A 41,674-nucleotide genomic window follows, 5' to 3' on the forward strand; every position below is an offset into this window, starting at 1 on the left:
ATCGCTGGCGGCGGCGCGCGACGGGCCGTTGACGCCGGCCGCGACATGTTCGAACGAGCCATCGGTCTCGACAGTCATGTGCGCCAGGCGGTATTCGTAGGAGCGCACCACGGCAAACGGACGGTACAGTCCCAGCGTGAGGATGGTCAGTACTGTGTTGACGGTCAGCAGCTTCATGTAGCCGCGCGCCTTCAGGAAGGACGAAATCCGGATGCCGGGGAAACAGGTGTTGGACCATACGAGATTGCCGACCCGGACCTGTACGTAGGGTCCGGCGATGAGGTAGATCAGGTAGGCCATCACCAAGCCCATCAGCAGCGGCAGGAACAGGAATAGTGGGGGAACATTCTTGTTGTTGGGCCCGGCCACGAAGGCGAGCGCAGCGAAAGCGATCACCATGCCGATAACGACGGCAACCCACAGTCCCATGGCAACCAGGTAAGGTTTGAAGAAGCGGCGCTTCTTGACGTCGAATGACGATTGCAGCGAACCGAATTCCAGGTGCCGGTGCTGGTAGCGTTTCATCGCCCCGTGCATTAGCGGCCAGCCAAGGTAGGCGGCAAAGAACGGAAACAGCAGCGCGCCGGTCGGGTCGAGCGCCAGCAAGGCCGCCGGGAACAGGAACAGCACCAGCGGCGGCAGATAGGCCAGGTAGGCGCCCTTGACTGTGCCGCTGAAGTTGAAGCGCAGCCCGCGGTAGCGCGTATTGCGCAGGCGGAATCGCAGCGCGCCGCGCATCATGAACGGGAGCGTCAGCAGCAGCATGCCCACGATACCCATGCCCACGGCTAGCGAAAACCCGAAGGCGTAGTTATATGCGGCCAGCAGCACGACCGCCACGATGCGCCCGCGCAGGATCGCCTTCGGATCGCCGTCGAAGTCGAATGACGCCCCCGCCAGCTGCGTGTTGCGGTCAAAATACTGCAGGCGACGCACCTTCGCCCATGCCGAGTAGATGCCCAGCGTGACGACAGTCAGCAGCAGGTTGACGATCCAGATGCGAAAGTATTCCTTGCCGCTGCCTGTGAAGGTGAAGGCATGGGTTTGCAGCGCGCTGTCGCTGTCGTTGGCGGCAGCGGCGCCGGCCGGCACGCCGCCGTCTTCGGCGGGAGGCAACATGGATGGATCGGAAGAGTGCATGGGGCCTCGAATTGTCAAATCATTAAGATAATGGCGGCAATGACCAAAAAGCGCCAGCGGCCGCCCGACACTTTGTATGCAGCCGCACCATATGTCTATTGAAGATGGGTAATTGGCAGTCGGTAATGACGATTTTTGCCTTGTTTTGCGGAAGTATTGGCTGGTTTAAGGTATAATTTCAATTTCCCGCGCGTGCCGTTCGGCACCATTCTGCAATGACCAAATTTGTCTTCGTCACCGGTGGCGTCGTGTCTTCCCTGGGTAAAGGGATTGCCGCCGCCTCTCTCGCCGCGATCCTTGAATCGCGCGGCCTCAAAGTCACCATGCTCAAGCTGGACCCGTACATCAACGTCGATCCGGGCACCATGAGCCCCATGCAGCACGGCGAAGTATTCGTCACCGACGACGGGGCCGAAACCGACCTCGACCTCGGCCACTACGAGCGTTTCATCAGCACCCGCATGCGCAAGGTGAACAACTTCACCACCGGCCAGATCTACGAATCGGTGATCCGCAAGGAACGCCGCGGCGAGTACCTCGGCAAGACCGTGCAGGTGATCCCGCACATCACCAACGAGATCCAGGACTTCATCTACCGCGGCGCCGAAGGCGTGGACGTGGCGCTGGTTGAAATCGGCGGCACCGTCGGCGACATCGAATCGCTGCCCTTCCTCGAAGCTGCGCGCCAGCTGTCGCTGCGCGCCGGCCGCAAGTCGTCGGCTTTCGTTCACCTGACCCTGGTGCCGTACATCGCATCGGCCGGCGAACTGAAAACCAAGCCTACCCAGCACAGCGTGCAGAAGCTGCGCGAGATCGGCATTTCGCCGAACGCGCTGCTGTGCCGCGCCGACCGCCGCATCCCGGACGACGAGCGCGCGAAGATCTCGCTGTTCTCGAACGTCGAAGAGCAGGCCGTCATCTCCGTGTGGGACGTCGACACCATCTACAAGGTGCCGCAAGTGCTGCACGACCAGGGCCTGGACGAGATCATCCTCGAAGCCCTCGGCATCGATGCGCCGCCGGCCGACCTGTCGATGTGGACCAAGCTGATTCACGCGCTGGAGCATCCGAAGGCGTCCGTCACGATCGGCATGGTCGGCAAGTACGTCGACCTGACCGAGTCGTACAAGTCGCTGACCGAAGCGCTGCGCCACGCCGGCATCCACACCGAAAGCCGCGTCAACATCGAATACCTCGACTCGGAAGACATCGAAACCCGCGGCTGCGACCACCTGGCCAAGTACGATGCGATCCTGGTTCCGGGCGGCTTCGGCAAGCGCGGCGTGGAGGGCAAGATCATGGCCGCCCGCTACGCACGTGAAAACAAGATCCCTTACCTCGGCATCTGCCTCGGCATGCAGGTCGCGCTGATCGAATACGCACGCCACAAGGCGGGCCTGGTCAACGCCAACTCCACCGAGTTCGATACCGAGACCGACCAGCCGGTCGTCGCCCTCATCAACGAGTGGCAGAACCACGACGGCAAGGTCGAAAAGCGCGACGAGAACTCCGACCTGGGCGGCACCATGCGCCTTGGCGCGCAGACCTGCGCGGTCAATCCGGGCACGCTGGCAGCCGAAATCTACGGCAGCGTCGTCACCGAGCGCCACCGCCACCGCTACGAAGCGAACAACCACTACCTGTCGCGCGTTGAAGCGGCCGGCCTGGTGGTAGCGGCGCGCACCCCGACCGAAGACCTGTGCGAAATCATGGAACTGCCGCGCACCGGCGAAAACTCGCACCCGTGGTACATGGGCGTCCAGTACCACCCGGAGTTCAAGTCGACCCCGCGTACCGGCCACCCGCTGTTCACATCATTCATCAAGGCTGCACTGGCCCACCAGGCAGCCAACAGCCAGGCCGCCAACACCGGCGCTCCGGCTTTGCAAGGAGACGCAGCATGAAGCTCTGTGGATTTGACGTCGGCCTCGATCATGGCATCTTCCTGATCGCCGGCACCTGCGTGATCGAATCGCGCCAGATGGCGATGGACACCGCCGGCACCCTGAAGGAAATCACTTCGGCGCTGGGCGTACCGTTCATCTACAAGTCGTCGTTCGACAAGGCCAACCGCTCGTCGGGCACCTCGTTCCGCGGCCCCGGCATCGACAAGGGCCTCGAGATCCTGGCCGACGTCAAGCGCGAGATCGGCGTGCCGGTGCTGACCGACGTGCACACGGTCGAAGAGATCGCCGTCGTGTCGAAGGTCGTCGACGTGCTGCAGACCCCGGCCTTCCTGTGCCGCCAGACCGACTTCATCGTCGCCTGCGCCCAGTCCGGCCTGCCGGTCAACATCAAGAAGGGCCAGTTCCTGGCCCCGGGCGACATGAAGAACGTGATCGACAAGGCGCGCCTGGCGGCGAAAGAAGCCGGCCTGCTGGAAGATAACTTCATGGCCTGCGAGCGCGGCGTATCGTTCGGCTACAACAACCTGGTATCCGACATGCGTTCGCTGGCGATCATGCGCGAATCGAACTGCCCGGTGGTGTTCGACGCGACCCACTCGGTGCAGCTGCCGGGCGGGCAGGGTACGTCCTCGGGCGGCCAGCGCGAGCACATCCCGGTGCTGTCGCGCGCCGCGGTGGCAGCCGGCATCGCCGGCCTGTTCATGGAAACCCATCCAAATCCCGCACAGGCGATGTCGGACGGTCCTAACGCGGTCCCGCTGGGCCGCATGAAGGAATTGCTCTCGACCCTCGTCGACATCGACCGTGTAGTCAAGAAAGCCGGCTTCCTCGAATCCAGCTTCACGCAATAAGCTTGGCCGCGGCCGGTCGCATGACAGATACAGGCGGATCCTTCCGGATCCGCGCGCCCTTTTCTTACCCCTTGGAGATTAAAGCATGAGTGCTATCGTTGATATTATCGGCCGCGAAATTATCGATTCGCGCGGCAATCCGACCGTGGAATGCGACGTCCTGCTCGAATCCGGCGTGATGGGCCGTGCGGCCGTGCCGTCGGGCGCATCGACCGGCTCGCGCGAAGCGATCGAGCTGCGCGACGGCGACATGAAGCGCTACTTCGGCAAGGGCGTGCTGCAAGCCTGCGAAAATATCAACACCGAGATCTCCGAAGCGATCATGGGCCTGGACGCCAACGAACAGGCTTTCCTCGACCGCACCCTGATCGACCTGGACGGCACCGAAAACAAGAGCCGCCTGGGCGCCAACGCCATGCTGGCGGTGTCGATGGCAGTGGCCAAGGCCGCAGCCGAAGAAGCCGGCCTGCCGCTGTACCGCTACTTCGGCGGTTCGGGCGCGATGCAGATGCCGGTGCCGATGATGAACGTCATCAACGGCGGCGCACACGCCGACAACAACCTGGACATCCAGGAATTCATGATCATCCCGGTCGGCGCGCCAAGCTTCAAGGAAGCGGTGCGCTACGGCGCTGAAGTGTTCCACAGCCTGAAGAAAATCCTCTCCAACCACGGCATGGCCACATCCGTCGGCGACGAAGGCGGCTTCGCGCCGAACGTCGGCAGCCATGAAGAAGCGATCAAGCTGATCATGGAAGCGATCGAACTGGCGGGCTACGAGCCTGGCACCCAGATCGCGCTGGGCCTGGACTGCGCGGCCAGCGAATTCTACAAGGACGGCAAGTACGTGCTGTCCGGCGAAGACATGTCGCTCACCGCGACCGAGTTCACCAACATGCTCGCGACCTGGTGCGACAAGTACCCGATCATCTCGATCGAAGACGCGATGGCGGAAAACGACTGGGAAGGCTGGGCCATCCTGACCGAAACCCTGGGCAAGAAGGTGCAGCTGGTCGGCGACGACCTGTACGTCACCAACACCAAGATCCTGAAGGAAGGCATCTCGAAGGGCATCGCCAACTCGATCCTCATCAAGATCAACCAGATCGGCACCCTGACCGAGACCTTCGCCGCGATCGAAATGGCCAAGCGCGCGGGCTATACCGCCGTCATTTCGCACCGTTCGGGCGAGACCGAAGACTCGACCATCGCGGACATCGCGGTTGGCACCAACGCCCTGCAGATCAAGACCGGCTCGCTGTCGCGTTCGGACCGCATGGCCAAGTACAACCAGCTGCTGCGCATCGAGGAAGACCTCGGCGACATCGCCAGCTATCCAGGCCGCGACGCGTTCTACAACCTGAAGTAAGAGCAGGGACGCCGGCCGCCGAACGCGGCCGGCTCCTGATGCCATGCGCCTGATTACGCTCGCACTTGCCGCACTCCTGCTCCTGATCCAGTACCCGCTGTGGCTGGGGAAGGGCGGCTGGCTGCGCGTATACGACCTCGAAAGCCAGGTCGCGGGGGCGCAGCAGAAGGCGACCGACCTGCGGGCGCGCAACGCCAAGCTCGAGTCGGAAGTGAATGACCTGAAGACCGGCACCGGCGCCGTGGAAGAACGCGCGCGCTACGAGCTGGGGATGATCAAGCAGAACGAGATCTTCATCCAGGTGCTGGGCAAGAACGGCAAGCCGGTCGAATCGGCCACGCCGCCACCGCCGCCGCCTGAACCCAGGGGCGATCGCAAGGCTGTCATCGAGTAGGCAGCCGCACCGCATCCTGTAAGAGCCGTCCAGCGAAAGCCCGACGGCTTTTTTATGCGCGCCCAGTAGGGCGCCCACCCTTGTGGGGGAAAGTCCCGCCGCAAGCATGTCTACATGCCGACGACACTACGGATCGCCTGGCTGTCGTGAATCGCATCCGCGCTTTTCCCTAAACGTTCTGTCCCATCGTTCCCGTTTTTCCATGCTTATGGAATTGCCTGGCAATAATATTTAAACTATATTAAATAATCAGCAAGCAAGCCCGGAAGTAGTCTCAAACTAAATTGGAGACCAAGAATGACTATGACACTTAAAGCGCGTTTAGGTGCCGCACTCGGCTTTCTTTCCCTGTTGTCCGTCGTGATCGGGCTATTGGGACTGTACGGTATGAAAAAGACCAACGAAGGATTGGAGACTGTCTACAAGGACCGTACCGTGGCCCTGGAACAGGTTTCGCGAGTAGATCGCCTGTTGGTGTTGAACCGGCTTGCATTGTCGGAGGCGTTGCGGAAACCGATTGATACCAGCATCAAGGTCAATTCAGATCTCATTGATAAAAATGCTGCGGAGATCACCAAGACCTGGGGTGAGTTTATGGCTACTTACCTGACGCCGGAAGAGAAACGGCTGGCGGACAGGTTTTCCACGGACCGTGCAAGAATGATCGACGAGGGCTTGCGTCCCGCGGTCGCAGCCTTGCGAGAAGGCAGGATCGAGCTTGCCGGGGAGTTGGAGGCAAAGTTCCAGTCATTGATTCCCGCGGCCAGCGAGAGTATCGACGCATTGCGCAAGCTGCAAGTCGATGAGGCCAGAAAGGAATACGAGCAATCGAGTGCCCGCTACGATTCCCTTCGGAACACTGTTGTCATTACAATTACATTGGGCGCAGTGATAGCGGCCCTGGTCGGCTTTTTCCTGGTCCGCAATATCTATCGCCAGCTTGGCGGCGAGCCCGAATATGCAGCACAGATCGTGCGCAGTATTGCGGCCGGCGACTTGACGGTGACGGTCGCAACCAGGCATGGCGACCATGACAGCCTGTTGTTTGCGATGCAAACAATGCAGCAAAATTTGGCAAAGACAGTCAGCGAAATCCGGCAATCCACCGATACCATCGCCACCGCATCGAGCCAGATCGCGGCCGGCAATCTTGATTTATCGTCGCGCACCGAGGAGCAAGCCAGCTCGCTGGAAGAAACCGCGTCGTCGATGGAAGAGCTGACCAGCACCGTCAAACAGAATGCCGACAATGCGCGGCAAGCCAATCAACTGGCGGTGTCCGCGTCCGACGTCGCAATCAAGGGCGGAGCAGTGGTGTCGCAAGTGGTCGACACCATGAGCTCGATCAACGACTCGTCGAAGAAGATTGTCGAGATCATTAGCGTCATCGACAGCATTGCATTCCAGACCAATATTCTGGCGCTAAATGCCGCAGTCGAAGCAGCGCGCGCTGGAGAGCAGGGCCGTGGCTTTGCGGTGGTCGCCACTGAAGTACGCAACCTGGCGCAGCGCTCGGCGGGAGCGGCCAAGGAAATCAAGACATTGATCGACGATTCTGTTGAGAAGGTCGACGTCGGCAGCAAGTTGGTCGGGCAGGCTGGCGCCACCATGGATGAGATCGTGGCAAGCGTCAGGCGCGTGACCGACGTCATGGGGGAGATCACGGCGGCCGGCCAGGAACAGACCTCAGGCATCGAGCAAGTCAATCAGGCGATCAGCCAGATGGACCAGGTCACGCAACAGAACGCGTCACTGGTGGAAGAGGCGGCGGCAGCGGCCCAATCCTTGCAGGACCAGGCCGGAAATCTGGCGAAACTGGTCAGCGTGTTCAAGCTTGACGGGATGCACGCGGCTGTCGGCGTGCCGTTGAAGGCGATATCCCTTCCGACTCGGGCGGCAATGCCCATCGCGGCCGCAATCGGTAACGCCCCGGCAATCAATGTGAAGCCGTTCAAACGCGTAGCGAATGGGTCCGACGCCACTCGTGGCGAATGGAATGAGTTTTGAAGGCAGTCCGAATAGTTGTGAAACGTGAAAAGTTGTCTGAAACGTCGGGTAACACTTCTTACCGGTAACCGGTAGAACTGTACATGGGTAGGGGGTTAAATGAACACATGGGCGAAGGAGACGTTTTAGCTCATGTCCCTGGAGAAGATGATTCTGCAGGTGTCCAGGTAGAAAACTGTTTTCTCTTCACCGCAGGAGTTTATATGACCACGAAAGCCCTCATTATTGCCGCGATTGCCGCTACCTTTGCTTCGGGTGCCGCTGTCGCGCAGACCTACGACCGCGACTACCGCAACGACAACCGCTACGAGCAGCACGACCGATCGTACCGCGGCGATGGCAATAACCACGACCGCCGCGATCGCTGGGACCGTCACGACCGCTGGGACAACAACTACCGTGGCTACGAGCGCCGCGGCTACGGCCACAACCACGGCTATAACCACGGCTACTACCGCTACAATCACGGTTACCACGGTTACCACGGTTACCACGGTTACAATCACGGCTACAACCACGGACCGCGCTACGGCGTCCGCCGCGGCGAGTACCTGGACCACCGTTATCGCGATCACCGCTACATCGTCAACGACTGGCGCGGCCGCCGCCTGTATGCGCCACCACATGGTCATTGTTGGGTCCAGGCCGGCGACGACTACCTGCTGGTGGCGCTGGCCACCGGGTTGATCGCGCATGTGCTGCTGAGCAACTGAGCACTTGGCTGTACGAAGGGCGAAGCATCCAGGCATGCTTCGCTCTTTTTTCCGTCCGTCGAATGCGGACCAAGGCCGGATTGCGCGCTGCAAGCCCGAAGGGCCCAATCCGCAAATATCGGACGTCTCAAGTCACCTCCTCGTTACGGGCTTTATGCTAAAGTCAGTGCGAAACTATGGAGGCGCCATGTCGACCAAGATCCTCCTGCCGGCTGAGCTCGAAGCGCGCATCCTGAATTGCAGGACGACTTCGATCGCATTTTCGACTACCTCGTCCAATCAAAATGCTCCAGATCCCACTGCGCGGATTGAGGAGATCATTGCGGCCCTGGACGTGTTAGCTCAGAATCCTTTGATCGGGCGAACTGCTCACGCCGCTACCACTCCATCGTCAACAAGCGCTCAGCCATCCGCGGCCAGCACAATTTCTTAAGGTCTTCGCGCGAGGCCCACCGAAATCCGTCGGCCTCAGGCGTTGGCTCGCCGGTCTTGTGGTGAGGGAAGAAGCTCGTGCATTCCAGGTGATCGAGGCAATCCAGGCCGTCCGGCGCCTGCACATGGAACAGGTGCAGTTTCTTGTTGGGGCGGTAATCGAAGCACCCGAGATCGGCAAACAGCCTGGAGTCGAGTTCCAACCCCGATTCTTCCCTCAACTCGCGCACCGCCGCCTCGAGCGGCGTCTCGCCTGGGTCCTGCATCCCCTTTGGAATATCCCATTTGGCCGTTCCGGTCACATGGCAGAGCAATAGCTCACCTCTGGCGTTCACGATCAGGGTGCCGCAGGAAACCGGGAGCGTCATGTCATGTGTTGAACTTTGTTGTTGGTTCACGGTCAAATTCCATAAGTGCCGCAGTGAGCGATTACGCGCTGGGGTATGATTCATCAGTACCGCTTTTGCCAATCCGCAGTCGCCATCGGCGAGGTCGAAAGGTATCCTGCGGATTGAATGAGAAGCTGGGCTCGTTCAGTCCGGCTTCCGTCTGGGGCATCAGACGCCAGCAGTGGGAATCCCCTTCTGTTCACGAAGGGGAGGATGTCAAGCCTGATTGTAGCGGCAAGTTGCTAAGGCTGACTGTTAGTTGTCGTTGTATAACTAATAATGGATAATGAATCTTCAACTTTTGGAGAGTAGGCAGGACGCGGACTTCGACGTGCGCAGGGGATAGAGCTGAAAAAATGTACCTGGTTGACACAAATTTTGTCAGCGAAGCACGCAAAGGGAGGAACGCCAATCCTGGTGTCGTGCATTTCTTTCGTTCGACGCCACCGACGGAGCGCTGAAACTAAAAATGCATAATGAGACATGACGAGGCGTCCTGTACAAGTGCGGGTTCACCTTGACGCGAAAGGAATCCGATCTTTACCTGCGGAGGACGTCCGTGCCATCCTGCGCGCGGCGGATCCCTTGATCGCCACTGGCGGACGATCCCTGCTGGCAAAGGTATTACGGGGATCGCGCGCCAGTGACGTTCTGAGCCACGACCTGGATAAAAACCCTTGTTACGGCTTCTACCGCGATGTGTCCGAAGAAGACGTCCTGGCCAGGATCGACTGGACGATCCTGCATGGCTATCTGGCGATCCATTACAGCGGCCGGCTGCCCTTCCTTGTGTACACACCCGCCGGCTGGAAGATCGAACGTGAAACGTATGCCGACGAGATCATCCGCGACTTCGACGCCATGCTGGCCGGCGGAGTGCGTCCATATCCCCTTGACTTTTTGAAGGACATGAACCGCGAGCTGGTGTTTCTCGTCCTCGATAAAATCCAGGCGGCGCTCGACCCCAAATATCTTCCGGTGCTGGAGGATTGGGCGCAGGTCGACGCCAGGAAGGTCAGGGAAAGGATTCACGCTGTCACGCAGCGCATTGCGGATCGCCCGGCCTGATCGTGGCTTGCAGATTCGGCGGATACTCCCATAGCGAAGCCCATCCGCCGTTTTGGCGGGATACGCCCGGAGGGTTTTCCCACCCTTCTATGAACACTACGTTGTCAAGGGCTTTTCTCTCAAGTCCACCCATCTCCCGGCTGTATCGCTGATGTCAAGGAGGGGGTAATCCTTGACATCAGCGATACAGCCGTACACTGTCCGGCTTGGTGCAAAGGCACGCTCTACGCCTTTGCACCATGTCGACCAATCGTGCGTCTTGCTCGCCACGGATTTTCATCACGATGACTCTGTGATTCGGTACCCAAGCAACTGGTATGGCATTTTGAAGCTCTCGGTCTGCGACGTGAGACTTAGCTCACCACCTTCTATCCGCTGACGGCTTGGCCGCCTAGCCTGATACTGCATGCGCTTACGCTTAAGTTGACCGTGATGCGTACAGGCCCCATCTACTATTGGCGGTTGTCATGCAACCAGGGTGGAACACGGGCCTGTCTACTTCAAACTGCTCACTACCTTGCCAGACACCTTCTCACAACATCATCACCAAATCAAACAACGTGTCAGTGGGCCGCCGTCTTCAGCCTTGCCCCGTCGGGCACGACGTCATGCTCCAGATATCGCCACAATGCGATGACCAGGCGCCGTGCCACCGCGACGATGGCGATCCGTCGGCCGCGCTTGCTTTTGCTGCCGCCGGTGCGCTCCGCAAACCATCGGCTGATCGCACTCTCGGGCTGGTAGCGTAGCCAGAACCAGCTCATTTCGATGAGCAGCGATCGGACGCGTCGGTTACCCTGCTTGCTGATGCCCTGGTCAGCATGGCTGTTCCCGCTGTCGTAAGGCTGCGGGACTAGACCCACCGCAGCGCCAACCTGCCTTCGGTTTTCGAAGTTTCGCCAGAACAGTTCCAGCACCAGACGCTCGCTTCCCACATCACCGATTGCCCTGAGCCGCTGCAGCTTGCTCACCCGGTCCTGAACCGTCGCCGGCAGCTGCTTGAACCAGGACTTCTCCAACTCGTTGTACTGCTGCTCCACGAGCGCCATACGCTCGCATTCACGCAGCAGCCTTTCCAGCAGGTGCTGCGGCAAAGGGGAGCCGTCGTAGCAGCGTACCTTGCCTTGCTCAAGCCGCTGCTTGAAGTCCCCTGCAACGGCGGTCCAGCAGCCCACAGTGCGCAGCAGCTTGCGCATCCTGTCGCAGTGTTGCAGCACCTCTTTCTGCAGTTCGCCACGGTCGCGGGCCAGGTGCCGTTGCCCTTCGGCCTCCACCGGCGGGATCCGAATGATGCGCATGGCGTCTCGCTTGCCGCCCAGCCAGGCCCGCAGTGCGCTCACCAAGGCGATGGCGTCCAGCCGGTCAGTCTTTGCCCGGCGCGCGTGGCGCGCCACCTGAAGGCTCGCCGGATCGCATATCACGGCCTTCACTCCGAACTGTTCCAATGCCCGCGCTATCCAGAACCCGTCCTGGCCCGCCTCGAACAAAACCACCACTCTGACGTTCTCGGGCAGCCCCCACTTCTCCTTGCACCGGGCGATCTCAGCAAGCACTTGCCGCAGCCGTTGCATCGGTTCTTCCCCGTCCACAGTCCTGATCGCGGCGTTCTCGCGCTGACCGTCGTGGAGGGCGATCTTCCACTTCTTAGATGCAAGTTCGAGGGACACTGCCAAAATCAATTCGGCAGGCGTAAAATAATTTTCACGGGCTGGCATCATCTCGTTCTCCCTTAAAGATATTGGTGGAACTTTAACTTTAGGATGAATTTGAGATTATTGCTGGCCCGCCCTCCTCATACATAGTATCTACGTATCAGTGCTTCGCCTCGCTGGCCGGAATCATGGTCTGCACCGGCGTGTCCACCGCGAACAGCTGCGCGCAGTCGACCTTGTCGAAGGCGTAATGCTTGCCGCAGAAGTCGCAGTTGATCTCCAGCGCGCCCAGGTCTTCCAGCGCCGCTTCCACTTCCTCGGTACCCAGCATCTTCAGCATGTTGCCGACCTTCTCGCGCGTGCAGCTGCAGTGGAAGTGCGGGTGCACCGGCTCGAACACGCGCACCGTCTCTTCCCAGAACAGGCGGTTCAACAGGGTCTGGATGTCGGTCGACAGCAGTTCTTCCTGCTTCAGCGTCGACGCCAGCATCACCGCGCGGTTCCAGGTCTCGAGATCTTCCGCCTCGGAGGCCTGCTTGGTCTGGTCGTCCTTGCCGCTGTGGCGCGGCAGCTTTTGCAGCAGCAGCCCGCGCGATACGTGCGCGTCCGCGCCCAGCCACAGGCGCGTGTCGAGCTGCTCGGAACGCATCATGTAGTTCTCGATGACGGTCGCCATGTCATCGCCGTCCAGCGACACGATGCCCTGGTAAGGCTGCTGGCCCGGCATCTTGTCGTGCGGGTCGAGCGTGATGACAAAGCGGCCATTGCCGCCCGCATTCAGCAGCGCGGTCAGGGTGGCGTTGTCGTCGACCTGAGCGTGCTCGGCCAGCTTGGCGGTGGCGCGCATGCGCTGGTTGGAATCGCATTCCACGACCATCAGCTTGACCGGGCCGTCGCCGTGGATCTGCATGATGATCGAGCCGTTGAACTTCAGGTTGGCCGACAGCAGGGACGCCGCCGCCAGCATCTCGCCCAGCACGGTCTTGACCGCAGGCGGATAGCTGTGGCGTGCCTGTACCTCGCGCCAGGTGTCGGACAGTTCGACGAACTCGCCGCGTACGGCCGCGTTCTCGAAGATGAATTTTTGCAGGGTGTCTTTGATTTCTGTGCTCATGTTTTATCCGATTCTTTTCAGTTCTGTCTTGAACAGCTGGCCGCGCCTGACATAGCTTTGCGCTCTGGCCTGCAGGCGCGCGATGTCGTCTTCGTTAAGTGTGCGCACGGCTTTGGCGGGTGCGCCGATAATCAGCGAGTAATCGGGGAATTCCTTGCCTTCGGTGACCAGGGCGCCGGCGCCGACCAGGCAACCCTTGCCGATCTTGGCTCCGTTGAGTATCACGGCCTGGATGCCGACCAGCGATCCGTCGCCTACCGTGCAGCCGTGCAGCATCGCCTGGTGGCCGACCGTCACGCCCTTGCCGATGTTGAGCGGGAAGCCCATGTCGGTGTGCATCACGGTGCCTTCCTGGACGTTGCTGCCTTCGCCGATGGTGATGCGCTCGTTGTCGCCGCGGATCGTCACGCCGAACCACACCGAGGCATTGGCTTCAAGCGTCACCTTGCCGATCAGGTTGGCCGACTCGGCCACGAAAGCGGATGCATCGATGTCGGGAGCGTGCTCCCCCAGCTGGAAGATAGGCATGTTAGTCGTATTGGAAACGTTGGAATGGCGCTATTTTACGCCTTGAGGCCGTGTTGACCGCCGAATGCCAGCAAATGGGGCTGTAGAGCACAAAATCAACAGCAGCGTATAATTCGAACGGTCGTTCTTTTTAAATCAGGTAGCAAACATCATGAAATCATCCCGATCCGAATTCCTTACCGTGCGCGGACTGCGCAGCCATATCCGCCACTGGGGCAGGGAGGGCGCGCCCAAGATCTTCATGGTGCACGGATGGATGGACGTGGCGGCCTCGTTCCAGTTCGTGGTCGACTGCCTGCAGCAGGACTGGCACGTGATCGCGCCCGACTGGCGCGGCTTCGGGCTGTCCGGGCGCACCCAGTCCGACACCTACTGGTTCCCCGACTACGTGGGCGACCTCGAGGTGATCCTCGACCACTACTCGCCGGGCGAGGCGGTCAACCTGGTGGGGCACAGCATGGGCGGCAATATCGTCGGCACTTACGCCGGCGTGCGTCCGCACCGGGTGCGCCGCCTGGTCAACCTGGAAGGCTTCGGCCTGCCCGCCACCAAACCGGAACAGTCGCCGAAGCGCTATGCGCAGTGGCTCGACGACCTGCGCACGCCGCCGGTGCTGCGCAACTATCCGGACCGGCAGGCGGTGGCGGCGCGGCTGCAGAAAACCAACCCGCGCCTGACCGGCGAGCGGGCGGACTTCCTGTCGCAGCACTGGTCGGCGCCCAACGAGGCGGGCGAATGGGAGATCCTGGGCGATCCGCTGCACAAGAAGCCCAGCCCCATGCTGTACCAGGTCGAGGAGGTACTGGCCTGCTGGCGTGCGATCACCGCGCCGGTGATGTGGGTCGAGGCCGAGGACACCAACATGTGGCAGTGGATGGGGCCGAAGGAGCAGGCGCGCGCCGAGATCGATCGGCGGCTGTCGAACCTGGCCAACGTCACCGCGCACATGATGCCGGATGCGGGGCATATGCTGCACCACGACCAGCCGGAGCTGCTGGCGCGGATGCTGGAGGACTTCCTCAAGTAAGCGCTGCACTCAGCGTACAATGAAGCCTTCGCGACCATATTCCCGATCCGAGGTTTGTTCCACGTATGCTGACTGTCGATCTCCACTGCCATTCCAACGTGTCCGACGGCGTGCTGTCGCCGACCGCCCTGGCGAACTACGCGCACAAGGACGGCGTCGAGGTGTGGGCGCTGACCGACCACGATGAAGTCGACGGCATCGCGGAGGCGCGCGCCGCCGCGCAGGCGCTTGGCATGCGGTTCGTGCCCGGCGTCGAGATCTCGATCACCTGGGCCAACAACACCGTGCACATCGTCGGCCTGCAGGTCGACGAGAACAATCCCGCGCTTGCCCAGGGGCTGGCCGACACCCGCAGCGGGCGCGATGCGCGCGGCCGCGAGATCGCGGCGCAACTGGAAAAGGCCGGCATCCCTGGAGCCTACGAAGGCGCGCTGAAATATGTCGCGAATCCCGACCTCATGTCGCGCACCCATTTCGCGCGCTTCCTGGTGGAGCAGGGCGTGTGCAACACCATCCCGGACGTGTTCCGTAAATATCTCACCGAGGGCAAGCCGGGCTACGTGCCGCACCGCTGGGCCACCCTGGCGCAGGCAGTCGGCTGGATCAGGGCGGCCGGCGGCATCGCCGTTATCGCCCATCCGGGACGCTACAAGTTCGGCCCCACGGCCGAGGGCGCGCTGTTCGACGAATTCAAGGACCTGGGCGGCACCGCGATCGAAGTCGTTACCGGCAGCCACACGCCGGACCAGTACCCACGCTACGCCGAACTGGCGCGCCGCTACGGCTTCCTGGCTTCGCGCGGCACCGATTTCCATGCGCCGGGCGAAAACCGGATCGAATTTGCGCAGCTGCCGCCGCTGCCCTCGAACGTCACACCGGTCTGGCACGACTGGTTCTGATGCCCGGCTTAAGCCAGGGTTAAGCTTGCAATACTTGAATTTTCCATAGGGCACCCTTATCTTAGCGGCTCGTCAATCACAACTTAAGCCGGGAGGCTTCATGAAACGCATTATTCTGTTCCTCGCCACCAACCTTGCGGTGATGCTGGTCCTGTCGCTGGTGCTGAACATCCTCGGCATCGGCCGCGGCGTCAGCGCGGCGGGCATCAACGTCGGGGAATTGCTGGTGTTCTCGGCAGTGGTGGGTTTCACGGGATCGTTCATCTCCCTGCTGATCAGTAAGCCGATGGCCAAGTGGTCGACCGGCGCGCGCGTCATCGACAATCCGTCCAACTCGACCGAGCTGTGGCTGGTCAATACGGTGCGCGCGCTGTCCGAGCGCGCCGGCATCCGCATGCCTGACGTGGCGGTCTACGACGGCGAGCCGAACGCGTTCGCGACCGGCGCCTTCAAGAACTCGGCGCTGGTGGCGGTGTCCACCGGCCTGCTGCAGAGCATGAACCGCGACGAAGTCGAGGCTGTGCTGGCGCACGAAGTGGCCCACGTCGCCAACGGCGACATGGTGACCCTGACCCTGATCCAGGGCGTGGTCAACACATTCGTGGTGTTCCTGGCGCGCGTGGTCGGCTTCTTCGTCGACAAGGTGCTGCTGAAGGGTAGCGAAGACCGCGGCCCGGGCATCGGCTACATGGTCACCGTGTTCGTCTGCGAAATCATCTTCGGCCTCCTTGCCTCGATCATCGTGGCCTGGTTCTCGCGCCAGCGCGAATTCCGCGCCGACGCCGGCGCCGCCAAGTACCTGGGCACGCCGGTGCCGATGCAGAACGCGCTGGCCCGCCTGGGCGGCCTGGCGCCTGGCGCGCTGCCGCAGTCGATGGCCGCATCCGGCATTTCCGGCGGCGGCGGTGGCTGGGGCGCGCTGTTCTCGACCCACCCGCCGATCGAACAGCGCATCGCCGCGCTGTCGAACGTACGCTGAGCGCCGCCCCGGCCCATGAGTCAGTTCTTCCAGATCCATCCGGATAATCCGCAGCTCCGCCTGGTCAAGCAGGCGGCGCAGATCATCCACGGCGGCGGCGTGGTCGCGCTGCCGACCGATTCCAGCTACGCGCTGGTATGCCATCTGGACGACAAGGGCGCCGTGGAAAAGCTGCGCCGCATCCGCGGCATCGACGACAAGCAGCACCTGGCACTGCTGTGCCGCGACCTGTCCGAAATCGCCGAGTATGCGCGCGTGGACAACAAGCAGTTCCGCCTTCTGAAGGCGAACACGCCGGGACCGTTCACCGTGATCCTGGAAGCCACGCGCGCGGTGCCGCGCCGCCTGTCGCACCCGTCGCGCAAGACCATCGGCCTGCGCGTGCCGGAAAACGCGATCGCGCTGGCCCTGCTGGAAGAACTCGGCCAGCCATTGATCAGCACCACCCTGATCCTGCCGGACGGCGACATGCTGAACGACGCCGAAACCATCCGCGAGCGCATCGAAAAACAGCTCGACCTGATCATCGACGGCGGCGCCTGTTCGCTGGAACCGACCACGGTGATCGACCTGACCGGCTCCGAGCCGGAACTGATCCGCCATGGGCGGGGCGATCCCGCCCTGTTCGGCCTGTAAAGCGCGCCTGCCCAGGTCCTTTCCCCACCCACCCCCGGCGGCCGCTGCGCCGTGCTCTGTTAGAATCCCCACATGAACGAAATTATCCAGGCAATTGCCGTGTACGCACTACCGGTGATCTTCGCTATTACCCTGCACGAAGCGGCGCACGCCTACGCCGCCAAATACTTCGGCGACAACACCGCCTATTCGCAGGGCCGCATGAGCATGAACCCGCTGCGCCACATCGACCCGCTGGGCACGATCGCGCTGCCGATCCTGATGTATATATTTACGCCGTTCGTGTTCGGCTATGCCAAGCCGGTGCCGATCGACTTCGGCAAGCTGCGCAACCCGAAAAAGCAGATGCTATGGGTGGCGTTTGCCGGCCCGATGGCCAACTTCGTCATGGCCTTCGGCTGGATGCTGTTCGCGCTGGTGCTGCAGGCCACCCAGGTGTCCGAATCCTTCCCGTACAAGGTGGCGCAGGCCGGCGTGTTCGTCAATATCCTGATGTTCGTGTTTAATCTGCTACCGATTCCCCCGCTTGACGGCGGCCGCATCATGACCAGCATCCTGCCGCACCGGATGGCGTACCAGTATTCGCGCATCGAGCCGTATGGCTTCTTCATCGTTATCGGCCTGCTCGTGTTCAAGCTGCTGGACTACTGGTTCGCGCCGATGGGCGCGCTGACCGGCGGCCTGCTGGGCCTCCTGATCACTCCATTCCGACTTCTGCTGAGCTAATCCATGTATCCCGACCGCGTTGTATCCGGCATGCGTCCCACGGGGACGATGCACCTTGGCCACTACCACGGCGCGCTGAAAAACTGGATCCGGATGCAGTCGGAGCAGCCCTGCCTGTTCTTCGTGGCGGACTGGCACGCGCTCACGACGCATTACGACGATCCCACCATTATCGAGCGCAGTACCTGGGAAATGCTGATCGACTGGCTGGCGGCGGGCGTGGACCCGTCGCAGGCCACGCTGTTCATCCAGTCGCAAGTGCCGGAGCACGCCGAGCTGCACCTGCTGCTGTCGATGGCCACGCCGCTCGGCTGGCTGGAGCGGGTGCCGACCTACAAGGACCAGATCGACAACCTGTCCAACAAGGACTTGTCCACCTACGGCTTCCTCGGCTACCCGCTGCTGCAGGCGGCCGACGTGCTGATCTACCGCGCCACCGAAGTGCCGGTCGGCGAGGACCAGGTGCCGCACATCGAGATGATGCGCGAAATCGCGCGCCGCTTTAACCACCTGTACGGCAAGGAGAAGGACTTCGAAGAAAAGGCGATGGAAGCCGTCAAGAAGCTCGGCACCAAGCGCGCCCGCCTGTACAACGAACTGCGCACCGACTACCAGCAGAACGGCATCGACGACGCGCTCGAACAGGCGCGCGCCATGCTCGACGACGCCCAGAGCCTGTCGATGATCGACCGCGAGCGCCTGTTCGGCTACCTCGAGGGCAGCCGCAAGCTGATTCTGGTGGAGCCGCAGGCAAAGCTGACCGAGGCCTCGCGCCTGCCCGGACTCGACGGCCGCAAGATGTCCAAGAGCTACGGCAACGCGATCGCGATGCGCGAGGACAAGGACTCGGTGACAAAAAGGTCCGCACCATGCCGACCGACCCCGCGCGCGTGCGCCGCAGCGATCCGGGCGACCCGCGCAAATGCCCGGTATGGCAGTTGCACGAAGTGTATTCCGACTCCGCCACGCGCGACTGGGTGGTCAAGGGCTGCACCACCGCCGGCATCGGTTGCCTTGAGTGCAAACAGCCGGTCATCGACGCGATCATCAAGGAACAGGAGCCGATGCACGAGCGCGCGCAGCAATACCTGGACGACCCGTCGCTGGTGCGCGCCATCGTCGCCGACGGCTGCGACGCCGCCCGCAAGCTGGCGCAGGAAACCATGCGCGACGTGCGCGAAGCCATGGGCCTGTCGTACACCTGATGGACAGCCACGCGATTTCCCAACCGTCGGCCTGGGTGGCGCGCTTCGCGCCGCTGGCGCCAGGCGGTGAAGTGCTCGACCTGGCCTGCGGCAGCGGACGCCATGCGCGCCATTTCGCCGCATTGGGGCACCAGGTGCTGGCGGTCGACCGCGACGACGCCGCGCTGGCCGAGGCGGCGGGGCAGGGCGTCACCACGATGGCCTTCGACCTGGAAGATCCGGCGCTGGCGTGGCCGTTCGCGCGCGAGCGCTTCGCCGCCATCGTCGTGACCAATTATTTGCATCGTCCGCTGTTTGCGCAACTGGCTGCCAGCCTGCGTCCCGACGGCCTGCTGATCTACGAGACTTTCGCGATTGGCAATGAGGCCTTCGGCAAGCCGTCCAACCCGGCGTTTTTGCTGGAACACGGCGAATTGCTGGCGCTGGCGGCCGGAATGGGCCTGCGCGTAATCGCTTTCGAGGACGGCTACACGGCGGCCCCAAAACCGGCCATGGTGCAGCGGCTGTGCGCCTGCGGACCGGGGTTTGCATGGCAAAACGCGCGGCTCGCGGCGGCGTCAGGCTGATTCGAGCCGCGAATCTAGACAAGAATGAACCAATCGCGCGGGCTATCCGCTACAATCAGGCTTTTATTTACCAGCTTAGTCACATTCATATGATCAAGGGCAGCATAGTAGCAATCGTTACGCCGATGCACGCAGATGGCAGTCTGGATTATCCAGGCCTGCGCAAGCTGATCGACTGGCACATCGCCGAAGGCACCGACAGCATCGTCATCGTCGGCACCACCGGCGAATCGGCGACCGTCACCGTTGAAGAACACTGCGACCTGATCAAGTTCGCGGTCGATCACGTGGCCGGCCGCATTCCCGTCATCGCCGGTACCGGCGGCAATTCGACCGCGGAAGCGATCAAACTGACCGAATACGCGAAGCAAGCGGGCGCGGACGCCTCGCTGCAGGTGGTGCCGTACTACAACCGTCCGACCCAGGAAGGCATGTACCAGCACTTCAAGGCGATCGCCGAAGCGGTCGACCTGCCGGTGATCCTGTACAACGTGCCTGGCCGCACGGTGGCCGACATGAGCAACGAGACCATCCTGCGCCTGTCCTCGGTCCCGAACATCGTCGGCGTGAAAGACGCCACCGGCAACATCGGCCGCGGCATCGAGCTGCTGAAAATGGTGCCGAAATCGTTCGCCGTGTATTCCGGCGACGACCCGACCGCGATGGCGCTGATGCTGTGCGGCGGCGCCGGCAACATTTCCGTGACCGCCAACGTGGCGCCGCGCGCGATGCACGAACTGTGCGTGGCCGCGATGAACGGCGATATCGCCAGGGCCATCGAGATCAACAACAAGGTGTTCCCGCTGCACACCAAGCTGTTCGTCGAACCGAACCCGGTCCCGGTCAAATGGGCGCTCGCGGAAATGGGAATGATGGAAGGCGGCATCCGCCTGCCACTGGTCCCGCTCTCGGCCAACGCCCACGACACCGTACGCGACGCCCTCAGCGACGCCGGCGTCCTTTAACTGCCCCGGCCCCACAAGGGCCTGGATCACCCTGACATCCGCTGCCTGCAGCTTCATAACCAGTTACGACATGACAATTCGCAAGACAACTAGCTCCGCCTTGACGACTTCCGCTACCCGCGGCCTCGTCCTCACCGCGCTGATGGCCAGCCTGGCCGGCTGCGGCATGATCGGCTCGGTCGTCGAGTCCGACAAAGTCGACTACCGCGGCGCCAAGAAGGCCCAGGCCCTGGACGTACCGCCGGACCTGACCCAGCTGCAGAAGGACAACCGCTACGCCGTGCCTGACGGCCGCGGCGTGGCAACCGCGTCGGGCTACCAGCAGGCGCGCGGCACCCAGCCTGCGGCGGCAGCGCCGTCGGGCGAACAGATCGGCGTCGCCAGCACCGGCGCTATCCGCGTCGAGCGCGCCGGCAGCCAGCGCTGGCTGGTGGTCAACCAGACCCCGGAACAACTGTGGCCGCAACTGAAGCAATTCTGGACCGACAACGGCTTCGCCGTCGCCAGCGAATCGTCGGCGGCCGGCACCATGGAAACCGACTGGACCGAAAACCGCGCCAAGCTCCCGCAAGGCACGATCCGCGACACGCTGGGCAAGGTCTTCAACTCGTTCTACTCGACTGGCGAGCGCGACAAGTACCGTACCCGCCTCGAGCGCGCGGCGGACGGCTCGACCGAGATCTACATCAGCCACCGCGGCATGGAAGAAGTGCTGGTAGGTTCGCACAAGGAATCGACCACCTGGACCAACCGCCCGAACGATCCCGGCCTCGAAGCCCAGTTCCTCGGCAAGCTGATGGCCAAGCTGTCCGGCACGCCTGACGTGAAGACCGCCGAAAGCGCGGTACAGAGCGCCGTGGTCGCGCCCCAGCACGCCAAGCTGGTCAATGCAGCCGGCGGCGACTACGTGGAAGTGGACGAAGGCTTCGACCGCGCATGGCGCCGTGTCGGCCTGGCGCTCGACCGCGTCGGCTTTACCGTCGAAGACCGCGACCGCGTGCAAGGCACCTACTTCGTACGCTACGTCGATCCGGACGCGGCGGACACCCAAGGCTTCCTGAGCAAGCTGCTCAGCTTCGGCAAGACCGACGACAAGGCCAAGGAAGCGCAGCGCTACCGCATCCTCGTCAAGAGCGAGCAGGGCGCGACGGCCAGCCAGGTCTCGGTGCAGAACAACGAAGGCAAGGCGGAAGTGTCGGCGACCGGCGCCAAGATCCTGAAACTGCTGAACGACGAGCTGAAGTAAGATCCTCCGCACAAACGAAAAACCGGCCGATGGCCGGTTTTTTTTCGCGTGCGGCACTTACAATTGTTTCCGATTGTTTCAATTTAATTGATCGGGGACAGACCTTAAAATCGGGGACAGACCCCAAGATCGGGGTCTGTCCCCGATTTTGGGGTCTGTCCCCGATCTTTAGGCGAAAAAAAACCGGCCCGCAGGCCGGCTTTTTCTAAATCATGCTGATTACTTAGCAGGCGATGCAGCAGCTTCAGCAGCGGCCGGCGCAGCAGGAGCAGCAGCGTCAGCAGCTGGCGAAGCAGCGGTTGCTGCAGCAGCAGCGTCAGCTGCTGGTGCGGCAGCTGCTGGTGCGGCTGCGTCAGCTGCTGGTGCGGCTGCGTCAGCTGCTGGTGCGGTTACTTCTGCTGCTGGAGCAACAACTGGCTCTTCTTTTTTCGAGCAAGCAGCCAGAGCAACAGCCATCAGGGAGACGATCAGCAAAGATTTTTTCATGGGTTTTCCTTAGATTAATTCAAAGTTAAAACAACTTGTTGCGATGAATAATTACCGGTAATTATCGCTCGTTAGAAAATTCTCGTAGGCTTTCATTACCTGTGATGGTGCCTGACAGACAACGGAAACTTCCTAACCCGATATTATAGCTAAATATCATAGTTCGCAATAGCACAATCATGCCCCGATGAAATATTGGACGAAATTTCCAGCATCATATTGTTGCAAACGGCACATCTGGTTGAAACTTGTCAATGAAGACCGTTAAAACAAAACAAAATTTGCCAAATTTGCATTTTGCCTTATAACCCGGTCGTGGTGGCATGCAAGCCGGGAAGCGACTCGGCCCAGATGCCGCGGAAGCGTTCCGCGCTGATTTCGGCGGCCTGCGGCGTATGGAAAGCGGCCTCGCCGCGCATGTGGTCGCTATGGAACCGCCGCACGATGTGCACCTCGTCGCCGATGCAGAACGAATCCGTCAGCTGGTGCAGGTTGCGGCCGGTGACCCGGCATTCGATGCGGTGGCTGTAATCGCGCAGGAGCGTCAGGAAGCGCGGGTAGTAGCGCTCGATATGGCCGCTGCTGTGCATGGCCAGGCGCAGGTGGCCGCCGCGCCTGAGGAAATGGCGCAGCGCCGCGTCGACATCGGCGGCCCCCAGCGGGAACACCGAAAAATCGGGATCGAACATCTCGAGTGAAGCGACCGAGTTCTCCAGGACGGTGCGCAGGTGCGCCTCGAACTCCTGGTGGCCCGTGAATCCCTGCACGCCTGCTTCCACCATGCCCATCTCCTTAATCCAGTTCCACCCATCCGTCCTGGTACCACGCATACAGCGCTTCCATCACGTCATCGGACGCACCGGCCAGCGCGGGGCCGTCGATGCGGCGCTGGTTCGCCAGCACGTCGAGCAGCGACTTGTCGGCGCGGCCCACGGCGAACGACTCGCCGTTGATGAACACGTGCTTGCCGCGGTAAAGCATCAGCGTCTTGAGCGACAGCGCCACGCCGCGCTTGCCCGCGGCTTCCGCGAAGCGGCCCATGGTCAGCGGCTTGGCCGGCCCGGTGAAGAACACATTGTGCTTCGGCTCCGACAGGTACTCGCCGAGGAAGATGGTGACGTCGTCCTCGGTGAAGCGTACCTTGTTCATCTCTTCGACGATGGCCGACAGCATGTGGCGCGGGATCTCGGCCGGGTTCTTCGCCACGTCGAGTTCGGGATCGGCGTAGCGACCCGGCAGGTCGATCGAGTCGGCCATGAACTGCAGGAAGTTCTCGCCCAGTTCCTGGTACGACGGCGAACGGAAGCCGATCGAGTAAGTCATGCACTCGCCCTCGGCGATGCCGTCGTGCGCGTAGTGTGGCGGCAGGTACAGCATGTCGCCCGGCTCCAGCACGAATTCTTCCTGCGGCTTGAAGTCGGCGAGGATCTTGAGCGGCAGGCCTTCGACCAGCGACAGGTCTTTCTGCGCACCGATGCGCCAGCGGCGCTTGCCCTGCGCCTGCAGCAGGAACACGTCATACGAATCGAAGTGCGGACCGACGCCGCCGCCGTCGGTGGCGTAGCTGATCATCAGGTCGTCGAGGCGTGCGTCTGGCACGAAGCGGAACTGGCGCAGCAGCGCATCGGCCGCCGCGTCGTACAGGTTGACGCCCTGGACCAGCATGGTCCATTCGCCGGCGTCGCGCGCGGGCAGCTCCTCGATCGGGCCATGCTGCATGTCCCACTGGCCGTTGAAGTGGGTGATCAGGCGCGCTTCGACGTGGTTTTTCTTCGCCAGTGCGGCCAGCGCATCGAGCTTGAGCAGGGGCTTGAAGCCGGGGATGGCGTTACGGATGAGAAGCGGTTTCTTGTGCCAGTAATCGCGCAGGAACTGGGCCGGCGTAATGTCGCCGAGGAGCTGTAATTTTTTCATGCGCCATTATAACCAGCATCGAATCCTGCGGAACCGGGGCCAGAGTATAATCTGCCCGACAACATAGAAAGGATGTACGATGAAGATTGCCAAGAACACGGTCGTGACAGTCAACTACAAGCTGTCGGACGCGCAAAACAACCTGATCGAAGACGGCAAGCAGCCGATGGTATACCTGCACGGCGGCTATGAAAACACGCTGCCGAAGATCGAAGAAGAACTCGATGGCAAGGAAGTCGGCTATTCCTCGACCATCCAGATCGAACCGGAAGACGCGTTCGGCGACTACGACCCTGAGCTGGTCAAGATCGAAGAGCGCAAGCGCCTGCCCGAGCCGCTGGAAGTCGGCATGCAGTTCGAAGGCATGCCGGACAATCCGGAAAGCGATGAAGAGCCGATGGTATTCACCGTCACCGAAATCGCCGACGACAAAGTGGTTCTGGACGGTAACCATCCGCTGGCCGGCATGGCGCTGCGCTTCGAGCTGTCGGTCACCGACGTCCGCGCCGCGACCGAAGAAGAAATCCAGCACGAGCACGTGCACGGCGCGCACGGCCACCACCACGAGGATGACGAAGGCGAAGAGGGCGACGAGTTCCGTACCCATCCGATTCATTAATCGTCGTTAGAAACACGTAGGGCGGATAAGCAGGGCGCATCCGCCATTGCACGCGTCAACGCGACGTTTGCAATGGCGGATGCGCTAGCGCTTATCCGCCCTACGTGTTTATTGGAGGGTGGCGAGGATGTTAATTCTCCGAATCCGCCTTCTTCAATGTGAACACCGCCTCCGAATCCTTCGCCACGCGTACCTCCACCGCGCGCGATCCGACGCTGACGTGGCCCATGTTCCCATGCCACTCGATGCTCGGCGCCGCGCCGTTCGGCGGCGCCGCGGTATCAATCAGCAGCACCTTCCCCGCGAACTTCTCAGCCAGCTGCGCCACCTGCCTGCGCGGCGCGTCGAAGCCGTCCTGCGGCCGCTTGCGCGTCAACAGCGCGCGCAAACCCTTTTCCTGTACCACCGCCTGGATGTCCCCCTCCGAGAACAGCACCACCGCGTCGAGCTTCTTGCTCTTCGCCAGCGAGAACACGCGGTTCAGCCAGAAGCGGTTGGCCACCAGGCGGTCTTCGAACTCGCTGTTGCGGCCCGCTTCGGGCAGGTAGTGGTTGTTATTGGCCGGCAGGTTGACCGTCACATACAGCACGTCGCCGACGATCCAGTACACGTTCTCCGCATAGCTGCGGAACTTCGCGTTGGCCGATTGCCGCGTCAGGTCCAGCTTGCGCCGTCCCAGCGACTCAGGCTCGGGGTAGTACAGCTCGCGTACGCGGTTCAGGCGCTCGATCGCCGCCGTGCGCCCGTTCGAGTTCTTGCAGCCGCTCCAGTCGCTGGCGGCGGGCATGACGATCATCGGCCGCTTCGCCGCCTCGATCAGCTTGCGCCGTGCCATATACAGCTTGTCGCTGCAGGGTTCCCCGGCCGCCTTGATGCCGACGACAACCACGAAATCCGGCGACGGCTCGCTCGAATCGTGGATGGCCTGCTTCAGGCGTTCGTCGCCGCCGTCCTTGGCGAAGCTGTGGCCGATGACGCCAAACCGGTGGACTTCCTTCGGCCCTGCCGCGGCCGCGTGCAGTGGCAGCAACGCCGCGGCTACCAGCGTGGCGAGGCAGCGTCGCAGCGTCATTGGGCGCACAGCCGCTTGAGCTGGTACAGCTGCTCCAGCGCCTCGCGCGGCGTCAGCGAATCCGGGTCGATGGCATCCATCGCTGCCAGCAGTCCGGCGGCTGCGGGTGGCGCCCCCTGCTCGTCTTCCTCGTCCTCCGGTTCGACGCACGGCAGCGCAAACAGGTCGAGCTGCGTGGTGCGGTCCAGTGCCTGCGATTCGAGCCGCGCCAGGTGCTTGCGCGCGGCCTTGATCACCGGTTGCGGCACGCCTGCCAGCTGCGCCACCTGCAGGCCGTAGCTCTGAGAAGCGGGACCCGCCTGCACCGCGTGCAGGAACACGATGCTGTCCTTGTGCTCCACCGCCGACAGGTGCACGTTGGCCGCGGTCGGGTGGGTTTCGGGCAGTTGCGTCAGCTCGAAGTAGTGGGTAGCGAACAGCGTGAAGCTGCGGCTCGTGTCGATCAGGTGGCGCGCGATCGCCCACGCGAGCGCCAGGCCGTCGAAGGTCGAGGTGCCGCGGCCCACTTCATCCATCAGCACCAGCGAATGCTCGGTGGCGCCGTTCAGGATGGCGGCCGATTCGGTCATTTCGACCATGAAGGTCGAGCGGCCGCCGGCCAGGTCGTCGGTCGCGCCGATGCGGGTGAAGATGCGGTCGATCGGACCGATCGTGGCACTGGTGGCCGGCACGTAGCTGCCGATGTAGGCCAGCAGCGTGATCAGCGCCACCTGGCGCATGAAGGTCGACTTACCGCCCATGTTCGGGCCGGTGATCAGCAGCAGCCGGCGTTCGTCTTTCAGCTGGCAGTCGTTGGCGATGAAGCGCTCGATCTGATTTTCGACCACAGGGTGGCGGCCTTCGCAGATGTCGAGGCAGGGCTCGGCCACCAGCACCGGCGCGGTCCAGCTGCGCTGCAGCGCGTGCACGGTCAGCGCGGTCAGTGTGTCGAGCTGAGCGAGGCCCTGCGCCACCGTTTGCAGCGCGCCGATGTGCGGCGCCAGGTCGGCCAGCAGCTGGTCGTACAGCAGCTTCTCGCGCACCAGCGCCTTGTCCTGCGCCGACAGCGCCTTGTCCTCGAACACCTTCAGTTCCGGCGTGATGTAGCGCTCGGCGTTCTTCAGGGTCTGGCGGCGGCGGTAGTCTTCCGGCACCTTGTCGGTCTGGCCGTGCGTGACTTCGATGTAGAAGCCGTGCACCTTGTTGTACTCGACCCGCAGGTTGGCGATGCCGGTGCGGGCGCGCTCGCGCGTTTCCAGGTCGACCAGGAACTGGCCGGCGTTCTCGGAAAGGCCGCGCAGCTCGTCCAGTTCGGCGTCGAAGCCGCGTGCGAACACGCCGCCGTCGCGCACCATCGCGGCCGGTTCCTCGGCCACCGCGCGCACCAGCAGGTCGAGGCAGCCGTGCGGGGTGGCGATGGCGGTGTGGATGGCCGCCAGCAGGCTGTCCTCGCCGGCGGTGAAGCTGCGCTCCATCGCATGGCGCAGCGCCGGCAGCTGCTTCAGGCCGTCGCGCAGGCTGGCCAGGTCGCGCGGGCGCGCCGACAGCAGTGCAATGCGGGTGGTGATGCGCTCGATGTCCGGCACCTGGGCCAGCGTCTGCGACAGCGCGCCGCTGCTGTCGGTTTGCGCCAGCGCGCCGATGGCGGCATGGCGCGCGCGCGCCACGCCCTGGTCGCGGCGCGCATGGTGCAGCCAGTGGCGCAGCATGCGCGAACCCATGGCCGTGCGGCAGTGGTCGAGCAGCGAGAACAGGGTGGGCGACTCCTGGCCGCGGATGGTTTCGGTCAGCTCCAGGTTGCGGCGGGTGGCCGCATCGAGGCCGATGAATTCGGTTTCGGTTTCGGTCGACAGGCTGCGTACGTGCTGCAGCCCGCGGCCCTGGGTCGATTGCGCATAGCGCAGCAGTGCGCCGGCCGCGCCGAACGCGGCGCCCAGCCCATCGGCGCCGAAGCCGGTGAGGGTGGCGACGCCCAGCTGGTCGAGCAGCGCCTTGTGGCCGCCGACGACGTCGAAGTGCCAGTCCGGCACGCGCTGGGTGTGGGCGATTTCGTGTTCCGCGCCCAGTTCGGCGCCATCGCCGCACAGGATTTCAGCCGGGACGATGCGTTCGAGTTCCTGCTGCAGCCGCGCGCCGACGGTGCGGCTGTCGCCCGAAAATTCCATTAGTTTCAGCGCGCCGCCGGCCAGCGACAGCCATGCCAGGCCGGTGGTCACCACCTTGCGCTGGCTGATCATGCACAGCGCCAGCAGCGGACGTTCGGCTTTCTCGGGCAGCAGGTCGGAATCGGTCAGGGTGCCTGGTGTGACGACGCGCATCACCTTGCGTTCGACCGGGCCCTTGCTGGTGGCCGGGTCGCCGATCTGCTCGCAGATCGCGCACGATTCGCCCAGCTTCACCAGCTTGGCCAGGTAGCCATCGAGCGAGTGGAAGGGCACGCCGCACATCTTGATTGGGTTGCCGTTGGACGCGCCGCGCGCGGTCAGCGTGATGCCCAGTACCCGCGCCGCCTTTTCGGCGTCTTCGTGGAACAGTTCATAGAAGTCGCCCATGCGGTAAAAAACAAGCATGGTGGGGTAGTCTGCCTTGATGCGCAGGTATTGCTGCATCATGGGCGTTTGCTTCTCGGTCGGGCCGTTCTTTGCTGCGGCAGCGTTGATTTCGGTGGGGACAGTCGTCATTTCTTCTTCATCGGTGAGGCGGACAAGGCGCAGCGCAATGTCAAGACCGACATTTTAGCGCGTCCGCCGTGGGCCTCAGAGAGAAAAAGCGTGAAAACGCAAATCCGGTCGCCGGAGAGGGTGCCGGATCGCCGAACGCGGGTCAAGGGAAGAAGTCCTCGTCGAAGATTGCGTCAGCCGAGAATGGGCTGGTGTTCGGGAAAGCGGCCTCGTTCGAGCCGGTTTCCTGGGCTGCGATCCGCACTGCGGTCGGGTAAGCCTTCTCTAGACGCGCCGCCAGCCCACGCTTCAGGCTTGGACTGTCTTCGATAATGTATTCAATCGCTATGCGCTGTTCCACGATGGTCGATCGCAAGCTTTCCTCGTTTCCTTGGGGGTAAAACTTATGCCTGAGCAGGGTGGCAATCAGTACGCAAAGGCGATCGCTCAATTCCCTCTTGTCCCTTTGCCCTATCGACTCGATCTCTTCAATCAGATTTTCTCGGTCGAGTTCGTCGAGGCGGCCTTCGCGTAACAGCTGAGCTTGATGTTCCGTCCAGCGAACGAAATCGATGAGGTAGTCGACACTACCGTAGGGCAGATTGGTGTTATTGGTGATGTTGCTCATCGGTATGCTTAACGCTTGCGTGTTCCCGATCAGGGAATAAAGTCGATGTCCAGGATCTGCTCCGCAGAATACGGATTGGCTGAGGGAAAAACAGTTTGTTCCAACCCGGTTTCAATCGAAGCGCGCCTCACCGCGCTGCGGTAGGCCTTTTCGATGTAGGCTGCTAAATGGGACTTCAGGCTTGGGCTGCGTTCGAGGCCAAGTTCAATCTGGGTACGTTGTTCACCCAGGGTCGCAAGCCAGCTTTCGCTCTTACGTTCAGGCTGGAACTGACATTTGAGCAGATGTATCAGCAGCACGACGAGACGGCTGCGCAGTGCGTGATGCTCGCTGGATCCCATTGACTCAATTTCCTCCAGCAAGTTTTCCAGATCAAGTTCGCCAAACCGCCGTTCCCGCACCAGCATCGCCTGATGCTCGGTCCAGCGCACGAAATCGAGGTCATACAGGGCCGGCGCGGGAACATCGTCCAGCGCACGCAGGCTCAGGTCATCGTTCAGCTTGCTCATTGCATGCCTCCTCACGTAGGCACGAAATACGGATCCAGCAACTGCTGCCGCGTATAAGGAATAGTCTGCGGAAATGCCGCGCGCGGAATACCGGTCTCGGCCCCGGCCCGTTCGAAAGCCGCGTGATACACATGAGCCGCATACTCGGCGATATAGCTTCCGAGGCTTGGGTTTTCCTCAAGAATGCGTTCGATCTCGGAGCGCTGCTCCCGGATCGCGCCCAGCCAGGCGCGCGACTTTGGTTCCGGCTGGAACTGACACTTGAGCAAATTCATCGTTAGCGTTTCCAGCCGTGATTTCAATTCGCGCCGTACATTCGCTGCCATCGCGTCCAGTTCCCCGATCAGCCTGTCCAAATCGAGTTGTTCGAAGTTTTTTTCGCGAAGGAGTGCACGCTGGCGCTCTGTCCAGAGGACAAAGTCGCCACCATTGATGCCGTGAGTAAAGTCATGCATGCGATCCTCCATCCTGCCAAATTAGCATCGAACGGAGGATGAGTCCAGCGGCGCACGCGGCGCGCCGGACTTCCGCAAGGGGGGAGGGAAGGGTCAGCCTTCGGCGACGCGTTTGGCGATGTGGGCCAGGGCCTCGTCGACCTGGTCGATCAGGATCAGGCACAGGTCGCCCTCGCCCAAGCGCGCAAGCGCCGTGTCGATCGCGACGAATTCGCCATTGATCTCGTCGATGTGGCTGGTGCGGCTCGCGCCCACCAGGCCCTGGCGCAGCAGCCCCACCACTTCGCCGTCGGCGCGGCCGCGCTGGCACTGGTCCTGGTACAGCAGCACGTCGTCGAACGCGCTGCCGAGGATCTCGGTCTGCTGGCGGATATCCTCGTCGCGGCGGTCGCCGGCGCCGCTGATGACCACCGAACGGCGCTTGGCCGGCATGCTGTCGACGGCACGCACCAGCGCCAGGATGGCGTCGGGATTGTGGCCGTAGTCGGCAATCACGGTCGCACCGCGGTAGTTGAACACGTTAAAGCGGCCGGGCGCGTTGTCGCTCTCGTTGGCGAACGACTTGAGGCCCTTGCAGATGCTGTCCCAGTCGATGCCGACCGCCCATGCCGCCGCCACCGACGCCATCACGTTCTCGACCTGGAAGCCGACGGTGCCGTTGCGCGTGATCGGTACTTCCGACAGCGGCACCTGCTGCACCGTCTTGCCGTGCGCCGCGTACAGCACGCCGCCGTCGACGTACACCACGCGGTTGCCCTGTGCGCGGTGGGTCGACATCACCGGATGGTGCAGGTCGGCCGCGAAGAAGGTGACGCTGCCGCGGCAGTTGTGCGCCATGCCGGCCACGATCGGGTCGGCGGCATTGAGCACCGCCTCGCCGCTGTCGGCCACGTTTTGCACGATGACGCGCTTGAGTACCGCCAGGTCTTCCAGCGTGGTGATGTAGTTCAGGCCGAGGTGGTCGCCCGAGCCGATGTTGGTCACCACCGCCACCTTGCAGCGGTCGAAGGCCAGGCCTTCGCGCAGCATGCCGCCGCGCGCGGTTTCGAACACGGCTGCGTCGACGTCGGGGTGCATCAGCACATTGCGCGCGCTGCGCGGGCCGCTGCAGTCGCCGCTGTCGATGCGGCGGCCTTCGATGTAGACGCCATCGGTGTTGGTCATGCCGGTGCGCAGGCCGCTGGCGGCGAGCAGGTGCGCGATCAGGCGCACGGTCGTGGTCTTGCCGTTGGTGCCGGTGACGGCAACCACGGGGATGCGGCCGTCGTCGCCGTCGGCGAACATGGTCGAGACGATCGCTTCGCCCACCGCGCGGCCCTTGCCGAACGATGGCGACAGGTGCATGCGCAGCCCGGGAGCGGCGTTCACTTCGACGATGCCGCCGTTCTGTTCTTCGATCGGCTTCAGCACGCCGTCGCACACCAGGTCGACGCCGCAGATGTCGAGGCCGACCATGTGCGCCGCGGCGATCGCGCGTTGGGCGACTTCCGGGTGCACGTCGTCGGTGACGTCGGTGGCCGAGCCGCCGGTGGACAGGTTGGCGTTGTTGCGCAGGATGACGCGCTGGCCGGCAGGCGGCACCGAGTCGGCCTGGTAGCCCTGCTTGGCCAGGCTTGCCAGCGCAATGTCGTCGAAGCGGATCTTGGTCAGCGAGGTCGAGTGGCCATGGCCGCGGCGCGGGTCGAGGTTGACCTGGTCAACCAGCTGGCGCACCGAGTTCACGCCGTCGCCCACCACCTGCGGCGGGTCGCGGCGCGCGGCGGCGATCAGCTTGTTGCCGATGACGAGCAGGCGGAAGTCGTTGCCCGGCAGGTAGCGCTCGACCATCACGTCGTCGCGGAATTCGGAAGCGGCGGCGAAGCCCGCGTCCAGCTGTTCGCGGGTGGTGACGTTGACGGTCACGCCCTTGCCCTGGTTGCCGTCCTTCGGCTTGATCACGACCGGCAGGCCGATCTCCATGGCGGCGGCCCAGGCGTCGTCCGGGTCTTCGACCACGCGGCCGAGCGGCACCGGCACGCCGGCGGCGTGCAGCAGTTTCTTGGTCAGTTCCTTGTCCTGCGCGATGGTTTCGGCGATCGCGCCGGTGCTGTCGATTTCGGCAGCCTGGATGCGGCGCTGGCGGCTGCCCCAGCCGAACATCACCAGGCTGCCTTCGGTCAGGCGGCGGAACGGGATGTTGCGCGCCACCGCGGCATCGACGATGGCGCCGGTCGAAGGGCCGAGGCGTACGTCTTCATCCAGGTCGCGCAGCTGGGTGAGGGCGGCTTCAAGGTCGAACGGGGTGTCGTCCTGGGCGGCGGTGCACAGCTGCCGCGCAAGTTCCAGCGCCAGCTTGCCGACCGCTTCTTCGGAATACTCGACGACCACCTGATAGATGCTCGGTTCCAGCGTGGCGGTGGTGCGGCTGAATGTGACCCGGCAGCCGGCTTGCGCCTGCAGGCCGAGCGCGGCCAGTTCCAGTACATGCGCCATCGGCACCGAATCGTCATGGCCGCTCGGTTGCAGGGGGCTGATCGAAGGGAAGCGCAAACGCAGGCGTGCTTCGAAGCTGGGCAGGTCGCGGATCGACTGCTCGTCGGGGCTGCACGCGACGATCGCTTCCACCGAGGTGTGGTGGCTCCAGAGGTTCGGACCACGCAGGGCCCTGACGCGAGATACTTCCATAAACCGTAATCCTAAAGTGGTCGATTTGCCCGCGGCGCCTGTGCGCTGCGGCGGGCGAGGGCCGGTGGCAAGCCGCCAGGCCCGGTTGTTTTAACGCGCCGGCAGGCGGGGTTCGAAATTGCGCAGGCCGGCTTCGATCAGGCCCGGCTCCATGCCGTACGCCCAGGTCGCCGCCACCGCAGCCAGCAGGGCGCCGGGGTGGTTCGCCATCGCCGGCTTCAGTCCCGGCATGGCCAGCAGTACGGTTTCGATGTCTCCCTGCGCCAGCACCACGCTGCCGCCGCGCAGGTAGACCGCGCGGCCGCCTTCGGCGCGGTGTTCCGCGATGACCGCCAGGTCCGGATCCTCCGAATAGAAGATCACCGCGCCATCCGACAGCGGGGCCAGGTCGGCCACCGCTTCGATGGCGGCGTTCAGTACCGCCGCGCCGTCGTGGGCGATGACGTCGACCTGCGAACGGATGATGTTCGCCATCGCGTCTTCGTCGTCGATATAGAACTCGGAAAGCGCTTCGAAGCCGTCCATGTCGGTCACGATGCCGACCGTGCAGCGGTCGTAGGCCAGGCCCTCGGTCAGGATCATGCGCGCGTCGCTTTCGAACACGGCTGCCTGCACGGTGCGGTTGATCAGCAGGCGCTCGCCGGCGGCGAAGTTCATGCTGTTGGCGCTGGAGACCATGCGGTCGTCCAGGTACAGGCCGTCGGCGTTGACCACGCCGGTGTGCACGCCGGTCAGGCGCAGCATGCAGCCGACCATGCGCGCGATCAGGCTGGTGTCGCGGGTGCCGGTGACGCCCACGATCGGGATGCGGCCGCTTTCGTCAGGGCCGAACAGGTTGCCGACAATCGCAGGTCCAATTTGGCGCGGCTGGCCGACCGCAGGCTTGAGGTGGGCCAGCAACCCCGGGCTGGCGTTCACTTCGATGATGGCTCCGCCCTGTTCTTCCAGCGGGCGCGAGATGTCCTCGCATACCAGGTCGATGCCGGCGATGTCGAGGCCGACCACGCGCGCCGCCAGCTCCGCGGCATAGGCCACGGAAGGATGCACCTTGTCGGTGACGTCGATCGCCACGTTGCCGTTCGGCTGGATCAGCACCTTTTGGCCTGCCAGCGGAACCGAATAGGCGGTCATGCCCTGGCGTTCGAGTTCGAGGATGATTTCCGCGGTGATGTGCGGCGTGATCAGGCCGAGCGGGGAGTCTTCGGTGGTGCCGCGGCGCGAGTCGGTGTTGATGTCGCGGTCGCACAGTTCGACGATGTTGGAGCTGCCGTCGCCGGTCACCCACAGCGATTCTCCGGCGGCCGCGGCCACCAGGTTCTTGCCGACCACCAGCAGGCGGTGCTCGTCGCCGGTGACGAAGCGTTCGACGATCACGCTCTTGCTGCGGCCCTTGCGCGCGGCGACCAGGTAGGCCGCTTCGACGTCGGCCTGGGTCATCAGGTTGAGCGACACGCCGCGGCCGTGGTTGCCGTCGTACGGCTTGACCACGACAGGCAGGCCGATGTCCTGCGCCTCTTCCCATGCTTCCTCGGCGCTGCGAACCAGGCTGCCTTCGGGGACAGGCAGGCCGCAGGACTTGAGCAGCGACTTGGTCAGGTCCTTGTCGCTGGCGATGCCTTCGGCGATCGCGCTGGTGCGGTCGGTTTCGGCGGTCCAGATGCGCCGCTGCGCGGCGCCGTGGCCCAGCTGGACCAGGTTGCCGTCGGTGAGGCGGATATGCGGGATGCGGCGGTCGGTGGCCGCTTCGACGATGTGGGCGGTGCTCGGGCCCAGGCAGTAGCGGTCGACCAGTTCCTTCAGTTCGTCCACCACGCTGGCGAGGTCGAACTGGGTGTCGTCGATGGCGGCCTGCAGCAGGTCGCGGCCGGCGTTCAGGGCCGCGCGGCCGACGTCTTCCTGGCGGGTGCGGAACGCCATCTTGTAGATGCCATGCCTGCCGGTGGAGCGGGTCTTGCCGAAGCCGGTGCGCATGCCGGCCAGGTTTTGCAGTTCAAGTGCCACGTGTTCGAGGATGTGGCCGGCCCAGGTGCCTTCGCGCAGGCGTTCGAGGAAGCCGCCGCGTTCGCCGACGCCGCAGCGGTGTTCGACCAGCCCTGGCAGGATGGCGACCAGGCGCTCGTACATGCCGGGCAGGAGGTTCGATGGGAGTTCTTCAAGCGCGCCGATATCCAGCCAGGCCTCGATCACGGGGCGGTAGGTCCAGATGTTTGGCCCGCGCAGATGCGTCACACGGAGAAATTCGATTTCTTTCTTCTTGGTCATGTAAATAATTTCTTTATAACAGGCTGTTGAAACTTCGTTGACAACAGGCTGTAGTGAGGCTTCTTGATCCGCATCATGTTGTATACTTGCTAGAGACGAAGCTTACCGCGCTGAACCATTTTCTGCCAGTGCGGTTTCAGAACGAACCGTCTAGACGACCAGCGTGAATCACACCCGACGCTACGCCTTCCCCCGATTTCTCCAGCATCCTGCAATCCAGGTTGCGGCCTTGAGCCGGAATACGCAATACGATGACAACTGAACAACTTATTTCTCCGCTTACACTTTCCGCTGCGCCGGTTTTCATTCCTGCGCAGTGGCAAGCTGAGGTCGAGAAAATACTATTATCTGGGGAGAACGTTTTAAGTGCCCTGGAGGTTGACCTCGATGCGCGGCTTCGTTTCGACAAGGGCCTGGTGGTCGTCACCAACCGCCGCCTGATGGCGCGCGCGGCCGGCGAAACGGAGTGGAAGGACTGGACCTACCGCCCGGGACTATCGCTCCAGCACCACGATCATGCCGGCGTCGGACATCTTGAACTGGTCGACCAGCAGGGCCGCCTGGCCGCCTGGCGCTTCACGCTGGGCCAGAACCTGCACGCGATCCGCGTATTGGACAGCTTCCGCGAGCAGCTTGACAGCACGCTGACCGGCTTGCCCGTGAAGGCGGCGGAACAGAACATCTGCCCGAGCTGCAAGGCGCCGCTGGCGCCGGACGAGGAAGAGTGCCCGATCTGTACCAAGGTGCTGCACACGCCGCCGTCCACCTGGACCCTGCTGCGCCTGTGGCGCTTCGCGCGTCCCTACCAGTGGCAACTGGCGCTGGGCTTCTTCCTGATGCTGGCCAGTACCGCGGCGCACATGATCCCGCCGTACCTGACCATGCCGCTGATGGACAACGTGCTGATCCCGTACCAGAACGGCCAGGCGATCGACAACTCGCTGGTCGTGCTGTACATGGGCGGCCTGCTGGCGTCGGCCGTGCTGGCGTGGGTGCTCGGCTGGGGCAAGACCTACGTGCTGGCCCTCGTTTCCGAACGGGTGGCGGCCGACCTGCGCTCGACCACCTACGAACACCTGCTCAAGCTCTCGCTCGAATTCTTCGGCGGCAAGCGCACCGGCGACCTGATGTCGCGTATCGGCAGCGGCTCCGACCGCATCAGCGTGTTCCTGTCGCTGCACCTGCTCGACTTCGTATCCGACGTCCTGATGATCGCCATGACCGGCGTGATCCTGTTCACGATCAACCCGTGGCTGGCCGTGATCACACTGGTGCCGCTGCCCTTCATCGCATGGATGATCCACGTGGTGCGCGACCGCCTGCGCACCGGCTTCGAGAAGATCGACCGCGTGTGGGGCGAAGTGACCAACGTGCTGGCCGATACCATTCCCGGCATCCGCGTGGTGAAGGCCTTTGCCCAGGAAAAGCGCGAGGCGGTGCGCTTCCGCGAGGCGAACAAGCACAATCTCGCGGTCAACGACAAATTGAACAAGGTATGGTCGCTGTTCTCGCCGACCGTGTCGTTCCTGACCGAACTCGGTTTGCTGGTGATCTGGGTGTTCGGCATCTGGCAGGTGTCGAAGGGCGAGATCACCGTCGGCGTGCTGTCCGCCTTCATCGCCTACAGCACCCGCTTCTACAGCAGGCTCGATTCGATGAGCCGCATCGTGTCGGTCACGCAGAAGTCGGCGTCGGCCGCCAAGCGCATCTTCGACATCCTCGACCACGTGTCGAGCGTGGCCGAACCGGCCAACCCGGTCAAACTGGACAAGGTGGAAGGCCGCATCGACCTGCGCGAAGTGGGCTTCCGCTACGGTAACCGCGCCGTCAACCGCGGCGTCACGCTCAATATCAAGGCGGGCGAGTTCGTCGGCCTGGTGGGCCACAGCGGCTCGGGCAAGAGCACGCTGGTCAACCTGATCTGCCGCTTCTACGACGTGTCGGAAGGCGCGATTTTGCTGGACGGCGTAGACATCCGCTCGTTCCCGGTGGCCGAGTACCGCAGCAATATCGGCCTGGTGCTGCAGGAGCCTTTCCTGTTCTTCGGCACCATCGCCGAGAACATCGCCTACGGCAAACCGAACGCCTCGCGCGAACAGATCATCGCCGCCGCGCGCGCCGCGCACGCCCACGAATTCATCCTGCGCCTGCCGCAGGGCTACGACTCGATGGTCGGCGAACGCGGCCAGGGCCTGTCGGGCGGCGAGCGCCAGCGCATCTCGATCGCGCGCGCGCTGCTGATCGACCCGCGCATCCTGATCATGGACGAAGCCACATCCTCGGTGGACTCGGAAACCGAAAAGGAAATCCAGAAGGCGCTCGACAACCTGGTCCAGGGCCGCACCACCATCGCCATCGCGCACCGCCTGTCGACGCTGCACCGGGCAGACCGGCTGGTAGTGATGGACCGCGGCGTGGTGGTGGAGCAGGGCAGTCACGACGAACTGATGGCGCGCGAAGGCGCCTACTACCGCCTCTACGAAGCGCAGGCGCGCAACGTGGATACGGACCCGGACGACAAGGGAGAGGATTAAAGCATGGCCAGCACCAGGTTCCAACTGACCCGCGACAGCTTCGGCAAGCTGGTTCTCACCACCGAGGAAGGCGAGGTGCACGTGGGCGTCTCGCCGGTGCGCGCATTTCCGATCCAGGCGCCATCCGACGGTATTTCGGTGGTTCTCTCCGACGGCAAGGAAGTGGCGTGGATCGACGCGCTGGCCGATATGCCGGCCGATATCCGCGCGCTGGTGACGGACGAACTGGAAGGGCGCGAGTTCATGCCCGAGATCCTGCGCGTGAACAGCGTCACCAGCTTCGCCACGCCATGCACCTGGCAGGTGTCGACCGATCGCGGCGAAACCGAATTCGTGCTCAAGGGCGAGGAAGACATCCGCCGCATCGGGGCGACCTCGCTGCTGATCGCGGACAACCACGGCATCCACTTCCTGATCCGCGACATGTTCACGATCGACAAGCACACCCGCAAGATCCTCGACCGCTTCCTCTGACCTGGCGAACCGCGATGCACTTCTTGCTGATCTACGAAAGGCCGATCCTTATGTTACGAATGGGCTCGTGACGTCGTGGCGCGTGCGGCAGTGGAATACCGTGGTCGGCGACGACGCGCTCACTCCGGTGACGCCGGAATAACCGACGACGCGATCACGCGGAAGGACACGGAACCACCGGTGGTTAGCTCTTCCCTCACATGATTGCGCCCAGGCTCGCGCTTGCGGATATCGTCGAGGGAATTGGTGCTGAGGCCAACGCGGGCCCGCCCCGAGCGCGTGAAATCCCACAGCACGTGAAAGTTGAAAGACTCCTCCGGGGCCCGGGTTGAACCCGAATAGTGCGTGCCGCTTGACGTGTCCAGCCTAAACATGAAGCCCCCGTGGAAGCGCTGACGCTTCGCGATCTCCTCGAAAAATGCTTGGTCGAGCGGCGGTATTTTGAAATCCTCCTTCGGACCCGCATCGGGGAACAGCTCCTCGTACGTTTTTCCCTTGTCGCTGGCCGAAACCGGATCGGTTAGCGACACCGTCACCACGTCACCCAGTGCCAGCGGCAGAGCGGGAATCCAGGTCAGTGAAACTTGCTCGTCCCCACCGTAGCTGGCGCCCGAGAAATCCAGCGCTGCAGCCGGCTCCTGATCCTGTGCCCCCCGCACATGAAGCGCCAGCACGTCGAAGCCATCCGTGTTCACGGTGGCGAGTCGTTTTCCGTTGCAGTCGACGCAGATGGCGGGCATGCTGTTTCCGGTGGAATGAAACCGCCAGTCTACAACGGCCCAGCCGTGCGTAGTATCGGGACGATAGTTGGTGACATCAATTACCCGATTCGAATGGCGACCCATGCACGTTCCTATGGCCCCGCATCGTCGCGCAGCCGTCGTCTGGATCTGCCAGTTGTCAACGCGGCAAGCCCTTTTTCGGCCAGAACAAGAATTGGCCTTGTGCTTAGCGATTTGACCAACCGACCCCAAATACATCCTGAACGTTTATTGTTTAACTGCAAGTTGCCCAGGTACGCGCCAACTACCATACGTGTCGGGCTGTCGCGTCAGGTGTGCCGATAGCCGCAAACCTTATCAGAAGGGGACGGCATGGTGGCAACGACAGGCACTGGAACTGCTCCAAGGCTGCGCTCGCGATACGAGCTGTGGCAAGACACAATAAATGCAGCGGTTGGCGATGAGCGGTGGCATGAATATGATTGCGACATTCAGCAAATCGTTACCCAGTTCAATAGACATCTTGCCGGAACGGGTGGCTATACTCCTCTCGATTGGCGCATGGTCAAAGCGATGGTCTGGACAGAATCTGGAGGTCCCACCAACAGGGCGTGGCGCAACAATCCGATACAAATTGGTAATCCTGGAGATCCCGGTCTGCGGGCACTTCTGTCTCCCGACGAAGGTGGCGCGCTTGTCATCCCTCCAGACTTGGCGGGCAAATTAACGGTCGCCTCCGCTGGTGCATCGCCGCAAATGAATATCCGCGCCGGGGTCGCGTACCTTTTAATGCGTCACGCACGATTCCGTTTCGCGACAGTGCTCGACGAACGGGATGCAGGGTTCTACGAGGTGCTTGTGAAACCTGGCGATAGCCTTGACAAGATTGCGCGTGCAAACGGTACTACTCCTGATATTTTGAGAAAGTACAACGGGGGCGGGTGTGTACTTCGTCCCGGACAAAAACTGAAATACCGGAAAGCCGCGGTACGGAAAATTATCGCGAGTTGGAACCTGGTGACCAAGGAAAGCATCGCCACCAGATACAACGTCGGCGATCCGGAATACTCCCGGAAGTTGGGATACTGTTTGGAGGTGATGCGGAAGTCCGCGGGAAGGGAAAAAGCATGCGCCACATAGCGATCGCCATAGTCGCCGCCGCCCTCGCAACGACCCTGCCGGCAGGGGCGGCGTCTCAAACGCTCACCGGGCAATTTGCCGGTACGGGCAGGGCATGTTACGGCAGGTTCGCCGTGGGTAGCCGGACGATTTCGTGGGTGACCCCGTTCAGTCGCTGTCGCGAACTGCCCTACGAAATCATCGATCATAATGAAAGCAGCGGAAAGCTCCGCATTACGTATCGGTTCACGCGCGAATCCGCATCATGCCGCTATCGTATTGTCTCGCTTACGCACGATGGTTCGGCCGACCGTGAAATTGGATGGGAAGTAACAGGATATTGGAAGGATGCGAGCTACCGCATAGACAAGGATAGCGGCTTCGCGGATAGAGCACCCGATATGATGTCGTGCTACCTGGTCCGCGCGCCGAACACAAAGGCCAGGCGCCCGTGAGGCTGGAAACCGGGAAGCGCTACTTCGCTTCCCGGGCACTCACGTCACTTGTAAAGCACCCCCGGCAGCCACAACCCGATCGCCGGGAAGGCGTACAGCAGGATGATCCCCACCACCTGGATCGCCATGAACGGCATCATTCCCAGGAAAATCTGGTTCAGCGTCACGCCCGGCGGCGACACGCCCTTCAGGTAGAACGCCGACATCGCCACCGGCGGCGACAGGAAGGCGGTCTGCAGGTTCATCGCCACCAGCAGGCCGAAGAACAGCGGGTCGATGTTGAAGTGGGCCAGCAACGGCACGAAGATCGGCATGAAGATGACGATGATCTCGGTCCACTCCAGCGGCCATCCGAGCAGGAAGATGATCACCTGGGCCAGCAGCATGAACTGCACCGGCGTCAGGTTCATCGACAGCACCCATGTTTCGATGATCTGCTGGCCGCCCAGTAGTGCGAACGCAGCCGAGAAGATGCTCGACCCGACGAACAGCCAGCACACCATCGCGCTGGTTTTTGCGGTCAGGTGGGCCGACTCCTTCAGCATGCCGAAGTTGAAGCGCCGGTAGGCGATAGCCAGCAGGATGCCGCCAAAGGAGCCCATCGCCGCCGCCTCGGTCGGCGTGGCCAGGCCGAACACGATGCTGCCCAACACCGCCAGGATCATGAACGCCAGCGGGAACAGGGACCCGAGCAACATCTTGAAGATCTCCAGCCGCGCGAAGCTGAACCAGGCATAGAACACCGCCATCGCCGCCAGTCCCACCACCAGCGAGATCCAGAATGCACGCGGCACCTGGGTCGCCACCGGCACAGCTTCCTTGTTGGCGGTAGAGCTGGCCATCGCGGGCGCCGGCGTGGCTGCCGCAGGTGCCTGCGCCAACGCGCCTTCGACCGGCGGCTCCTGGAGGCCGCCGTCCATCGGCGGCTCTTCAAGCCCGCCTTCGATCGGTGGCTCGGCCAGCCCGCCCTGGTCGGCGGCGCTGCCGGCCTCGAACCCGATGCCCATCTCCACCATCTCGGTGGGCGGCGGCGCCGGCCGAGTCGTCATCGTGTAGGCAAGCCCCATCACCAATACGAAGGCGGCGGCGGGGACCAGCACGATCAGCAGTTGCGATACCAGGGTGCGCGATGGTACGTTGATGGCGCGCGATCCCTTCAGCGCACGCACCAGCCCGGGCAGGGCCTGGGTTCCCGGGATGTGGTCGGTGTACGCGGGCAGCGTCACGCGCCGGCCTTCTTCAGACAGTGGCGGCGCCAGGCTGGGCTTGAGTTTCGCGACCAGCATCACGTAGCCGACGTACAGCAAGG

At 62.8% G+C, this 41,674-nt stretch carries 37 protein-coding genes and 2 pseudogenes; 22 read left to right on the forward strand and 17 right to left on the reverse strand.

What is annotated here, in order from left to right; all coding sequences use genetic code 11:
- A partial coding sequence (locus D3872_RS19115) for a YjgN family protein (RefSeq protein ID WP_182915861.1) occupies positions 1-1,119 on the reverse strand: 1,119 nt, incomplete at its 3' end.
- A gap of 236 nt (positions 1,120-1,355) precedes the next feature.
- On the opposite strand from D3872_RS19115, the gene pyrG reads away from it, so the two are divergent.
- From pyrG to D3872_RS19145, 6 genes are all read left to right on the forward strand, one after another.
- The gene (pyrG, locus tag D3872_RS19120; RefSeq protein WP_119812308.1) at positions 1,356-3,044 is read left to right on the forward strand and encodes a CTP synthase; all 1,689 of its coding nucleotides are present in this window, start codon (positions 1,356-1,358) and stop codon (positions 3,042-3,044) included.
- Positions 3,041-3,898 (forward strand): 3-deoxy-8-phosphooctulonate synthase, encoded by an 858-nt coding sequence (gene kdsA / locus D3872_RS19125; protein ID WP_119812309.1) that lies wholly within the window; start codon positions 3,041-3,043, stop codon positions 3,896-3,898. The genes pyrG and kdsA overlap by 4 nt, the downstream gene beginning before the upstream one ends.
- Positions 3,899-3,983: 85 nt before the next feature.
- On the forward strand, positions 3,984-5,267 hold the full coding sequence (gene eno / locus D3872_RS19130) for a phosphopyruvate hydratase (RefSeq protein ID WP_119812310.1): 1,284 nt from the start codon (positions 3,984-3,986) through the stop codon (positions 5,265-5,267).
- A 43-nt stretch (positions 5,268-5,310) separates the two neighbouring features.
- Complete coding sequence (gene ftsB / locus D3872_RS19135; RefSeq protein ID WP_119812311.1) at positions 5,311-5,661, forward strand: cell division protein FtsB; 351 nt, start codon at positions 5,311-5,313, stop codon at positions 5,659-5,661.
- A gap of 297 nt (positions 5,662-5,958) precedes the next feature.
- Positions 5,959-7,668: a methyl-accepting chemotaxis protein gene (locus D3872_RS19140; protein ID WP_119812312.1), complete on the forward strand. Its 1,710-nt coding sequence runs from the start codon at positions 5,959-5,961 to the stop codon at positions 7,666-7,668.
- A 203-nt stretch (positions 7,669-7,871) separates the two neighbouring features.
- The gene (locus D3872_RS19145; RefSeq protein ID WP_119812313.1) at positions 7,872-8,381 is read left to right on the forward strand and encodes an RcnB family protein; all 510 of its coding nucleotides are present in this window, start codon (positions 7,872-7,874) and stop codon (positions 8,379-8,381) included.
- A gap of 377 nt (positions 8,382-8,758) precedes the next feature.
- On the opposite strand, the gene D3872_RS19150 is transcribed toward D3872_RS19145, so the two are convergent.
- Entirely contained in the window at positions 8,759-9,211 is a 453-nt protein-coding gene (locus D3872_RS19150) for an NUDIX hydrolase (protein WP_182915862.1), read from the reverse strand.
- A gap of 474 nt (positions 9,212-9,685) precedes the next feature.
- On the opposite strand from D3872_RS19150, the gene D3872_RS19160 reads away from it, so the two are divergent.
- Positions 9,686-10,270, forward strand: a complete 585-nt coding sequence (locus D3872_RS19160) for an RQC-minor-1 family DNA-binding protein (protein WP_119812315.1) — start codon at positions 9,686-9,688, stop codon at positions 10,268-10,270.
- 563 nt (positions 10,271-10,833) lie between these two features.
- Here D3872_RS19160 and D3872_RS19165 read toward each other — a convergent pair.
- The 3 genes from D3872_RS19165 to D3872_RS19175 all read right to left on the reverse strand — a co-directional run bounded on the left by D3872_RS19165 (position 10,834) and on the right by D3872_RS19175 (position 13,564).
- A complete protein-coding gene (locus D3872_RS19165; protein WP_441295138.1) occupies positions 10,834-11,988 on the reverse strand; it encodes an IS110 family RNA-guided transposase in 1,155 nt (384 codons plus the stop codon).
- Positions 11,989-12,082: 94 nt separating this feature from the next.
- On the reverse strand, positions 12,083-13,036 hold the full coding sequence (hslO, locus tag D3872_RS19170) for an Hsp33 family molecular chaperone HslO (RefSeq protein ID WP_119812316.1): 954 nt from the start codon (positions 13,034-13,036) through the stop codon (positions 12,083-12,085).
- A gap of 3 nt (positions 13,037-13,039) precedes the next feature.
- A complete protein-coding gene (locus tag D3872_RS19175) occupies positions 13,040-13,564 on the reverse strand; it encodes a gamma carbonic anhydrase family protein (RefSeq protein ID WP_119812317.1) in 525 nt (174 codons plus the stop codon).
- Positions 13,565-13,715: 151 nt separating this feature from the next.
- Here D3872_RS19175 and D3872_RS19180 point away from each other — a divergent pair, with 151 nt between their 5' ends.
- From D3872_RS19180 to bamC, 9 genes and pseudogenes are all read left to right on the forward strand, one after another.
- Positions 13,716-14,591, forward strand: a complete 876-nt coding sequence (locus D3872_RS19180) for an alpha/beta fold hydrolase (RefSeq protein WP_119812318.1) — start codon at positions 13,716-13,718, stop codon at positions 14,589-14,591.
- Between the two features lie 65 nt (positions 14,592-14,656).
- Positions 14,657-15,490 (forward strand): 3',5'-nucleoside bisphosphate phosphatase, encoded by an 834-nt coding sequence (locus D3872_RS19185; RefSeq protein ID WP_119812319.1) that lies wholly within the window; start codon positions 14,657-14,659, stop codon positions 15,488-15,490.
- 100 nt (positions 15,491-15,590) lie between these two features.
- The gene (htpX, locus tag D3872_RS19190) at positions 15,591-16,469 is read left to right on the forward strand and encodes a protease HtpX (RefSeq protein ID WP_119812320.1); all 879 of its coding nucleotides are present in this window, start codon (positions 15,591-15,593) and stop codon (positions 16,467-16,469) included.
- Between the two features lie 15 nt (positions 16,470-16,484).
- Complete coding sequence (locus D3872_RS19195; protein ID WP_119812321.1) at positions 16,485-17,105, forward strand: L-threonylcarbamoyladenylate synthase; 621 nt, start codon at positions 16,485-16,487, stop codon at positions 17,103-17,105.
- A 72-nt stretch (positions 17,106-17,177) separates the two neighbouring features.
- Positions 17,178-17,831 carry a site-2 protease family protein gene (locus D3872_RS19200; protein ID WP_119812322.1) on the forward strand — a complete coding sequence of 218 codons (654 nt, stop codon included), beginning with the start codon at positions 17,178-17,180 and terminating at the stop codon, positions 17,829-17,831.
- Between the two features lie 3 nt (positions 17,832-17,834).
- Positions 17,835-19,036 (forward strand): annotated as a pseudogene (locus D3872_RS19205) (tryptophan--tRNA ligase).
- Positions 19,036-19,602, forward strand: coding sequence for a class I SAM-dependent methyltransferase (locus D3872_RS19210; protein ID WP_119812323.1), 567 nt, complete (start codon positions 19,036-19,038; stop codon positions 19,600-19,602). The pseudogene D3872_RS19205 and the gene D3872_RS19210 overlap by 1 nt, the downstream one beginning before the upstream one ends.
- An 89-nt stretch (positions 19,603-19,691) precedes the next feature.
- A complete protein-coding gene (gene dapA, locus D3872_RS19215; RefSeq protein WP_119812324.1) occupies positions 19,692-20,567 on the forward strand; it encodes a 4-hydroxy-tetrahydrodipicolinate synthase in 876 nt (291 codons plus the stop codon).
- A gap of 70 nt (positions 20,568-20,637) precedes the next feature.
- On the forward strand, positions 20,638-21,813 hold the full coding sequence (gene bamC / locus D3872_RS19220; RefSeq protein WP_119812325.1) for an NlpB/DapX family lipoprotein: 1,176 nt from the start codon (positions 20,638-20,640) through the stop codon (positions 21,811-21,813).
- A 219-nt stretch (positions 21,814-22,032) separates the two neighbouring features.
- Here the strand turns inward: bamC and D3872_RS26675 are convergent, their stop codons facing one another.
- From D3872_RS26675 to D3872_RS19235, 3 genes are all read right to left on the reverse strand, one after another.
- Positions 22,033-22,299, reverse strand: coding sequence for a hypothetical protein (locus D3872_RS26675; RefSeq protein ID WP_119812326.1), 267 nt, complete (start codon positions 22,297-22,299; stop codon positions 22,033-22,035).
- A gap of 302 nt (positions 22,300-22,601) precedes the next feature.
- Positions 22,602-23,081 (reverse strand): DUF7931 domain-containing protein, encoded by a 480-nt coding sequence (locus D3872_RS19230; protein ID WP_119812341.1) that lies wholly within the window; start codon positions 23,079-23,081, stop codon positions 22,602-22,604.
- Positions 23,082-23,091: 10 nt separating this feature from the next.
- On the reverse strand, positions 23,092-24,213 hold the full coding sequence (locus D3872_RS19235) for a cupin domain-containing protein (protein WP_119812327.1): 1,122 nt from the start codon (positions 24,211-24,213) through the stop codon (positions 23,092-23,094).
- A gap of 79 nt (positions 24,214-24,292) precedes the next feature.
- On the opposite strand from D3872_RS19235, the gene D3872_RS19240 reads away from it, so the two are divergent.
- Positions 24,293-24,832, forward strand: a complete 540-nt coding sequence (locus tag D3872_RS19240; protein ID WP_119812328.1) for an FKBP-type peptidyl-prolyl cis-trans isomerase — start codon at positions 24,293-24,295, stop codon at positions 24,830-24,832.
- A gap of 130 nt (positions 24,833-24,962) precedes the next feature.
- Here the strand turns inward: D3872_RS19240 and D3872_RS19245 are convergent, their stop codons facing one another.
- From D3872_RS19245 to D3872_RS19275, 7 genes are all read right to left on the reverse strand, one after another.
- Positions 24,963-25,904, reverse strand: a complete 942-nt coding sequence (locus tag D3872_RS19245; RefSeq protein WP_119812329.1) for a hypothetical protein — start codon at positions 25,902-25,904, stop codon at positions 24,963-24,965.
- On the reverse strand, positions 25,901-28,564 hold the full coding sequence (mutS, locus tag D3872_RS19250) for a DNA mismatch repair protein MutS (protein ID WP_119812330.1): 2,664 nt from the start codon (positions 28,562-28,564) through the stop codon (positions 25,901-25,903). The genes D3872_RS19245 and mutS overlap by 4 nt, the downstream gene beginning before the upstream one ends.
- A gap of 142 nt (positions 28,565-28,706) precedes the next feature.
- The gene (locus tag D3872_RS19255; RefSeq protein WP_119812331.1) at positions 28,707-29,171 is read right to left on the reverse strand and encodes a DUF29 domain-containing protein; all 465 of its coding nucleotides are present in this window, start codon (positions 29,169-29,171) and stop codon (positions 28,707-28,709) included.
- Positions 29,172-29,200: 29 nt separating this feature from the next.
- Complete coding sequence (locus D3872_RS19260) at positions 29,201-29,680, reverse strand: DUF29 domain-containing protein (RefSeq protein WP_119812332.1); 480 nt, start codon at positions 29,678-29,680, stop codon at positions 29,201-29,203.
- Between the two features lie 11 nt (positions 29,681-29,691).
- The gene (locus D3872_RS19265; RefSeq protein WP_119812342.1) at positions 29,692-30,135 is read right to left on the reverse strand and encodes a DUF29 domain-containing protein; all 444 of its coding nucleotides are present in this window, start codon (positions 30,133-30,135) and stop codon (positions 29,692-29,694) included.
- Between the two features lie 93 nt (positions 30,136-30,228).
- Positions 30,229-32,799 (reverse strand): cyanophycin synthetase, encoded by a 2,571-nt coding sequence (cphA, locus tag D3872_RS19270; protein ID WP_119812333.1) that lies wholly within the window; start codon positions 32,797-32,799, stop codon positions 30,229-30,231.
- A gap of 90 nt (positions 32,800-32,889) precedes the next feature.
- The gene (locus D3872_RS19275; RefSeq protein ID WP_119812334.1) at positions 32,890-35,061 is read right to left on the reverse strand and encodes a cyanophycin synthetase; all 2,172 of its coding nucleotides are present in this window, start codon (positions 35,059-35,061) and stop codon (positions 32,890-32,892) included.
- 251 nt (positions 35,062-35,312) lie between these two features.
- Here D3872_RS19275 and D3872_RS19280 point away from each other — a divergent pair, with 251 nt between their 5' ends.
- The 3 genes and pseudogenes from D3872_RS19280 to D3872_RS27645 all read left to right on the forward strand — a co-directional run.
- Positions 35,313-37,595: a cyanophycin metabolism-associated ABC transporter gene (locus tag D3872_RS19280; protein WP_119812335.1), complete on the forward strand. Its 2,283-nt coding sequence runs from the start codon at positions 35,313-35,315 to the stop codon at positions 37,593-37,595.
- A gap of 3 nt (positions 37,596-37,598) precedes the next feature.
- Positions 37,599-38,069, forward strand: coding sequence for a cyanophycin metabolism-associated DUF1854 family protein (locus D3872_RS19285; RefSeq protein ID WP_119812336.1), 471 nt, complete (start codon positions 37,599-37,601; stop codon positions 38,067-38,069).
- A 37-nt stretch (positions 38,070-38,106) separates the two neighbouring features.
- A pseudogene (locus tag D3872_RS27645) lies at positions 38,107-38,211 on the forward strand (YciI-like protein); the annotation flags it as partial.
- On the opposite strand, the gene D3872_RS19290 reads toward D3872_RS27645, so the two are convergent.
- Positions 38,189-38,809: a hypothetical protein gene (locus tag D3872_RS19290; protein ID WP_119812337.1), complete on the reverse strand. Its 621-nt coding sequence runs from the start codon at positions 38,807-38,809 to the stop codon at positions 38,189-38,191. The pseudogene D3872_RS27645 and the gene D3872_RS19290 overlap by 23 nt on opposite strands.
- A 354-nt stretch (positions 38,810-39,163) precedes the next feature.
- On the opposite strand from D3872_RS19290, the gene D3872_RS19295 reads away from it, so the two are divergent.
- Positions 39,164-39,931 (forward strand): LysM peptidoglycan-binding domain-containing protein, encoded by a 768-nt coding sequence (locus tag D3872_RS19295; RefSeq protein ID WP_119812338.1) that lies wholly within the window; start codon positions 39,164-39,166, stop codon positions 39,929-39,931.
- Positions 39,919-40,365: a hypothetical protein gene (locus D3872_RS19300; protein WP_119812339.1), complete on the forward strand. Its 447-nt coding sequence runs from the start codon at positions 39,919-39,921 to the stop codon at positions 40,363-40,365. Before D3872_RS19295 ends, D3872_RS19300 begins: the two co-directional genes overlap by 13 nt.
- Before the next feature lie 44 nt (positions 40,366-40,409).
- Here D3872_RS19300 and D3872_RS19305 read toward each other — a convergent pair.
- The coding region (locus D3872_RS19305; RefSeq protein WP_119812340.1) for a TRAP transporter large permease subunit at positions 40,410-41,674 on the reverse strand (1,265 nt) is incomplete at its 5' end.

The sequence above is a fragment of the Massilia cavernae genome (assembly GCF_003590855.1).
In the GTDB taxonomy this organism is placed as follows: domain Bacteria; phylum Pseudomonadota; class Gammaproteobacteria; order Burkholderiales; family Burkholderiaceae_D; genus Telluria_A; species Telluria_A cavernae.

Excerpts from the sequence above, each read along its gene's own strand:
- hslO (WP_119812316.1), bottom strand. The coding sequence starts at position 13,036 with ATGAGCACAGAAATCAAAGACACCCTGCAAAAATTCATCTTCGAGAAC.
- htpX (WP_119812320.1), top strand. The coding sequence starts at position 15,591 with ATGAAACGCATTATTCTGTTCCTCGCCACCAACCTTGCGGTGATGCTG.
- D3872_RS19145 (WP_119812313.1), top strand. The coding sequence starts at position 7,872 with ATGACCACGAAAGCCCTCATTATTGCCGCGATTGCCGCTACCTTTGCT.
- D3872_RS19195 (WP_119812321.1), top strand. The coding sequence starts at position 16,485 with ATGAGTCAGTTCTTCCAGATCCATCCGGATAATCCGCAGCTCCGCCTG.
- kdsA (WP_119812309.1), top strand. The coding sequence starts at position 3,041 with ATGAAGCTCTGTGGATTTGACGTCGGCCTCGATCATGGCATCTTCCTG.
- pyrG (WP_119812308.1), top strand. The coding sequence starts at position 1,356 with ATGACCAAATTTGTCTTCGTCACCGGTGGCGTCGTGTCTTCCCTGGGT.
- ftsB (WP_119812311.1), top strand. The coding sequence starts at position 5,311 with ATGCGCCTGATTACGCTCGCACTTGCCGCACTCCTGCTCCTGATCCAG.
- D3872_RS19245 (WP_119812329.1), bottom strand. The coding sequence starts at position 25,904 with ATGACGCTGCGACGCTGCCTCGCCACGCTGGTAGCCGCGGCGTTGCTG.
- D3872_RS19210 (WP_119812323.1), top strand. The coding sequence starts at position 19,036 with ATGGACAGCCACGCGATTTCCCAACCGTCGGCCTGGGTGGCGCGCTTC.
- D3872_RS19235 (WP_119812327.1), bottom strand. The coding sequence starts at position 24,213 with ATGAAAAAATTACAGCTCCTCGGCGACATTACGCCGGCCCAGTTCCTG.
- D3872_RS19255 (WP_119812331.1), bottom strand. The coding sequence starts at position 29,171 with ATGAGCAACATCACCAATAACACCAATCTGCCCTACGGTAGTGTCGAC.
- D3872_RS19265 (WP_119812342.1), bottom strand. The coding sequence starts at position 30,135 with ATGCATGACTTTACTCACGGCATCAATGGTGGCGACTTTGTCCTCTGG.
- D3872_RS19290 (WP_119812337.1), bottom strand. The coding sequence starts at position 38,809 with ATGCCCGCCATCTGCGTCGACTGCAACGGAAAACGACTCGCCACCGTG.
- D3872_RS19280 (WP_119812335.1), top strand. The coding sequence starts at position 35,313 with ATGACAACTGAACAACTTATTTCTCCGCTTACACTTTCCGCTGCGCCG.
- eno (WP_119812310.1), top strand. The coding sequence starts at position 3,984 with ATGAGTGCTATCGTTGATATTATCGGCCGCGAAATTATCGATTCGCGC.
- D3872_RS19285 (WP_119812336.1), top strand. The coding sequence starts at position 37,599 with ATGGCCAGCACCAGGTTCCAACTGACCCGCGACAGCTTCGGCAAGCTG.
- D3872_RS19260 (WP_119812332.1), bottom strand. The coding sequence starts at position 29,680 with ATGAGCAAGCTGAACGATGACCTGAGCCTGCGTGCGCTGGACGATGTT.
- D3872_RS19185 (WP_119812319.1), top strand. The coding sequence starts at position 14,657 with ATGCTGACTGTCGATCTCCACTGCCATTCCAACGTGTCCGACGGCGTG.
- mutS (WP_119812330.1), bottom strand. The coding sequence starts at position 28,564 with ATGACGACTGTCCCCACCGAAATCAACGCTGCCGCAGCAAAGAACGGC.
- D3872_RS19240 (WP_119812328.1), top strand. The coding sequence starts at position 24,293 with ATGAAGATTGCCAAGAACACGGTCGTGACAGTCAACTACAAGCTGTCG.
- bamC (WP_119812325.1), top strand. The coding sequence starts at position 20,638 with ATGACAATTCGCAAGACAACTAGCTCCGCCTTGACGACTTCCGCTACC.
- dapA (WP_119812324.1), top strand. The coding sequence starts at position 19,692 with ATGATCAAGGGCAGCATAGTAGCAATCGTTACGCCGATGCACGCAGAT.
- D3872_RS19175 (WP_119812317.1), bottom strand. The coding sequence starts at position 13,564 with ATGCCTATCTTCCAGCTGGGGGAGCACGCTCCCGACATCGATGCATCC.
- D3872_RS19230 (WP_119812341.1), bottom strand. The coding sequence starts at position 23,081 with ATGGTGGAAGCAGGCGTGCAGGGATTCACGGGCCACCAGGAGTTCGAG.
- D3872_RS19165 (WP_441295138.1), bottom strand. The coding sequence starts at position 11,988 with ATGATGCCAGCCCGTGAAAATTATTTTACGCCTGCCGAATTGATTTTG.
- cphA (WP_119812333.1), bottom strand. The coding sequence starts at position 32,799 with ATGGAAGTATCTCGCGTCAGGGCCCTGCGTGGTCCGAACCTCTGGAGC.
- D3872_RS26675 (WP_119812326.1), bottom strand. The coding sequence starts at position 22,299 with ATGAAAAAATCTTTGCTGATCGTCTCCCTGATGGCTGTTGCTCTGGCT.
- D3872_RS19275 (WP_119812334.1), bottom strand. The coding sequence starts at position 35,061 with ATGACCAAGAAGAAAGAAATCGAATTTCTCCGTGTGACGCATCTGCGC.
- D3872_RS19295 (WP_119812338.1), top strand. The coding sequence starts at position 39,164 with ATGGTGGCAACGACAGGCACTGGAACTGCTCCAAGGCTGCGCTCGCGA.
- D3872_RS19300 (WP_119812339.1), top strand. The coding sequence starts at position 39,919 with ATGCGCCACATAGCGATCGCCATAGTCGCCGCCGCCCTCGCAACGACC.
- D3872_RS19160 (WP_119812315.1), top strand. The coding sequence starts at position 9,686 with ATGACGAGGCGTCCTGTACAAGTGCGGGTTCACCTTGACGCGAAAGGA.
- D3872_RS19200 (WP_119812322.1), top strand. The coding sequence starts at position 17,178 with ATGAACGAAATTATCCAGGCAATTGCCGTGTACGCACTACCGGTGATC.
- D3872_RS19140 (WP_119812312.1), top strand. The coding sequence starts at position 5,959 with ATGACTATGACACTTAAAGCGCGTTTAGGTGCCGCACTCGGCTTTCTT.
- D3872_RS19180 (WP_119812318.1), top strand. The coding sequence starts at position 13,716 with ATGAAATCATCCCGATCCGAATTCCTTACCGTGCGCGGACTGCGCAGC.